The sequence below is a fragment of the Nonomuraea sp. NPDC048826 genome, assembly GCF_043198225.1.
GTDB lineage: Bacteria > Actinomycetota > Actinomycetes > Streptosporangiales > Streptosporangiaceae > Nonomuraea.
The window spans coordinates 338,447-395,279 of record NZ_JBICUQ010000002.1 but is presented as its reverse complement, the minus strand read 5'-3'; the positions used below and the strand labels follow the sequence as shown (position 1 = coordinate 395,279).

Here is a 56,833-nt window from a genome sequence, read left to right as displayed (position 1 = left end):
GGCCGGCGCCGGTGGCGCACAGGTACGCGGCGGCTCCCGGCACGGCGTCGTACGGGCTCCAGATGTCCTTCTTGCCGTCGCCGTCACCGTCGACGCCGTAGGCCTTCCAGGTGGCGGGCATGAACTGCATCGGCCCGAGCGCGCCCGCGCTCGACGGGCCGTTGTTGCGGCCGTGGCCGCTCTCCACCTGGCCGATGGCCGCCAGCACGGTCCACGACAGGCCGGGGCAGCGGGTGGCCGCCTGCTTGTAGAGCTCCAGATAGCTGCCGGGCCTGCCGGTGGTGACGGTGGCCTGCTTGGGCCGCTTCCGCTCGCGCCGGTCGGCGTCGAGCATGACGATCTGGGCGCCCGAGCCGAGCGTCTTGCGCACGCCAGCCTCGCTGATCTTGCCTTCCTTGCCGTGCAGCAGCACCGCGACGCCGCGGGCCAGCCCGAGTGTGCGGCCCAGCTCAGCGCCGACGAGCGCGTCGACCCCGGTCAGGCCGAGCGGCGCGGAGGCGGCCAGCCGCAGCCGGGGTCCGCCGTCCACCTGGTAGTAGGCGCCGAGCGTGAGCCCGTACTTGCGCACGGCCGCCGCGTCGGCCACGAACTCGCCCCTGGCCAGCGCGCTCCACACGCCGGGGTGGCCGGCGACGGCCTGGGGTGTCCAGGAGCGGAAGTCGGTCTGGTCGACCGCGAGCAGGTTGAGCCCCGTACCGGCGACCTTGACCGAACCGGCGTCGACCACGATGGCCTTCTGCACGTGCTTGAGCGCCGACAGCGCGAAGCGGGTCTGCTTCGACACCTCGGCGGGCGCGATGGCGAGCACGCGCGGCGGGGTGGGCGTGACGCCCGCGCCGCCCTCGCCGAACTCCCGCACGGGGGCGGCCGTCGGGGGCGCGGTGGGGACGAGCCGGTCGAGCCCGGTGGTCTGGCGCTCGGTCCGACGTTCTATCTTTTCCTGGGGGGCCGCTCCGGTGAACGGGTCTTCACCCAGCATCAGCACCACACCGCCGGCCGCGATCGTCACCGCGAGCACCGTGGCGACCATGAGCAACACGGCGCGCAGTGAGGGAAGACCGGACACGCGGGACACGTTAACCCACTCGCCGAGAAATCTGTTGCCATCCGGACAGACGATGCGAGAAGTTGTGCCAGCACACGTAAGGAGAGAATGACATGGTCGGGCCTTACCGGGGGTTGTTCAACGGGCCCGGCGTCAAGGGATTCGTGCTGGCCGGGTTCTTCGGCCGGATGCCGATGTCCATGCTCGGCATCGGCATCGTGCTGCTGGTCCAGGGGCTCACCGGATCGTTCGCGCTGGCCGGCGCGGTGTCCGGGGTCTGCAGCGTCGCCTTCGCCGTCGCCGCCCCGCTGTCCGGGCGGCTCACGGACCGGTTCGGCCAGGGCCGGGTCATCGTGCCGTTCGCCGTGATCAACGCGATCGCGCTGGTCGCGCTCATGGCCAGCGCCGGGCTGCGGCTGCCCGAATGGACCCTGTACGCCACCGCGCTGCTGGTCGGCGCCACCTCGCTGTCGCTGGGGTCGATGGTCCGGGCGCGCTGGTCCCACCTGCACGGCGGGTCGGCCAAGCTGCACACCGCGTTCGCCTTCGAGTCCGTCGCCGACGAGGTGATCTTCGTCACCGGTCCGGCGCTGGTGACCGTGCTGGCCACGGCCGTGAACCTGTACGCCGGGCTGACCGTGGCGCTGGTGGCCATGTTCGCCGGGTCGATCGCGCTGGCCCTGCAGCGGCGCACCCAGCCGCCGGTGCAGCCCGTCCGCGCGGCGGGCGGCACCCCGATCCTCATCCCCGGCATCGCCCTGCTGTCGTGCGTCTACCTGAGCCTCGGCGCGGTCTTCGGCTCGGTCGACCTGATCACGGTGGCCTTCGCCGACGCGCACGGGGTCAAGGGCGCCTCCGGGTTCCTGCTGGCCGCGTTCGCGGGCGGGTCGATGGTCTCGGGGCTCTGGTTCGGGTCGCGGCACTGGCGGATCTCGCTGCGCGGCCGGTTCGTCCGGGCGCTCGGCGTGTTCGGGGTGGGGCTGCTGCCGATCATGTTCGTCGGGGACGTGCGGGTCATGGCGATCGCGCTCTTCGTGGCCGGGCTGGCCATCTCGCCGACGCTCATCACCGGCTTCTCGCTGACCGAGCGGCTGGTGCCGCCGTCGCTGCTCACCGAGGGCATGGCGTGGATCTCGACCTCGATCGGGTTCGGCGTGGCGATCGGCGCGTGGGCGGGCGGGCGGCTCACCGAACTGGTCGGCGCGTCCAACGCGTACGGGTTCTCGCTGGCGTGCGCGTTGCTCGCGGTCGTGGTGGGCGTGGGAGGTTCGGGTTTGCTGAGACTTCCCGAAGCGCCTTCACCGGCGGAGAGCTGATCCGATACCGTCGGGACATCCCTCGCATCACCCTTCACATTGGAAACATCAGTTATGTCCCGACATTTGACTTCACTTCTGGCCATCGCGGCAGTTGCGGTGATGGCGGCTCCCGCCCCCGCGGTCGCCGCGCCCAAGACGAAGGAGGTCGACTGCACGCAGGTGAAGTGCGTCGCGCTGACCTTCGACGACGGACCGGGCAAGTACGCGGGCAAACTGCTGGACACCTTGAAGAAGTACGACGCCAAGGCCACGTTCTTCCTTGAGGGCCAGTACGTGAAGAGCCGCCCCGCCTACGTCAAGCGGATGGTGAAGGAGGGGCACGCGATCGGCAACCACAGCTACTCGCACCCCGACTTCACCAAGTCGACCGAGGCCACGATCCGCAACGAGATCAAGAAGACCAACGACGCGATCAAGAAGGCGGCCGGGGTCGAGCCCAAGCTGCTGCGTCCTCCGTACGGACTCTCGGACCTGCAGGTGCAGGACATCGCGGTCGAGTTCGACATGCCGATCATCCTGTGGACCGGCGGGTCGCGCGACTGGGAGTCGAAGGACGAAGAGAAGATCAAGAAGCAGACCCTGGCGGTCGCCAAGAGCAACAGCATCGTCCTCATGCACGACTGGGTGAAGCAGACGGTCGACGCGATGCCGTCGATCATCAAGACGCTCCAGCGCAACGGCTACCATCTGGTGACGGTCGACGAGATCATCAAGAGCGAGAACCTCAAGGCCGGTGACGTGTTCCCGCTACCTGAGGGCTGGGAACAGTGAGTATCGTTCACGTTTGACGGAACGACGCTCTAGCCAGGGAGAACACTCCTCATGGCGTTCACCAACTGGGCAGGCAACCAGACCTGCTCCCCCGCCGAGGTGCGCACCCCGGCCTCGGCCGACGACGTGGCGCGCGCCGTCCGGGACGCTGCGGCGGGCGGGCGGCGGCTGCGCATGGCCGGAACGGGCCACTCCTTCACCGGGGTGGCCCTCACCGACGGCATGCTGCTGCGCCCGGACAAGCTCACCGGGGTCCGCTCGTGGGCCGGCGACCAGGTCACGGTGCTCGCCGGCACCCCGCTCAAGACGCTCAACGCGCTGCTCGGCGAGCGCGGCCTGGCCCTGGCCAACATGGGCGACATCACCGAGCAGACGATCTCCGGCGCCATCCAGACGGGCACCCACGGCACCGGCAGGGACAGCGGCGGCCTGGCCGACCAGGTGACCGGGCTGGAGCTGGTGCTGGCCGACGGCTCGCTGGTCACCGCCTCGCCGGGCGAGGACCTGTTCGACGCCGCCCGGGTCGGGCTGGGCGCGCTCGGCGTGGTGACGGCGGTGACGTTCCGGGTGGAGCCGGCGTTCCTGCTGCACAACCGGCGCAGGCGGATGCCGCTCAGCCGCATACTCGACTCGCTCGACGACCTCACCGGCCAGAACGAGCACCTGGACTTCTTCTGGCTGCCGCACACCGACGCGTGCCTGGTCAAGACCAACAACCGGCATCCGGGGCCGCCCGCCCCGCAGGGCGCCTTCCGGCACTGGCTGGACGCGGTGTTCCTGGAGAACACCGTGTTCGGCGCCGCGTGCGCGGCCGGGGCGCGCTTCCCTGACCTGATCCCCCGGATCAACGCCGTCAGCGCCGCCGCCCTGGGTGACTCCGAGTCCGTCGACACCTCGTACAAGATCTTCACCGCGCGACGGGACGTGCGCTTCCTGGAGACGGAGTACGCGATCCCGCGCGAGAAGCTCGGGCAGGCGCTGCGTGAGACGCGTGACCTGGTCGAGCGGATGGACTGGAAGATCACCTTCCCGGTCGAGGTGCGGGTGACGCCGCCGAGCGACGCCTGGCTGTCGACCGCGTACGGCAGACCGACCGCGTACGTGGCCTGCCACGTCTACCGTCAGACCCCGAACCCGGCGTACTTCGAGGGCGTCGAGGAGATCATGACCAGGCTGGGCGGCCGGCCTCACTGGGGCAAGCTGCACACCAGGGACGCCGCGTACCTTTCGGGCGTCTACCCGCGATTCGCCGACTTCGTGGCCCTGCGCGACCGCCTCGACCCGGACCGCCTCTTCGGCAACGCCTACCTGGAACAGGTGCTGGGTTCCTAACGCCAGGTAAAGAACCGTCGTGCGAATGGGCGGCTGCGCGTGTCCGGCCGTCCGCGCGGCCGGTTCAGGGGGCAACCTCGTCGCTCGTGCCCCGACGTTCCGGCCTGCCCTCCGTGTACGCAGCCGCGGCCCCAATCATCCCCGCGGCCATCGCCGTCATCGCCGTCATCGCCTCGCCGCCCAGTCCTGCCGTCCGTCCCGGCTCCCGGGTCACGGATCGCGAACCGATTCGCCAGAATCCAACGAGGACGTCTAACCTCCTCCTGCGCGACGGCGGGCTCTGAAAGGATGGAATCCTCAAATGTGACGGGCGTCACAACGCCCCGGGGCTATCCCAGCAAGGCGATGTTCGGACATGCCGGGTACGGTGCTGGCAGGCAACCGGCACACGCGAGAGACTCAAGGGTCCGGGGGAAGAATGGCGACGCTGACGAAGGGACTCGCATGCAGGAGCTCCGACTCGTCGCGGTGAGTGAGGACGGCACCTATCTCGTGCTGGCTACTGCCGGGCGGGGCACGCGCTTCACTCTTCCTGTGGACGACCGGCTCCGTGCTGCCGTCCGTGGCAACTTCTCCCGTCTCGGCCAGTACGAGATCGAAGTGGAGAGTCCGTTGCGCCCCAAGGAGATCCAGGCCCGCATCCGAGCCGGGGAGACCGCGGAAGAGATCGCCGCCACGGCCGGCATCCCGGTCGAGCGCGTCCGCTGGTTCGAAGGGCCGGTGCTCCAGGAGCGTGAGTACGTCGCCCAGCAGGCGCAGCGCGTCACCGTCCGCATGCCCGGCGAGTCCGCGACCGGTCCGACCCTGGGCGAGCTGGTCGCCGAGCGCCTCACCAGGCGCGGCGTGCCCACCGACGAGATCGACTGGGACTCCGCCAAGCGCGACGACGGCCTGTGGCGGGTCAAGCTCGGCTACGTGTGGAACGGTCACACGCGCCACGCCGAATGGCTCTTCGACCCCCGCCGCCGCCACGTGACCCCGCACGACGACGAGGCCCACCGCCTGTCGTCGGCCGACTTCGACCCGGATCCCGTGGTGGAGGACACCACGGTCACCCCGTTCACGCCCCGCGTGGCCAAGCTGCAGCCGGTGCCGCCGCTGGCGTCCGACCCGCTGCCGTTCCCGTCCGTCATCAGGCAGGAACCCGAGCCCGAGGAGCCGGCGGTCGGCTACGGCCCGCCGGCCCGCGAGCTGCCCGTCGACCTGCCGCCGACGGCCTTCGACCCCGCTCCGGCGCCGCCCGCCCGCGACGACAACCGCCGCGGGCCTTCCCCCTGGCTCCCGGACCTCGGCCCGACCCGCCCGCAGCCTTTCTACGCGCCGGCGGACGACCGCGACCGCCCGCCCGCCCCGCAGCCTGACCACGGACGCCCCGGCCCGGACCCCGACCGGACCGTCGCCTCTCGACCCGCCCAGGCCCCTGACCGGCCCGTCGCCCCTCGACCCGGCCCGGACCCTGACCGCAGCGTCGCTCCCCGGCCTGCCCAGGACCCCGACCGGACCGTCGCCCCCCGGCCTGAGCCGGCCCGTCCTGCCGCGTCCTCGGGTGACCGGCTCGCCTGGCAGGCGCGCGTCGACACCGCTCCGGCGACCGCGTCGCAGCGGGAGAACATCGCGCCGCCGCCCGTGGCGTCCACGGCGCCATCGGCTGCGGAGGCGGTGACGCGGCCGTCCACTGTCGAGGCGCCCACCCCTGCCCCGACCGGTCCGCCTGCCGGCGAGGCGTCCGCCCCGGTGCGGGAGCCCGTCCGTCAGCCCGAGCAGCCTGCCCCGCCCACCACCACCGAGGACGTGCAGGCCCCGACGGCCGAGGCGACCGCCGTAGAGCCCGTGGAAACGGTCCAGCCCCAGGCGGCACCGCCCACGCAGACACCGGCGCCTGCCGAGCAGACGACGGCACCGGCTCAGCAGACGACAGCACCGGCTGAGCAGGCGACGACACCGGTTGAGCAGCCCGAGGCCCCGCCCGTGCAGTCCACGGCGCCCACGCCTCAGCCTGCGGAGACCGCCGCCGAAGCCTCAGCCCCCACCGCTGCCGTGGAGGGCGTCACCACCGAACCCGTCCACACCGAGCCGGTCACCGACCGAGCCACGCAGGACGAGGAAACCGCCGCCGAGGACAGCGTCACCGCCGAGCCCGTCGCCGCGGACGGCGGGACCGCCGCGAGCGAGAGGACTGCCGAGCCCGTCGCCGCGGACCGTGCCACGCCCGCAGACGGCGTCACCACCGAGCCCGCTGCCACGACCGGCGAGTCCACCGCCGACAGCCCGACCACCACGACCGGCGAGGCCACCGCTGACACGACCGGCGAGGCCACCGCTGACAGCGTGACCGCCGAAGTGGGCGAGTCCTCGGTCGACGCCGCCGCCGAGTCCTCGGTCGAGGCTCCGGCGGCCGCCGTCAGCGCGCCGGAGCCCGCGAAGGCCGACGCGCCGGCCCAGGACCAGGCCGACGACACTTCGGCCGAGGAGTCGACGAGTCCGGCGCCTGCCGCCGAGGCCGCGAGTCCCCCGGTGCCCGAAGCTCCCGCCGCCGCGCGCAAGGAGAACGAGGCCTCACCCGTACAGGAGACGGCCCAAGCGCCCGAGAAGAAGGCAGCCGGGCCGGAACCGTCCGGGGGCGGGCCCAAGCCTCAGCCCAAGCCCGGCAAGGCGGTGCCCGCGGCTCGGACGAGCAAGGACGACCAGGCCAGGCAGGACTCTCCGGCCAAGGAGGAGCCTCCCGCGCCGACGCCCGCGCCCAAGCCCGCCCCGGCCCGGCAGTCGCGCAAGGGTTCACGTGGCCGCCGCGCCTCCGTCCCGACCTGGGACGAGATCATGTTCGGCGCCCGCCGCCAGGACTGACCCCACGATTCCGGACGAGCGCTTCCCGCCAGACCTGACGAGAGACCGTGTCAGCTCTGGAACGGGGAGCGCTCATCCGCATCCACCGCTGCGCCCTGTACCGGGCGATGATCCGCCTCAACCGTCCCGCACCCGCCGGCGGGTGACAGCTGATGATGTGGGGTGACGTCGGCCGCGGGCATCTGAAGTCGAAGCCGCGCTGAATTCAAGAGCCCGGTCCTGTGAAAGCCGGAGCCGGAGCCGGGCCGAGCCCGCCGGGCCTGGGGTCAGGCAGGTGGAGTGTGCTGATCCGGCGGGGTCTGGAGGCCGGGTGGCTGCGGATCGGAGGAGGTACGCCGCTCCGGCGCGGCGCCCTGGTCCGGCGCGGCGCCCTGGTCCGGCGCGGCGCCCTCGTCCGACGAGGTGTCCTGGACCGACGAGGTGTCCTGGACCGACGCGGCACCCTGGACCGGCCGAGTATGCGGGCCCTGCCGAGTGTGCGGGCCCGGCGGAAGGTGCGGGCCCGGCGGAGTGTGCAAGACCGGTGGAGTTCCCTCCGGCGGCACCCGCTGACCCGACTCGGAGGCTTGCCCCGGCAGGGTCTGCGAGGTGGGGCCGGGGCTGAGGAAGGGGGCCAGCCATTCGGGGGTGACTTCGGCGGGGAAGTCTCTGGCCTGGGCTTCGGAGACGTCGATGGCCGAGTAGCCACCCTTCCCGGCGCCGGATCCCACCGTCAGGGTGAGAACGCCCGCCCGGCGCTGGAACCAGGTCTGGCGGAGGTGCCAGCCCACCACGGCGCGCCGTTCGACCACCGCCATCGACCGCCTGAGCGAACCCGAGCGGACCGCCACCCGCTCGCCGTCGTAGCCGTGGCCGAGGGAGCGGTAGCGGTCGAGCCCGAGGGGGACGCCGAGGGCGGCCAGGACGAGGGCGGCCACGAGCAGCACCCACCACACGGACAGCTCGGTCAGCACGAGCAGCAGCCCGGACAGCGCGGCCAGGATCAGCCACGGGGCGACGGCCCTGAACAGGCGGCGGTTGCGGGCGATCGGCGGGTGGGGGCGCAGGTCGGCCCGGTAGGGCCCGATGGCCTCGCCGGTGACCGCCGTGGCGTCGGCGCGCGGGACCACGGGCAGGAGCTGCCCGCGGGTCTCGGAGTCGCCCAGACCGGTGACGATGGCCCAGGCCCGGACGACGCCGGCCCAGCGTTCGGCGAGGCCGTCGACGATCTCGTAGCCGCGCACCCGGCTGGACTCCAGCGACACGCTGCGCCGGTTGATCAGCCCGCGCTCGGCCACGAGGTAGCCGTCGCGCCGCTTGAGCCGGAAGTCCCAGTTGAAGACCGCGTACATGACACCGCCCGCGATCGGCATCGCCGCCACCAGCAGGAGCACGGTGGCCACCAGCAGCGACGGGCGCTCCCACAGCCACTCCCCGACGTTCCAGGCGGCCTCCCTGCCGAAGCCGAGTTCGTCGCCCCACTGGAAGGCCAGGCCGACGACGCCGCCGGCGAGCGCGAACGGGGTCAGGAGGTACGCGCCGGAAAGCGGCCCGTACAGCAGCCATGTGCGCGGGACGGCGAAGATGACCCGCTCGGACGGTCCCGCGACGGCGGGGCCCTCCTCGGCGGGGCGGGCGTCGGGGGCGGTGCGGGACCGGCGCAGCAGGAGGGGTTTGAGCCGGTCGGCCTCCTGGACGGTGACGCCGTCGAGGGTGGCCTCGCCGTCGCCGCCGCTCGCGCCCGTGTCGATCTTCAGGACGGCCAGGCCGAGGAGGCGGTGCATGGGCGGGGTGGAGACGTCGACGCCGCGTACCCGTTCCAGCGGGATGGTGCGGATCGAGCGGCTGATGAGCGAGCGCTTGATCTCCACCCGGTCGCCGGTGACGTGGTACGTGAAGGTGGCCCAGCGGATGAGGGCGAACACCACGGTCCCGACCAGGCCGATCGCCGCCCACAGGTAGGACCTGGTGGAGAAGCCGCCCACCACGAGCACGCCGATCAGCGGCACCAGCAGCGAGGGCAGCATCCGTACGGGGTCGATGAGCAGCACTTTGGGGCTCAGCCGCAGCGGCACCGAGAAGGGCCCTGGCGGGCGCTGCTCCACCCCGGCGGGCGGGAGGGGCGGGTGGTCGGCGGGTTCGGTCATGTCGCGTCGTCCCTGAGCTGCTCGGCCCGGCGTGCCAGCGCCTCCGCCAGCTCCGCCGCCACGCGGAGGTCCAGGCCCTTGATCGTCGAGGATCCGGCGTGGGAGGCGGTGCGGATCTCCAGCGTCGCCAGCCCGAGCAGCCGTTCCATCCACCCCTGCCCCTTGTCGACGGTCTGGATGCGGCTGACGGGCACGAACACCCATTCCCTGGTCAGGAAGCCCTGGCGGGCGTAGACGACGTCGCCGGACAACTCCCACCGGTGCACCGCGTACCGCACGAACGGCTCCGCCACCAGGAACGGCGTGGTCAGGGCCGCCACCGTGACCGGCAGCAGCCACGGCCGGGCGGCGAACCAGTCGGGCACCCACCACCACCCGCTGCCCCCGACCCAGGCGGCGACCAGCACCGACCCGCCCACCAGCAGCACGAACCCGAACAGCGCCTCCAGCAACCAGAGCCCGCGGGCTCGGGACGAGACGCGGTTGGCGGGGTCACGCAAAGGACCTGATGACGTCACAAGGCCAGCTTATGGGGCGCGGCATATCGCCGATCTGTCAGCGGTGTCCGGCTCCACGCCCGGAGGTTGTCGGTGGGGTCGGGCAGAGTGGTTCCATGACAGGGAATCCCTATGCGATAGAAGCCGAAGGCTTGGTCAAACGCTATGGCGAGACCAGGGCGCTCGACGGCGTCGACCTGGCCGTGCCGCCCGGCCGGCTGCTCGGTGTGCTCGGCCCCAACGGAGCCGGCAAGACCACCGCCGTGCGTGTCCTGGCGACGCTGCTCGCTCCCGACGCGGGCCGGGCGTCGGTGCTCGGGTACGACGTGACGAGCCAGGCCCACCAGGTGCGCTCGCTGATCGGGCTGACGGGTCAGTACGCGGCGGTCGACGAGATGCTGACCGGGGTCGAGAACCTGGTGATGATCGGCCGGCTGCTGGGCCTGTCCAGGGGTGAGGCGCGGAGCCGGGCGGCGGCCCTGCTGGAGCGGTTCGACCTGGCCGAGGCCGGGGGCCGGGCGGCGAAGACGTACTCCGGAGGCATGCGCAGGCGGCTCGACCTGGCGGCGAGCCTGGTGGGCAGTCCGCAGGTGCTGTTCCTGGACGAGCCGACGACGGGTCTCGACCCGCGCAGCCGTACCGAGTTGTGGGAGGTCGTGCGGGGGTTGATGGCCGACGGCGTGACCGTGCTGCTGACCACGCAATACCTGGAGGAGGCCGATCAGCTCGCCGACGACATCGTGGTGTTCGACCACGGCAAGGTGATCGCCTCGGGCACGTCCGACGAGCTGAAGGCCACGACCGGCGCCCAGGTGCTGGAGGTGCGACCGGCCGCCGACCACCAGGTGCCGCTGGTGTCGGCGGTGGTCGAGGAGATCGTGGGCGCGGCTCCTGAGGTGTCGGGAGGGCGGCTGACGGCGTCCGTGCGCGACCCCGCCGTGGTGCCCGCGATCGTGCGCCGCCTCGACGACCTGGGGATCGTCGCCTCGGAGCTGACGCTGCGCAAGTCCAGCCTCGACGAGGTGTTCCTGGCGTTGACCGGGCACCGCGCCGAGGAGCCGGCCGCCGACGGCGAGGAGGTCTACGCGTGACCACGATGACGTTGCCGGCCCCGCCCAAGCGGGTGAGCGCCGGGGCCACGGTGAGCCAGACGCTGACGCTGGCCTGGCGGAGCCTGGTGCAGATCAAGCACAACCCGTGGGAGCTGCTCGACCTGAGCATCCAGCCGATCATGTTCCTGCTGCTGTTCACCTACGTGTTCGGCGGCGCGATCTCCGGCTCGACGGGCGACTACCTGCAGTTCGCGCTGCCCGGCCTGCTGGTGCAGAACGCCCTGTTCTACACCCTGTCCACGGCCATCGGTCTCAACACCGACATCACCAAGGGCGTCTTCGACCGGCTCCGCAGCCTGCCGATCGCGCGGTCCGCGCCGCTGGCGGGCCGCATCATCGCCGACACGTTCAAGCAGGTGTGGGCGTTCGCGCTGCTCGTCGGGTTCGGCATGGTGCTGGGGTTCCGGGTGACGACCGGGGTGGCCGGGCTGCTGGGGGCGCTGGCGCTGCTCGTGGTGGTGGCGCTGGCCATGGCGTGGATGTCGGTGCTGATCGGGCTGACGGCGTCCAACCCGGAGAAGGTGCAGATGTTCTCCTTCTCGGTGATGATGCCGCTGACCTTCACCAGCAGCGCGCTGGTCAACCCTGACACGTTCCCCGGCTGGCTGGCGGCGTGGGCCCAGGTCAACCCGGTGACGCATCTGTCCGACGCGATCCGCGGCCTGCTGATCGGCGGCGAGGTGGCCCAGCCCGCGCTGATCTCGCTGCTGTGGGCGGCGGGGTTCATGGTGGTGTTCGCGCCGCTGGCGATCCGGGTCTTCCGGCGCCACGGGTGAATGATCTCATTCAGCTCGTACGGGTCCTGCCCCGCCGTCGCGTTCGAGGTGGCGGGGCTGCTTCCGCTTCCCGGGCGTTGCTGCGGCGTCGTCGGTGACCCGTACGTGACCAAGACTCACGTCCTGTGCCCGTGACGATCTCCGCGCCGCGACCGTCTGGAGGTTCGGTGGCGGCTGGGGAGTCGGGGCGGCGTGCGTGCGGTCCCGTGTAGGCGCAGGTAGCGAGTGCGGCAACGTAAGTGAGGGCGAGTCCGGGTCGGGAGCGCGGCAGAGGAAGTGAGGACGCCCAGGAGTGCCCGGTCGGCCGTCGGCCGGGGAGGCGGAGAGTGCAGCCGGCCCCACAGAGGCGCAGGTCGGGAGCAAGGTAGAGGAAGTGAGGGCGGGTCCGATCGGCCGTCGGGCAGGGGGCGGCCATGGATGCGGAAAGCGTGTTCAGACGGTCCGGGCGCCGTCAGGCGGGAGTGCGGCCGCGGGAGGCGGAGGGTGCGTCAGGCCGGTCCGGTCGATGGCGCCGCACGTGTCGATGGCGCGGCGAGTAACGCGGAGGGGCGTGGCCGCGTCGTCCGGTGGGGTGGGTGAGGGCGAGCTGGCGTGCCGGGTTTTTTCCGGGCGCGCGCCGGGGGTGGTGACACGGGCGACCGGAGTGCGTCGCCCGCCCCCGGCGGCGCCCGGTCGTCCCAAATACCGGCGGGCGGGCGGTCCTGCGGCACTGCCGGGCCGGGATGGAGAAGCGGCAGGCCGGGGAGGGTGCGGAGACGCCGGACGGTGATCTCGGGAAGGTCCCCGTCTCGCCACGGGGCCGACGGCCCGGGGAGGACGAAAGCCACGCCCCCGGCCGCCTTCTCGCGGTCCGAAGCTCCGATTGGGGTGGATTTCCCGGGCTTTACCATCGACCGACCCTCGCGAAACGGTCGGCGCATGCCCGAGACGCGCGTAGCATCGTGCGGCATGGGGCTGTGTAACAGGACAAGGCGCGTGCGACGTGCCGCCGTCATTGGGACGGCGGTGGCGTCGGCGCTCGCCGTGTCCGGATGCGGCACCATCATCGGCACGTCCGAGGCGCAGGAGATCGCCCGGATCAACGTCTCCAGCCCCGATCTGCGCGAGGGCAGGCCGCTGCCGCGGCAGTTCTCGTGTCAGGGGGCCCAGGGCAGTCCGCCGCTGCGCTGGTCGAGCCGGCCTCTGGACGAGGCCGCGACCGTGGCGATCGTCGTCGACTCCAACTCCGCCGAGTCGTCCGGTGTCTACTGGGTGCTTTACAACATCCCGGCCACCACGACGGAGCTCGGTCCCAACGCCGCCGAGAGCCCGCCCGAGGGGTCCGGTCAGGCCACGGTGACCAGCGGCAAGGCGGGCTACGAACCTCCTTGCGTGTCCAAGGGCACCTACCGCTTCAGCGTCTACACGCTGAAGGGGAAGGTCGAGGTTCAGGAGGGCGCCTCCCTCTCCGAGGTCCTGAGAAGGATCGCGGACCTGACCATCGCCCGCGGACGGCTCACGGCGGTGAACATCGAGTGAGCCGGATGACACGGAGCGTAGTTCTGGTTACCAATTCTTCACTTAGGGTGTGACAACGCTCGTCGTGGTCCGACAGAATCAGATCCAATTGTTAGGTGCTGGTGATCAAAGGGGGCAGGTCGCGTCGATGGCCGCGCGATCTCACCGGTGCCGAAGGCAGGCCATGGCTTTGAGGGTGGTGCAATGACTGCGGTCGTGGTGAGCTTGGTCGCTGTTGTGCTCCTCGTGCTTGTCGTCGTGGCACTGGGCATGCGTTCGATGAACCGCCGGGAGAGCTCTCTTCCTCCGGAACGGCTGAAGGAGATGGCCGAGAAGGAGGAGCGGACGAAGACCCGCTCGACGGACGAGTTCGCCAACCATGAGCCCAAGATGACCAAGTTCAGCCCTGACTTCAGCCCCATCGACGAGCCGAAGCCCAAACCGGTCCGCACCGGTCAGCGTGGCAAGCGGGGGGTCGACGAGTGGGGCAACCCGCGTTCCGACGAGGACGACGAAGAGTTCTGGGCCAACATCCGCAGCGACGCCGAGGAGGGCGGTTTCGGCGCGGGCGGCACGGTCGCGGCGCGCAAGGCCGCGTCCCGGCCCGCCGAGCGTGAGCCCGCCGCCGCGGATCGCGCCTCCGACACCACCCGCCCCGCCCAGCGGCCCGCTCCGCGACGCCCCAGGCCCGCTCCGGTCGTCGACCCCAACGCGGCCACCGTGCAGGCCCCGCTGCCCCAGCGGCCGGCGAAGGCGCCGAGCCCGGCCGCCGCCTCCAGCAGCCTGGCCGACCTGGTGGAGCCGGTGCAGCCCCGCCCGGCCCCTTCGGCCTCCGATCTCGCCGACCAGCGCACGGTCACGTTCGCGGCGCCCACGTCCGACGTGATGAGCATCCTCGGCGCGGGCGCCCAGCCGGTGCCGTCGCCGCGCCCCGACGCGCTGCGCGCCACCGGCCCCATGCCCGCCCAGAACGGCTCCCAGCAGCCCGTCGGCGGCTCCCGTACGGCCAGCGGCTCCTTCGCCGCGGTCGACCCCGCCTCCAGCGGCTCCTTCCCCGCCGTGCCGCCCGCGCCGATCAACGGCGCGCCGACGAGCGACCCGTTCCCCGCCTACAACGGCGGCTCCGCCACCGGCGGCCAGGGCGGTTCCTGGCCGGCCCAGCCTGCCGCGACCGCGTCGGGCGGCTGGCCCGCCGCCTCGCCCGACATCCTCGACGACCCGGCGCCCGGCGGCCCGAGCGGCTCCTGGCCGGCCTTCCAGGAGCAGCAGCAGCCGTATCGCTCCTCCTACGAGGTCCGCGCCGGCTGGGCCGTGGCCGACGACTCCGACCCGCTGACCGGGCCCTCCCCCGCGAGCGCCCCGGCGGCGTCCGCCAGGCCCGCCCCGGTGTACGACGACGTGCTGTCGGCGCCGACGCCCATGCCGTCCACGCCGATGGCCGCGCCGACGCCGCAGTCGATCGCGTACGAGACCGGCGACTTCACCAGCCCGGCCGCCTCCCAGCCGGCCTGGCCGGCCCCTCCGGCGAACGCCGGTTACGGCGTCGACCCGTACGACGCGACCGACGGCCGCAACGGTCACCGGCGCACCACGCCCGAGCAGGAGTTCCCCGACTACTACCGCTGACCCGGCGGCGGGGCGCGGGCAGGAATCCGTAAAACCCCACGCGGGCGCCTCAGGACGGGGCGGGTCCCGCTAGGGTTTTGCGCATGTCCCGCATCACGAAGAGTCATGTGCTGAGCACGCTCCGTCATGACCTGCCCGCCTCGATCGTGGTCTTCCTCGTCGCGGTCCCCTTGTCGCTGGGCGTCGCGATGGCCTCCGGAGCCCCGCTCGCGTCGGGGCTGATCGCCGCCGTGGTGGGCGGGGTGGTCGGGGGCGCGCTGGGCGGCTCGGCCGTCCAGGTGAGCGGGCCCGCGGCCGGCCTGTCGCTGGTGGTGGCCGACCTGGTGCAGACCTACGGCTGGCGGGCCACCTGCATGATCACCCTGCTGGCGGGGGCGGTGCAGCTCGTGCTGGGGGTGTTCAGGGCGGCCCGGGCGGCGCTGGCGGTCTCCCCCGCGGTCGTGCACGGCATGCTGGCCGGGGTGGGCGTGGTGATCGCGCTGTCGCAGCTGCACGTGGTGCTCGGCGGCAGCCCGCAGCGGTCGGCGCTGGCCAACCTGGTCGAGCTGCCCGGCCAGCTCGCCGAGCTGCACGGGCACAAGATCGCGGTGGGCCTGCTGACGATCGCGGTGCTCGCGGTCTGGGTGCGGCTGCCCAAGCAGGTCAGGGCGGTGCCGGCGCCGCTGGCCGCGCTGCTGGCCGCCGCGGTCACCGCGTGGGCGTTCGGCTGGGACGTCACCCGCATCGACCTGTCCGGCGCGTTCACCGAGTGGACGTTCCCGGTGCTGCCGCAGGGTGACGGGCATCTGATCGTGGCGTCGGTGCTGCTGGTGGCGCTGCTGGCCGGGGTGGAGTCGCTGCTGTGCTCGGTGGCGGTCGACAGCATGCACACCGGGCCGCGCGCCGACCTGGACCAGGAGCTGACCGGGCAGGGCGTGGCCAACATGGTGTCCGGGGCACTGGGCGGCCTGCCGCTGGCGGGCGTGATCGTGCGGAGCACCACCAACGCGCGGGCGGGCGCCAGGAGCCGCGCCTCGACAGTGATGCACGGGGTGTGGGTGCTGGTGTTCGCGGTCGGGTTCGGGTGGTCGATCCAGCTGATCCCGGTGGAGGCGCTGGCGGCGCTGCTGGTGTTCATCGGCGTGCAGATGGTCAACCTGGGCCATGTGCGCAAGGTCCACGGGCACGGCGAGGTGCCGGTCTACATCGTGACGATGGCGGCGGTGATCCTGCTCGGGCTGGCCGAGGGGGTGCTGTTCGGGCTGGCGCTGGCGGCGCTGATGGCGTTGCGCAGGCTGACGTGGGTGACGGTGCGGACGCGGCGGCAGCCCGACGGCCGCTACCACGCGACGATCTCCGGCTCGCTCACGTTCCTCGGCGTGCCGAGGCTGACCCACGAGCTGCGCGCCATCCCCACCGGGGTGGCGGTGGACCTGGACCTGAACATCGACTTCATGGACAACGCCGCCTTCGAGGCGATCCACGCCTGGCGGCTGGACCACGAGCGGCTCGGCGGCACGGTCGACATCGACGAGCTGCACGACGAGTGGTACGCGATGGCGGCCAGCGGGGTGCGCATGTATCCGGCCAAGACGCCGTCGCACGGGCCCGACCGGTCGTGGCTGCCGTGGGCGCACCGCCGTCCCCGCACCGCGCGGCGGCTGATGCCGCACGGCACCACCGCCCCCGACGACTGCCTGCTGACCGAGGGCGCGCGGGAGTTCCACCGGCGTACGGCGCCGCTGGTGCGGCCGATCTTCACCGAGCTGGCGCGCAAGCAGCAGCCCACGCATCTGTTCATCACGTGCGCGGACTCGAGGATCGTGCCCAGTCTGATCACCGCCAGCGGTCCCGGCGACCTGTTCACCGTGCGCAACATCGGCAACCTGGTGCCGCGCCGCGGGTCCGAGCCGCACGACGACTCGATGGGGGCCGCGATCGAGTACGCGACGCAGGTGCTGGGCGTGCACACGATCACGGTGTGCGGTCACTCGGGCTGCGGGGCGATGGCCGGCCTGCTGAGCGGCGGGGTGATGGCGGGCAGCCTGCCGGCGATGCGGCGCTGGCTGCGGCACGGCAACCACAGCCTGGCCAGGTTCATCGACACGGCGGGCGACCGGATCGGCGACGACGCGCTCGACCTGCTCTGCCAGGTGAACGTGCAGCAGCAGCTGGAGAACCTGCGCACCTACCGGCGGGTCGACGAGCAGGTCCGCGAGGGCCGGCTGAAGCTGGTGGGGCTGTATTTCGACATCGGCGCGGCCCGGGTCCACATGCTGCCTCCGGTGCCGTCCCAGCTCTCCGTGAAGGCGTGAGCCGTTCTGCGTAATCCTCCACAGACCGCGCGGTCAGTGGAGGGTTAACGTACGTATCCGCGAGGTGGCGCTTCGCGGGAAGGTCCTGACTCCCAGGGGCCGGAAGGGCGGAGACGCCCGCTGTCGAGCCGTGTCCCCTGACGAGGGCCACCGACGGCGGCGAGATCGCGGGGACCGTCGTCTCCGCCCTTCACCGATCCGTTCAGGCGTTCACCCGGGCGGTCGCCGGCGCCGCGTAGTACGCCGCCCACGCCTCGTCCCCCATGCGCAGGATCTTGAGCCCGGTCCAGCCGAGCCCGACGACGGCCATGACCCACAGGATCGCGGTGATCGGCCCGTACGGGAACGGGAGGGTCAGCAGGCATCCCGCGGCCACCAGGGCGGGCACCCACCAGCTGACGAACCCGGCCCGCCACACCGCCACGACGAGCAGGGGCAGGCCGAGGATCGCGAAGAACATCCACGGCATCTGGAAGCCCCAGATGACGCCGGGCAGGCCGAGCATCTCCTCCGTGATGCGCTGCGCCTCCTCGGGCGCGTACCGCTGACCCAGCCACCACTCGATGGGGTCGCCCATGAGCAGGGCCGAGGCGGAGATGTAGCCGACGACGGTGACGGCCCCGGCGATGTGGCCGAACACGGTCGCCCTGTGCCGGGTCAGGTGGACCAGTCCGAGGGCCGCCAGCGCCATGAAGATCCAGCTCCAGTGGTAGAGGACCGACTGGAGCTGAGCGAGCACCGGGTTGTCCCCGAAGCTGACGGCCTCGCGTTCGTCGCCCCAGGTGCCCGGGTCGATGAAGACGGCGATGGCCTGGAGGAGCGGGGCGACGATGAGCAGCAGGCCGGCTGCTGTCCGGCGGAAGGTCACTGGATCGGTGAGCATGCCGTAAAGCTAGGATCGAGCCTCGCTCGTCAGCGTCCCTCCGTGGGCTGACCTCCGGTCGCCCGCGCGGGTGACAACTCAGGGGACAACTCAGGGGACGGCTCAGGTCTCGGCCGGTTGCCGGTCGCCGGGTTCGGCCACGTCGGCGCGGCGGCGTACGAGATAGCCGAAGGCGAGCGTGGTGCCGAACATCAGCACCCCGTAGACGGCGGGCGGCACCGCCATGGTCGAGTTGTTCAGCAGCGAGGGGCTCAGCGCGATGGTGATCGCGAGGGTGCTGTTGTGGATGCCGATCTCCATGCCGGAGGCGATGGCCTGCCGCCGTTCCACCTTGAACAGCCGGGGCAGCCAGTAGCCCACGGTCAGGCTGATCACGCTGAACAGCAGCGCCACCAGGCCCACGGCGGCGATGTAGCCGCCCAGCCGCTCCCGCTCCTGGACGATCGCCCCGATGATGACCGCGGCCAGCACCAGCGCCGACAGGATCCTGACCGGCTTGTCCATCCGGTCGGCGAACCGCACGCTGAGCCGCCGTACCAGCATGCCGATCGCGACCGGAACCAGGACGATGGCGAAGACCTGCACCACCTTGTCGGCCTGCAGGCCGATGTCCTGCCCGTCGCCCATGAAGTGGTTGAGCGACAGGTTGACCACCACGGGCAGGGTGAAGGCGGCCAGCACCGAGTTGACGGCCGTGAGGGTGATGTTCAGCGCGACGTCGCCGCCGAACAGGTGGCTGTAGAGGTTGGCGGTCGTCCCGCCGGGCGAGGCGGCGAGCAGCATCATGCCGACGGCCAGCAGCGGATCCAGCCCGAACAGCACGACCAGCCCGAAGCAGGCGGCCGGGAGCACGAGCACCTGGGCGACCAGGGCCACGAGGACGGCTTTCGGGCGGGTCGCCACCCGGGCGAAGTCGCCGAGGGTGAGGGACAGGCCCAGCCCGAACATGATCAGTGCGAGGGCGGCGGGGAGCATGACTGTGGTGAGGACGGACTGCTGCATGGGGGGACCACCGTTCCGCTGGCTGAGCGACCGCTGCCCCTGTCTAACAGCCCCCGTCGTGCAGGATCAATACGCCGGATCCATTCGTGACCTTCCCTCCGGGCCCGCCTCCTCGACGAGCACCGTCAGGCCGTCGAGCAGGGTGCGCAGGCCCAGCTCGAACAGCCGGTCGAGGTCGAGGTCGTAGCCGTCGCGCCCCAGCACCTCCATGAGCCGCGAGAAGGCCGGGTAGGCGCCGCCGGCGGCGATCGAGCCGAGGGCCGGCGCCTGGCGCTCCATCCACTCCTCCTCCGACATGCCGGTGGCGGCCTCGGCCAGGACCTCGCGTTCGAGGTGCACGGCCAGGCCCTGGACGTGGCTGTAGATCACCACCTGGAGGTCCATCCGCGTCGTCTCGTCCAGGCCGAGGCTCTCCAGGGCGGCGAGCAACTGCTCGCCGTAGGCGAGCAGGTTGGTCAGGGGCAGCGGTCTGAAGAGCGAGTTGAACTGGGCGAGCCAGGGGTGGCGGCGGTGCACCGCCCACAGCGCGCGGGCCGCGTGCTCGATGCGGGCCCGCCAGCCGGATCGCGGGTCTTCGGGACGCCCCAGCCCGCCGAAGGCGGTGTCGGCCATGTGGAAGATCAGCTCGTCCTTGCCGGGGACGTAGCGATAGATGGTCATGGTCGCCACGCCGAGCCGCGCGGCGACGCCGCGCATGGACAGCGCGTCCAGCCCCTCGCTGTCGGCCAGCTCGATCGCGGCGCGGACGACCCGTTCCCTGGTCAGCTCGCCGTCGGGCCGGTCCGTCGGTCGCGGGCCTGGCCGCGGGGGCCTGTCGCGGGCCGCGGGCTCGCTGGGGGCGACGATCGTGCCGGAGCGGGGCTTGGCCCGCACGAGGCCCTCGTCGCGCAGGTGGGTGAGCACCTTGGTGGCGGTGGCGAGCGCCACGCCCCACTCGCGGGCGATCTGCCGGGTGGAGGGCACCCGGTCACCCGGCCTGAGCCGGCCGTCGGCGATGCGGCGGCGGATCTCCGCGGCGATGCGCAGATAGGGCGGTTCGGCGGCGTCACTCACGACCTGCACCTTCTTCCATCTGTACTAGCACAGAAGGTAGCACAGCCCGTTCTGTACTAGCACATCATCGCAGCTCAGACAGTTGTCACAGCTGTACGTACAATGTACATTCAGATCCATCAGAATCTCGACAAACCCTCAGGAGCGAACGTGACCACCGTCCTCATCTCCGGCTCCGGCGTCGCCGGTCCCGCGCTCGCCTACTGGCTGCGCCACCACGGCATCCGCGCCACCGTCGTCGAGCGGGCGCCCGCCCTGCGCCCCGGCGGCCAGGCCGTCGACGTCCGCGGCGTGGCGCTGGACGTGGTGGACCGGATGGGCCTGCTCGCCCCGCTGCGCGAAGTACGCACCCAGATGCGCGGCATGGTCATGCTGGACGGCGACGGCAATGAGATCATGCGGTCCACCGAGCACGCCATCAGCAGCGGCCGCCTCGACAGCGACGACGTCGAGGTGCTGCGCGAGGACCTGACCGGCCTGCTGTACGACCGGACCAAGGAGGACGTCGAATACCTCTTCGACGACTCGATCACCGCGCTGGAGCAGGACGAGGACGGCGTGCGCGTGACCTTCGGCAGGAGCGCGCCGCGGACCTTCGACCTGGTCGTCGGCGCCGACGGCCTGCACTCCACGGTGCGGCGGCTGGCCTTCGGCCCGGAGGAGCGGTTCGTCCACCACCTCGGCACCTACCTGTCCATCTTCACCGCCGAGAACTTCCTCGCCCTGGACAACTGGCAGGTCTGGATCCGCGAAGGCCAGGCCGGCGGCGGCATCTATCCCGTACGCGACAACACCGAACTACGGGTCAACCTCGGCTTCGAATCCGGCCCGCTCCCCTACGACCACCGCGACCTCGACGCCCAGCGCCGCCTCGTCGCCGAACGGTGCGGCGGGCTGCGCTGGGAGGTGCCCAAGCTGCTCGAGGCGATGACGACGGCGCCGGACTTCTACTTCGACGCCATGGCCCAGGTGCGGATGGACACCTGGTCGCACGGCCGCGTGACGCTCCTCGGCGACGCGGGCTACTGCGCCTCGCCGCTCTCCGGCCAGGGCACCAGCCTGGCCCTCGTCGGCGCGTACGTGCTCGCCGCCGAACTGGCCGCCGCCCCCGACCACACGACGGCGCTCTCCCGGTACGAGGAGCGCATGCGCCCCTTCGCCACCCTCAACCAGGCCCTGGCGACCGAGAACCCCGGCGGCCCCGCCGCGGAGGAGTCCATCGACCGCGCCAAGAACGCCATCACCCTGTAGCCGGCCAAGGAGGGAGCCCAGGCGGACTCCATCACCCTGTAGCCGCCCGGGGAGGGAGCCCGGGCGGGAAGGAGAGCCAGGACGGGGACATGCTGCGCCTACGCCCGCTCCTCGTGACTCGCCTCGCGAACGCGTTCGGCGGCCTGGCCCTGGCGTACATCCCCTTCGCGGTCCTGCTCTACCTGCTCGAACCCGACGACTCCACCACACTGGCCGTGGCCGTCCCGTTCGCGCTCGCGGGACCGGTGCTCGCGGTGCGCGGCTACCGGCTCGGGTGGTGCACACGATCACCGTACGCGGACACTTCGCAGTCGCATCATCCCGATCGCGGACGTGCTCGACTATCCGACCACTGGATCCTGTACACCCGGTGGCGCGACCAGCAGGGCCGGCGGCGGAAGACCCCCGTGATGGCGTTCACCTCACCGCTGCTCTCACCGGTCGCCTCCTTCGTCACCGAACATTCCGACCGGTCTGTCAAGGAACTCCGCCGCTGAGTCAGCCGCCACCAGGCGCTGCGCCGCTGCGCCGACCCGGTTCCGGGATTGGGGCTTTGCTGAGGCGACCGTGGAAGGCCGGGTCCGATGAGCGGTCTCGCCCTGGTCCGGCGCATCACCACGGGGTCTGAATGATCTGAACCGCATTGGACCCCTCCCGCCCACGACGGCCATCTTGCATATTTGCGGCGGAGTGAGAACATATGACGTGTGGATAAAAACCCCTTCCACACGCGGAGATCGGCTTGGATTTATTCGGGAATCGCGGCAGCCGCAAGCGGGGCACTGCTCCTCATGACGCTCTTCTTCCTGGACGAGGGACGAGAGAAGGCCAATCAGTGGGCCGGAATCTTCGCTTTCTACCTGGCTTTCGTCGTCGCCTTGTCGCCTGTGCTCGTGCGATTGCGGAAGCAAGCTTCACCACTGAGCCAAGGCAGGCCTAACCGCTCAGGTAATCATGCTTCTGGACTGGCCGCCGAAGAACGGGACATTCTAACGGATGCTGTGGCGCGGGAGCTGAGACGAGAGGAGAAGCAGCGTGGTCTGCTTGACCCGAGGCTGCCCCTCTTGTGGACTGTGATGGGGCCACCGCTGAGCGATCATTGGCGTGTCATAAGACATGATGGCGACGATCAGCCTTTAGTGCTGGAAGGAGACTCCAACGATCTTCTTGTATTACTGAGGGATCTGATTCCGAGCCATCGCCTGGCTGTTCTCGGAGAGCCTGGGGCAGGCAAGACATCCCTTCTTATCAAATTGACTCTAGCCGCTCTGGCCGATCGTGAACTCGATGCAGAAGCAGCAGCCTCTTCGTCTCCATTTCCGGATAGGCGAGTACCAGTGTTATGCCGCTTATCCACTTGGGATCCGTTCACTCAATCAGTGACGCAATGGTTGTCGGACTGCATCCGCCGGGATTACGGTGTGGCACTGAAACCTTCACCGGAAGATGTTTTTCCGATCATGGACGGCCTGGATGAGATGCCTGAGGAGTCTCGCGTAGTTGCCGTGAAGGCCATCAATGTAACCTTTGGAGACGCACCCTTGGTGCTCACCTGTCGCACAAAAGAATATCGCGATACTATTGCGCGACAGAATGCCGACGTCATAACAGGGGCTGTCGTCATATCTCTGAACCCATTGAGCAGTGAGACCATATGCGGCTATCTGACAGACGCGACCAAGCCTTCTCGCGTGAACCAATGGGCGAAAGTGTTCAGCCGCATCAAGCGGTATCCCCGCGGACGCTTGGCCACATCTTTGTCGACGCCGCTGGCACTGAACCTGGCACGAGCTACCTACGCGGAAGGAGGGAGGGACCCAAGCATACTCCTGACATTCCGCAGCAAGAGCGACCTGGAGATGCATCTACTCGATCAACTTCTGCTTTCCTGTTATCCCGACCCACCCGTTCTGGAAGGCAATCCCAAGCACTATCGTCACACAGACGCCCGTCGATGGCTTGCCTTCATCGCCCGGTCAAGCCTTCGACGGAAAACGCACGACATCGCGTGGTGGGAGCTGTGGATAGTTGTTCCACGCCCAATTCGCGGCTTGACCACAGCACTCCTCTTCGGACTCGCCGCCGGCATACTCGGTCTTATGATGGCCTTACCGTCACAAGAACTATGGATCCTTTTCTCGCTGGGAGCATCTGGAGGGATGATCTCAGGGCTGAAGGATCAGCCGGCAAGGCCGAGCGCCGCCCCAGCCCGCAACGCACTTTCCTTCGGCAGTCCCGCCGAAGGAATCGGCCGCCGCATCATCTCGAGCGTGCGTCGAGAACTCGGTCGCCGGTTCATACCGGTGTTCGCCGGGACTTTCACACTGAGCGGCCTTACCTCAATAATTTTCATCAGCCTAGAGGATCCCGTCAGTGACATGATTTATGCTGCTCTAGCGGCGGCAATCCTGGGCTTGGGCTTGGGAGTGTCCATATGGTTCCCCTTGAGCATATTTCTTGGCGTGCTTCTCGCACTGTTCGGCAAGCCTCGGAACACGTATGTCCACTACGTCATAGATCCCGTCTCGCTTTACCGGAAGGAACGTAGAACTATACTGTCCGCTGGCGCGGCGTTTATGATTGTTTCGTCTCTGACATGGGTGCTTGCAGGGCTCACGCTCACACAAACGCTTTTCTTGGCTATTGTTCCGACAATCCTATTACTATACACTAGTGCACTAGGCGAGCATCTTATGGCGCGACTTTTATTGGTTCTCGCAGGTAAGCTGCCGCTCAGCCTGATGGAATTTCTCGAAGACGCCAACAGACGTGGGGTGCTGCGACAGGTGGGTGGGGTCTATCAGTTTCGCCACGCATTAGTCAGAGACAGGCTCGCACGGCGAGACGAGTCGGGAACGTCACGGGAAGCTTCTCATTCGGCATAGTGGCCTTCTTCGATGGACCGGCGCCGCCCCCGGCAGCGGCGCTCGACCCGCTGGGCGTGGATGAGCGGGTCGAGGCGGATCAGGGTGTAGAGGGACGAGTCGGCCTGTAGGCCGGGTTCTGGTCGCAGGGTTCCGCTGACCTGGTGTTGATTGTCGATCTGGACTCTGAGCTGCGGAAGTATGTTTCAGTAGTTGCCAGTAGCTTCCGGCACTTGTTGGGCTGTGGCGGAACAGAGACGGAACAAGATCCTCTGCTGATGAGGGCCGACTAGCGTTGCGGCTTGCTGCCCGCAAAGCCTTAGCGATTGCTTGCTAAATGTTTTACGGTTCAAGCTCTGCGATTTAGTGCATAGACCTGGTCTGCGAGCGTTGCGCAATTATAAAAGAACTTTGCGGCAGCCTCCCAGGCAAATTCCTCCGGCATTCCCCAATCGTCTTCTATGAAAGTAATCAAAGATGTCCAGCGTTCTTCGGCTTGCTCTGCGCTTACCAGAGCTTCAATCAGCTCTGGTTCGTAGCCAAATTCAATCACCCTGGGCGTCAATACGTCTCGTAGATGCTGAATATGAGGTTGCATTCTGTCATGGAGTTGCCGAGACGATTCTTCGTTTAGCCATTGCTTGTGGAGCATATCCTGAGTTTGGCGATCATAAACATAGTAGATCGTTTTGCCACCCTCTCCAGGTGCTGATCTATAAGAGCGGTATGTATTTTGTGGAATACTAGACATCACGGGATCGCTTGCATTCTCCTTCTCCACTACAATAATCTGATTCTTGCCGCGAGCTTGCCCCAACTCTTGCGTATGAGTTGCTACGTAATCAGCATATTCTCTAATCTCTTCGGCAATGGACACAGCTACACTTTCTGCGTTATTCAGATCGGAGGAGATTGGTGAATGATCTAAGATGTAGAACATTTCAGCTAGGCGGAATTCGATCGCTCTCAACGTGTATCGCTTAACGCGATCCCATTTACGACGGGACTCGATTTCAATCAGTTTATCTACCAATGCAAAGCCAACAATTATGCTAGTGAATATACCGGCTCCTTCCGCAAGAAGATTACTGGAGAACTCTGACCCATATGCCACATAGCCGGTTACAGCAAATCCCGCCGCAACCGTAGCAAGCGAGATATAGACCTTGACCTTCCACGACATTCGCGCAAGATGGAGTTTGACATCATTCAACCTTGGCCTTGCCGAAGATCTTGTCTTACTAAGCACAAGAGTGAGGCGACGAGAGGTGTCGGCATAGATTTGCAGTAATGCGTTTCTAATCTCGCTTACGGAGTACACAAATTGCTTGCGTATGTTTTTTGGCAAGAAAGGCTCCACTGCTTAGTGGGGGGAGTTTTAGACAGGAGCAAGTCTCTAGGACATGTAAGTCTACAAGCACATCGAGATCTTGCGAATACACAGACCTCCTGCCCCATCCCGTGTGCCGTCGACCCACCGCGGAGCGGCAGCGGGCCGGCGACGGAGGTGCAAGCCCGGCTTGACGTGTCCCTGCACCTGGGCACCTTCCGCGGTCATGCGACGCCAACGGTCACGGCCGGGCTTGCGGCGGAGGAGGCGGTCTGCTGGGCTTGCCTGGGTCGATGGCAGACGGGATGGACTTCCACCCCAGCCGCCCCACCACCGACACGGGCGTGCCACGCCATCCCGGAGCCGGAGCGCCCCCGCCGGAGGCAAGTAGTACGGCCAGCACCGTGACTACCTCCGCCTGCGCTGACCAGTTCGGCCCCGTGAGCAGAACCGTGCGCCCCCAAAGCGGCCCTGTCCTCGTCCGCGCCAGCCGACCGGCGTTCTGCGGGTCGGGCATGGAGCCCCAGTGGAGTGCCCGGCCCGCGTCGCGTCGGCGGCGCGTGCGGCCCGGTCAGGGCCGCTTTAAGTTTGTAGAGAAAGTTCTCACAGAGCCACGCACGGTCAGAAATCTGTTCGAAGGTGGACGAGCGCTGTCCGCTCCTCAGGTCGCCCCTCTTGGACGGCGGAAAAGCGTGGCGAGACTTGAGGTAACGCGAGAGACTCTGTGTATGGCCAAGTTGACTATGACCGCACGGCGATGGGACGAACTTACGGCACTCTTGCAGGATGAGCAGCGGCTCCAGGCTGAGCATCCGAAAGTGGCCGACTATCTGAACATGGCGGCAAGGCTATCGGGAACCGGCGATGTACAGGTTGATGCTGACTTCGACCTTCGACTTGTGCATTACATGACTGGTGGACACGACGTTAGCTCTAATCCCTATTGGGACATCGTTGAGTCGTTCGTGTCCGAGCATGATGGTCGGCGTGTAGTCAATGGTGGCCGATCGGAAGGGAGTGCTCGGCTTGCTTATGCGCGCATGGTCTTGCAGGAGGCTTATGCGTATGCCATACCTTCCCCGGCAACTATTGAATGGATGTTCACTGTGTGCGCCGGTCTTCCGATCGTAGAGTTGGGAGCAGGCCGAGGGTATTGGGCGGCACAGCTTTCTCATGCAGGTTTGGCCGTGGAGGCATACGATCTCGAACCGCCGGACAGGAGCAAGAACGTATCATTCCCGAAGATGGGCGGGCAGACGACTGCGTGGCATAACGTCGATGATTTGGATGCTTACACAGTTCGTTCCCGAACAGCGGATTACGTGTTGTTCCTCTGCTGGCCGCCCGGCTGGGGAGACAACATGTCATCCGACGCGCTCACGTCTTTTCAGCAAGCAGGAGGCGAACGGATCATCTATATCGGGGAGCCCAAGGGTGGGAAGACCGGTAATGATGCATTCTTTGATGCGCTGTCAGCGCACTGGAAGTTGGACTCCTCGGACGCGCAATTCGTGTCGTGGTGGACAGAAGCGGATGTAGCACAGAGCTGGGTTCGTAGCTGAGGAGGCAGCAGAAAGGGGGTGCCAAGCGAGGCGGCACCCCCCTTTTTTTTAGTGCTCTACTTGAGGGCCATACGGAACACGAACGCGTCGTAGCGATTGCGCGGATACGACACGCTAGAGATCATAATGGTTCGATCATCAGCGGAGAGGAACCGCTGATGGACGGTTTTGACGAGATCGCCGGGCGGCGTTTGAAGCCATGCCGCGTGTGCCGACGATGGAAGCTGGTCGGACAGGGTCTCTTCTAGGTAGACAGCCGTAGATATATCGGAGATGTCCACTGGATGATACGTGTCCGAGATTGAGATAGGTCGTCCGTCTTCGTTGGCCTGGGTGATGACGTGGGTGAGAGGTGTGCCCTCGGCTAGACCGAACGCCTCGGCGAGTTCTCTGGTGGCGACGATCTGCTTGATGTCACGTTCCACTTGAATGTCCTGTACGGACTCGTTCTGGAAGGAGCGCTCGGCTGATTCCATCTGGCGCTCAGGAGAGACGCGAACGAGGTTGATGCGATCGGCGACGAAGACGCCTCGGCGCCGCACCGCTCGCACAAGCCCTTGGCTCTGGAGCAGTTCGAGAGCCTTGCGAACCACGATGTCCGATACGCCGTTCTGCTGGGCGATCTCGGAGTAGCTCGGTAGCTGCACGCCGGGAGGTAGCTCTCCTGCTCGAATACGTCGAGCGTACTCGCCTGCGATGCGGACGTAGGCCGGTTCTGACATTGATGATCCACCCCTTGGGACTGCTGCTCGTCGGCGGTGTCGCCGACGTATACGCATCATCGTATACCTAGATTGCTTGTGCGTATACGAAGTTACGTATACGCTGTCTCCGTAGGGAGCTCGCACCACAGGGGTGCGGCCCTCGATTCGGAGGTGAGCTTGTGAAGCTCCTCATCGACGTCACCGGCAAGTCGTTCATGGTGACGAAGGAAGCGGTCGAGAAGGCCGACCAGAACGGGCGTCAGAAGTCCGAGCGGGAGACCGGCCGACCGATGTGGGTCACGCAGGTCATGGCGCTGGACGAGACGGGCGGCGAGATGATCAACGTCACCACGGCCGGTGAAAGGCCCACGGTGAGCGTTGGTTCCCAGGTCGCCCTGTTCAAGCTGGAGGCACTGCCTTGGGCGACCAACGGTCGCAACGGCGTCGCCTTCCGCGCGGCTGACATCAAGCCCACTGGTGCTCCGGTCAGCAAGTAGATCACGTCCCTGACCTTCGCCGCGAAGCGAAGTAGCCGAGGACAACAAGCAACGAAGTCACAACAGTCATCACCTGGAGCGTCGCTACCACCGCTCCAAATGATGTCCCGAAGCTGCGGGACCAGTGCTCACACCATTCAGCCTGGTCCCGCAACGGGACCGGCAGTCAACATCCGTTCAGATCGGAGACTGCAATGAACACCAACACCAACATCAACACGACTGCACGTTACATGTACATCATGACCGTGGCCGAAGGCTTCAACGGCCGCGCGGCCACCATCACCGGTTCCGTCGATGTGGCATCCGGAGCCAGCCGCCTGTCAATCTGCACAGAAATCATCGAAGTATTCAAACACCGGCACGGTTTCGAGAGCCTCATCGTTCTGTTCTTCAACATCGAACCCGACGTCCTGTAGACGTCAGCAGCTCTCACAGTTCTATTTCCCTCGCACATACAAGCGGGACCGTATCGGCTACCACGCGTCACGGTCCCGCTCTCAACCCCCCGCCCTCGCCAGGAGGAGGAGAGTCATGTCCAAGCGTACCTTCGGCACGCATCATCACAACAGAGGCGGCCACGGCCGTCGCGGTAGCTCTGTCACCGTCATTCAGACCAACGTCCACTACAGCTACCTGCGCACCGCGAAGATCACCTTCTATGTGGTCTTGGCGGTCGTCGGCATTTTCGCCGCCGTCATCTCCACCTACTACCTGCCCCCGCTCGCCGCCGTCCCGATCGGACTCGCAGCTGGGACCCTCATCGGCGGCCTGGCTGCCGCGTTCATCACCGTATGGCCCGTGCTGCGGGCGATCTGGTGGTGGCTGCCAGAAATCATCCTCGTCTCGCTGCTGATCGGCGGCTGGGCCTATCTGCAAGAGCACACCAACCCGCTCATCACCGGCGCCGCCTACGCCAGCGTCATCGCCAGCTGCGGCCTCGTACCCGCCTGCCGCCGGTACACCATTGCCCTGGTGTGGTGCCTCATCGTCCGGCACCGGCTGCGCGCCTGCTTCGCCACGTTCCTGCCCACCGACCGGCACGGCCACCTGCCGTTCATCGGCCTGGCCAAGCCCATCCCGGTCGGCGAACGCGTCTGGGTCTGGCTCCGTCCCGGCCTCTCGCTCGATCAGATCGAATCCCAGCTCGGCCGCATCGCCGTCGCCTGCTGGGCCGCCTCGGTCACCGTGACCAAGGCCCGTACCTCCAACGCCGCCGCCATCTACCTGGACATCAAACGTCGCGATGTCCTCGGCGGCCTGGTCGGCTCTCCCCTCACCGAGGAACTGCCGGCCGACGTCCCGGCCATCACACGGCCGGTCGCCCCCGTTCCGGCTCAGCTCGATCTGGCTGACGTGCCGGACACCGACGACACCGCTCCCAGCGAGCGTCCGGCTCGTAAGAACGGCCGATCCCCGGCCGCCACCGGCGCTGCCGCCAAGACGGCTCCGGAAGATCCCGACCTCGACTGGATCTGATGTGTCGTTCGCTACCGGGAGCCCTTCGTCTCGCGCCTCCCGGTAGCGCCTCTCATTCGCCTGACCTGTATGAGGTGACGCTGCCATGCACGCGGCTCTTTCCGAACTCCAGGCCACGATCCCGGTAGCGCCGTCGATGTCCATGTTCGACCCGGTGTTCATCGGGATCGACGAATTCGGCAATCCGGTCTACCTCGACCTGGTCTATCACAACCTGCTGGACGCCGGAGAACCCGGCGGAGGCAAGTCCGTACTGATCCAAAATCTCGTCGGGCACGCCTTCCTGTGCCACGACTTCACCCCCGTTCTGCTCGACCCCAAATGGGTGGAGCTGGGGATGTGGATGGAAGCCGCCGAAGCAACCGGCGGCGTCTTCGTCGGCCCCGACATCGACAAGGGCCTACGCGTCCTGCGCCGCCTGCAAAAGGTGATGGACCGCCGCTACGCCTGGCTGGTCGCGCACGGCCGCCGCAAGTTCCTGCCCAGCGACGCCATCAAAGTCATCGGCGTCTTCATCGACGAACTCGCCTACTACACCGCCACCACCGGCACCCCCGAGCAGCAAAAAGAGTTCATCGCTCTCGTCCGCGACCTGGTCGCACGAGGCCGCGCCTGCGCCATACCGGTCATCGCCGCCACCCAACGCCCGAGCGTGGACATCATCCCCACCTCGCTGCGCGACCTGTTCGGCTACCGGGCGGCCTTCCGCTGCACCACCCCGAACAGCTCCGACATCATCCTCGGGCACGGCTGGGCCTCGGCCGGATTCAACGCCCAAGCCATCAGCCCGCAATCGCCCGGCGTCTTCTACCTGATCGCCGAAGGCGGCATCCCGCACCTGGTCAAAGCCGCCTACCTCACCGACGAGCAAATCCACCAGCTCGTCGACTACGTCACCTGGACCCGCCGCAACGGCGACCAGGCCCCCGTACCTCTCGCCGCATGAACGGAGACACCGTCATGTCCCACCCCCACGACACGGCCATGGCCGCCAGTGAGGTGCCCTGGCCCGACCAGCCATCGCACAACCCGGAGATCCTCGCCCTGTGCTGCCCTGCCTGCGGCAACAACGAACTCGTCGAGACCTCCTTCACCACCGACCAGGGCCGCGAACCCGCCCTGCAATGCGATCACTGCGGGGAGGTGTGCCCCGATGCCTCCTGAGGTCACCCCCGGTATCGCGTGGCTGGAAAGTCAGCTGATCATCCAGCACAACCGCTGGTACGACACCCTCAGCCGCCCCTGCACTTGGGCGCTGCCCATGTTCTGGCTCAAGAACGACATCGACAACGGCGAGGAATTGACCGCGATGACGGTTCCGGCCTCCGCCTACGACGACCCCCACTGGAGGCCGCTGTGATCTATAAGGCTTACCACCCTGACGGCAGTCCCGACTTGCGTAACTGGATCGCCCAGTGCGACAGCCAGTGCCGTAACGCCGTCGCCCTGCTGGAAGCGACATCGGCTGGCTGGTTCGTCGGCCACCGCGAGAACGGGCGCGTCTACTGCCCGGCCTGCGTCGAGGTCCTCGCCATGGGCCTCATCTCCTGGGCGCTGGCCTGCCCCATCTGCCAGTCCCCGTGGCTCATCTTCGGCACCGACAGCAACGGAACTGTCGAATTCGTCGTGTGTGACGGAGAGTGCCGCTCCACCTACCTGACCGCTGACGGCTGGCACTGCACCTGCTGCGGCGACTCCATCACCCTGCCTGACGGCACCGATTGAACACGCGCGAGGGCCGGACCTCTCGGCAAAGATCTCCGGCCCCCGCCTCTCGAAATCCCACTCCACGCGATCAAGCAAAGGAGCAGAACCGCCATGCACTCTATCCCCGCTCCGGCTGCCCGCATACCGCAGCTCGAACGGCTCAATGCCACGCCCGGCACCCGGGTCCTGTTCTACGACCCCACCGCCAGCCAGCACCGGCTGCCCACCTACCCGTGGAAGTGGGCACCCAAGAACCTCAAGACCCGGCGTCAACTCGCCGCCCTCGGCCTGCGGCCCGGCGGACAGACCCCTGTCGCCCAGATCCTGTGGCGTAACGGCGGCCGCGTTGCCTACCTCTACGACATCACCCGCGCACTGCCCAAGCGCACACCCACCCGCAAGCAGCTCGCCGCGCTCGACAAGGCCCAGCGCGTGCGCCGCATGAAGCGGAGCAGCTCATGAGCCGCCCCGTCGAAACCCCCGACTACGCCGCGTTCGTCAAGCGGATCATCCGCGCCTACAGCAAGCGCATCGCCGAAGGCGACATCGAAGCCCTCGCCGACCTCGCCGGAGTCGTCGCCGAACTCGACCACGCCATCGCCCAGGCCGTCACGCAACTGCGCGCCACCTACGGCTACTCCTGGGCCGACATCGCCCGCCCTCTCGGCATCACCCGCCAAGCAGCCCAGCAGCGCTGGGGCGGTGAACAACGATGACCGGCCCCCGTATCCCCCGGCTCGACTACGTCACCCAGACCAAGGGCGTCTACCTGGAGTTCTACGACCCCGACGGCACCCGTCACGGCGGCTTGCCCACCTACCCCTACCGCTGGGCTCCGCCCGGCCTGCTCACCGTGCGGCAACTACGCGCCAAGCACCTGCGCCCCGGCGGCCAGGACATCGCCGCACAGATCATCTGGCGTCGCGGTCGACGTGTCGCCTACCTCTACCGCGAGGACCTCGCCAAGCCCAAGCGCACCGCCACTCCGGCGCAGCTCGCTGCCATCGACAAGGCGCTTCGTGCCCGGCGGATTTGCTCCACCTGCTGCACCGAGAAGCCGTACTACATCGCCCGCTCCCTGGGCGAATGCAACGACTGCCACGACAAGTGGAGGTTCACATGCGGCTGAACCCTGATCACGTCTCCCGTAGCGAACGCGTCGAATCCGGCGTCCAGCTCGTCATCCTGCTCCTGGTCGGCCTCATGGCCGGAGCAGCCTCCTTCACCCACGTCCACGACTGGACCATGGCCAACAGCCCCGAAGGAACCGGCGCATGGTTCGGCTGGGCCAACGCCGTCATCTCCGAACTCACCCCCACCGCCTCTGGCCTGGAAGTCCGGCGACGCAAGCGCCACGGCCAATCCATCACCTACCCGATGATCGTCCTCATCGCCTCCGCCGGTCTGTCCATCGCGGCCCAGATCGCCGTCGCCAAACCCCATCCGACCGGCTGGCTGATCGCCGCCATCCCCGCCCTGGCCTTCCTGGCACTGACCAAGCTGGTGCTTTCCCGCACTCCCACCACGCAACCGGTGGCACTCGACACGGTCACTGCGCCGGAACCCACCCCTGAACCCACACCTCAACCTGCGGACACGTCCTTCGGCCACGAGCGCCAGGACCACGCGCACACCGACCGCACCCTCCAGGAGCGGACCCCGGCCCTGCCGGTCTTGTCCCTGTCCACCCCCGCCCTGGAAGGACAGCCCTGACCCATGACTCTCCAGCTCGACATCGCTTCGGCGCTGGCTCTCACCCCCGGGACCACTTCTCCGGCCCCGGGCGTGGGGGCGAACACCGAAACCCTCACCTCCGCCCCATTCGCGCACGAACTACGCCAGCACGTCCGCACCGCCCTGGAACGCGCCGCACGTCCCGACTACCCCGCCTGGCTCGGCCACATCGAGTCAGCCGCGGCTTGCACCCAGCCCATCCGGCTGCACGGCAACCTGGCCACCATCGACACCCGCACCGGTGAGATCCTCACCGTCCGGCACACCTCCACCCTGCCGGACGGCGTCATCTACAAAGCCTGCGGCAACCGCCGCCACACCGTCTGCCCCGCCTGCGCCACCACCTACCAGCACGACGCCTACCACCTCGTCCGCGCCGGACTCGTCGGCGGCAAGACCATCCCCGGCACCGTCCGCACTCACCTGGCCGTGTTCGCCACCCTCACCGCCCCCTCTTTCGGCCCCGTCCACACCCGCGACGTGCGCCGCTGCGCCTGCCGTGACAAAACCCGCTGCACCTGCCGCCCCGCCCCCTGCCACGCCCGCCGCGACGCACCCACCTGCCCGCACGGACGACCACTGGCCTGCTGGCAACGCCACGCTGTCGGCGACGAGCAGCTCGGCCGGCCGCTGTGCACCGACTGCTACGACCACGCCCACCACGTCGTGTGGAACCACCACGCCGGAGAACTCTGGCGCCGCACCAAGCAGCACGCCGAACGGCACCTCAACCAGCTCGCCCGGCAACGCGGCCTGCCACGAGTCCGGCTCTCCCATGGCAAAGCCGCTGAATACCAAGCGCGTGGAGCCGTCCACTTCCACATTCTGTTGCGCCTGGACGGCGTTGACCCCGGCCAGCCCGAGGTCATCATCCCGCCTCCGGATGGCATCACCGTCGACGACATCACCGCCGCCGTCACCCTGGCCGCCGCCACCATCGCCTACACCACCCCCGCCCATCCTGAGATGCCCGGCGGCTGGCCCATCGCCTGGGGCGGCCAGCATGAGATCCGGCCCATCACCCTGTCGGCCTCCGGTGACGCTCTCGATGACCAAGCCGTCGCCGCCTACCTGGCCAAGTACTCCACCAAGGGCACCGAGGCCACCGGCCATACCTCCCGGCGGCTGACCGCCGACACCATCGACCTGTACGCCAACCCCACCGGCACCCACCCCGAACGCCTCATCGCCGCCGCCTGGAACCTCGGCCACACCCCAGAATGGAGAGGACTACGCAGGTGGGCGCACATGCTCGGCTTCGGCGGGCACTTCCTCACCAAGGCCCGCCGTTACTCGGTAACTTTCGGCTCCATCCGCGAACAACGAGCCGCCTACAGACGCGCACACGCCCTCAATCGAGGCCAGCCAGGGACAGAGGGACACTCCGAAATAGCGCGGTTCCAGCGTCAAGCCGTCCTTGACACCGAAACCGAGGAAACCACCCTCGTCGTTGGATTCCTCACCTACGCAGGCACCGGCTGGCACAGCACCGGTGACCAACTCCTCGCCAACACGGCAGCGGCCCAAGCCCGTGAACGCACCCGAGCAGGACGCGAAGAACTCGCCCATCACCAGGCATGCAGTTCGTCCACACCGCTCGCCGCCTGAACCAACCTCAGACCGCGAACGGAGCATCACGATGAACCCCGCTACCCAGCGAACCTGGAGCACCGAAGACGTCTCGACCTTCCTCGGCGTGCCCGTTGCCACCTTGTACCAGTGGCGACACCGAGGGATCGGCCCGAAAGCGGCCCGGGTCGGTCGTCACCTCCGCTATCTGGAGGAGGACGTGCTCGACTGGTTCCGCCAGCAGCGAGATGCGGCCTAATGGCTCGCGTCCGTGACCTCTGGTTTCGGACTGTCCCGGGATCGGATGGTCAAAAGCACCGACAGAAGACGAAGCGGCATCCCGACAATGGCGGCAGCAAAAAGGCCAAGCGCTGGCTCGCTATCTGGATCGGGCTCGACGGCAAGGAAGAGACGAAAGCCTTCACGACCAAAGTCCAGGCGATGAACCACGGTACGGCCAAGGAGGCTGACCGGCTCCGTGGCGTCTATGTCGACGAACGCCGGGGCAGGCTCCTGTTTCGTGAGTACGCCCAAGACAGGTGGCTGCCATCACAGGTGCACTTGAGGACCAATAGCCTCGACACCTACACCGTCCATCTGAACGCGCACCTGATCCCAGCCTTGGGCGAAAGGCGGATCGGCAGCCTCACCAGGGCGGACATGAAAGCCGTCGTCGCGCGGTTGAACAAGACCTTGGCCCCGACGACGGTGCACACCGTGTTCGCGGTCCTGCGTCTCATCATGCAAGCCGCCGCCGACGACGGCGACATCCCCAGCAACCCGTGCTCGCGCGTTCCGCTTCCGCGCATCACGGCTCGCGTAGTCGAGCCCTTGCCGGTAGAGGCTGTTCTGGCTCTCGCCAACGCCATGACTCCCCGCTACCAGCTGGCCGTGTGGCTCGGCTTCGGGCTCGGGCTTCGACTGGGTGAGGCCCTCGGACTGACAGTCTCGAAAGTCGAACCGGGAGCCAAGCGCGTCTTCGTTCACCGTCAAGCGCAGAACGGTGAATTGGTCGAGCTCAAAACCAGGGCGTCGCGTCGCACGCTGCCCGTCGATGACCTCGTCCTCGCTCAGATCGCAGAGCATCAAACGCGCTATCCCGCTGGCCCGGGGGGTGTGCTGATCACCAACAGGTGTCGTCGTATCGCTCAGCGAAAGTCGTTCAACGAATGCTGGCGTGAGGCCGTGGCAAAGGCCGGTCTTCCCAAGGGCACCCGGTTTCACGATCTGAGGCACTTCTACGCCTCCGGACTGATCAAGGCGAACCTCAACCCGAAGGTGATCCAGACCCGTTTAGGTCACGCCACCATCGCCGAGACGATGGACACCTACGGTCACCTCTTCCCGGATCAAGACGATCTCGGGCGTGGGGCCATTGACGCGCTCCTGCTGCCGAGTCTCCCGGAACAGGGACGGAACAGGCAATCTTGAGCACTGCTCCGCCCCTGGTCACGGGGACGAAGAGGGACGAGTCGGCCTGTAGGCCGGGTTTTGTCCTTCGCCGGGGCGAAGGGGCGACCATCCATCTAGGGCCGTCGTTGCCGGCGGCCTCGAGCGGTCTACCCGTGCGCCTCGGGCGGGCAGCCCTCGGGCGGCGCACGCGGGACGGTCCCTGGGGAGCGTCCCTTCTTGACCTTGCTCCGGGTGGGGTTTACCGAGCCGCCCACGTCACCGTGGGCGCTGGTGGTCTCTTACACCACCCTTTCACCCTTACCTTCCGGGTCTGGAAGGCGGTTTGCTTTCTGTGGCACTTTCCCGCGGGTCACCCCGGGTCGGCGTTACCGACCACCCTGCCCTGTGGAGCCCGGACCTTCCTCGGCGAGCTTCGTGAAGAGGCTCGACGCGGTCGCCCGGCCGACTCGTCCGGTGTCGAGGTTAGCGCATGCAAGCGGCCCGCAACCAAATGACAAGATCCGGGCGATGGGATGGCGAGGTGTCATCGCCTGAGGGGGGCGGTGGCGCCAGGAGTCGTGCCGGGTGTTCTGGCGGCGCCCGGCACGACCGGCTCCTGAACGAGTGCCTGTCCGTACGGGGGCCGGGTGGTCAGCGGAGGTGGGAGGTGTCGTTGAAGGACTTCACCACCGGGTTGCCGTCGGCGTAGTGCTCGACGAGTGACACGCAGGCCAGGTCCAGGTGCATCCGGTAGAGGGCCGTCGGCGGGGCGTCCAGGGCCAGGCGCAGCAGCGTCTTGATCGGCGTGACGTGGGAGACCACCAGGACGGTGCGGCCCTCGTACCTGTCGAGGAGGCGGCGCTGGGCGCGGGCGACGCGGTCGGCGACGGCGGTGAAGCTCTCGCCTCCGGGTGGGGGGACGTCGGGGTCGGCGAGCCAGGCGGCCAGTTCGGCGGGCCAGCGGCGCTGGATCTCGGTGAAGGTGTGGCCTTCCCAGGTGCCGAAGTCGGTCTCTCTGAGGTCTTCGTCCGTCTCCACGTCGAGGCCGGCGCGCTGGGCGACCGTTTCGGCCGTCTGGCGGGCGCGGGTGAGCGGGGAGGTGACGACGGCGTCGAGTTTGTACGGGTCGCGCGAGAGCCGGGCGGCGGCCGCGGCGGCCTGGGCGAGGCCGTTGGGGGTGAGCTCGGGGTCGCCGAGGCCGGAGAAGCGGCGTTCGACGGAGAGCGGGGTCTCGCCGTGGCGCAGCAGGATCAGCGAGGTGGCGACCCGGGTGGGCGGGGCCCAGCCGGTGCCCTTCGTGGTGCGCTGCTGGGCGGTGGCGACCGAGGCGGTGGGGGCCGACAGTTCGGCGATGTCGCCCGGGTCGAGGAGGTCGGTCTGTCGCACGAGGCGGGCGCCCCCCGGGGGTTCCACCTGAGCGGCGCCAGAAACAGAGCCGTCCGAACCTGAGCCGCCCGAACCCGGCCCGCCCGAACCCGTGCCGCCCGCCTTCCAGGTGAGGCCCTGGGCGGCGGCGTCCATGGCCTCGTTGGCCAGGCGGTCGGCGTGTTCGTTGCGGGCGCGCGGGATCCACGTCCACTCCGTCACCCGCAGCCGCCTGGCCAGTTTGCCGGCCTCCAGGGCGAGCGGGCGCAGGCCCTCGTGCTTGATCTTCCACCGTCCGGCCATCTGCTCGACGACCAGCTTGGAGTCCATCCGCACGGCCACCTGCGCGCCCTCGCCGGCCACGTCGAGCACGGCGCGCAGGCCGGCGATCAGGCCGCGGTATTCGGCGACGTTGTTGGTGGCGACGCCGATGGCCTCGGCGGCCTCGGCGAGGACCTGGCCGTCGGCGGCGTCGCGGACCACGGCGCCGTAGCCGGCGGGGCCGGGGTTGCCGCGGGAGCCGCCGTCGGCTTCGACGATGTAGGTGGTCACAGGCCCGACGCCGGGGTGCGGACGAGGATGCGGCGGCACTCCTCGCAGCGCAGCACCTCGTCGGGCGCCGCGGCCTTGATCTGGTTCATCTCGGCGATGGACAGCGCCACCTTGCAGCCCTGGCAGCGGCCGGCCTGCAGCATGGCGGCCCCGACCCCGTACTGGTCGCGCAGTTTCTCGTACAGCTTGAGCAGGTCGGCGGGGATCTCGCCGGCGACGGCGGCGCGGCGGGAGCGGACCTCGGCGGTCTCCTTGTCGAGGTCGGCGAGGAGGGTGTCGCGGCGGGACTCGGCCTCGGACAGCGTGGTCCTGACCTCGTCGCGCCGGGTGAGCAGATCGGTGACGCGGGCGTCGGCGGCCTCGCGGCGCTCCATGATCTCCAGCACCACCTCTTCGAGGTCGCCCTGTCGCTTGTGGAGCGAGGCGATCTCGGACTGGAGGCCGGCCAGGTCGCGCGCGGAGGACACGGCGCCGGAGTCGAGGCGCTTCTGGTCGCGCTCGATGCGGGTGCGGACGGTGTCGACGTCGGCCTCGGCCTTGGACTGATCGCGGGCCAGGTCACCGGCCTCGGTCTCGGCCTCGATCACCTCGGTGGCGAGCTTGGCGTAGCGTTTGGACTGCTCGTCGATCTCCGCCAGCTCGGGCAGGGTGCGGCGGCGGTGGGCCAGCCTGTCGAGCGCGGAGTCGAGCTCGGCGAGGTCGAGGAGCCTCTTCTGGACCTCGGGGGCTGCTTTCATGATCAATATCCTCTTGTCCAAGCATCGGTGACCGTGGCGGAGACACGCGTCTCAACGTTAACGCCCTTGGCGGTCAGGATGGACGCGGCGCTGTCGAGCCAGGGCCACTCGGTGGCCCAGTGGGCGGCGTCGATCAGCGCGGGCCCGCCCGCCTCCATGAACTCGCTGGCCGGGTGGTGGCGCAGGTCAGCGGTGAGGAACACGTCGACCCCGGCGGCGCGCGCGGTGGCCAGGAGCGAGTCGCCGGCCCCGCCGCTGACCGCGACCCGCGTGACGCGGCGGGACGGCTCGCCGGCGACGCGGATGCCCCAGGAGGTAGCGGGCAGCCCGGCTGCGGCCTGGGCGGCGAACTCGCCGAGCGTGGTCTCCTGCGGCAGGTCGCCGATGCGGCCCAGGCCGCGCCACGGGTCGTCGGGGAACGGCTGCAGCGGCACCAGGTCGCCGGTCAGCCCGACGGCGCGGGCCAGGGCGTCGGACACGCCGGGGTTGGCCACGTCGGCGTTGGTGTGGGCGGTGAACAGGGCGATGTCGTTCTTGATGAGCCGGTGGACGAGCCGGCCCTTGGGGGTGGTGGCGGCGACGGTGGTGGTGCCGCGCAGGTAGAGAGGGTGGTGGGTGACGATCAGGTCGGCGCCCCACGCCACGGCCTCGTCGGCGACGGCGGCGACCGGGTCGACCGCGAACAGCACCTTCTCCACCGGCTGGGCGGGGTCTCCGCAGACCAGGCCCACCGCGTCCCAGGACTCGGCCCGGGCGGGCGGGTAGGCCGCCTCCAGCACGTCGATCACGTCAATCAGGGTCCATGCAGCCACCAGGGAAGACTATCGGCCGGCGGGCCCCGTCCCGGGAATCCCGGCCGGGCGAGATGAGGGGGTGGGCACCGAACATGGTTCGAAGTAGTGTAAGTGGATCCTGACTCGGGCGGAGGGCGGCATGACACCTAGGGTCGCGATCATCGGCGCGGGGTTCGGCGGGTTGTGCATGGCGATCCGGCTGGAGAAGGCTGGGATCCGCTCATACACGATCTTCGAGAAGGCCGGCTCGGTGGGTGGCACGTGGCGGGACAACACCTATCCCGGCGCGGGATGCGACATCCCCTCGCACCTGTATTCGTACTCGTTCGAGAAGTACGCGAGCTGGACCCGGAGATATCCCGACCAGCGGGAGATCTTAGGTTACTTAGAGCACTGCGCCGACAAGTACGACATCACGTCGAAGATCCGGTTCAACACCGAGGTCACCGACGCCACCTTCGACGGCTCGCGCTGGCAGCTCACCGCGGCGGGCGGCACCGAGTCCTTCGACGTCCTGGTCATGGCGGTCGGCCAGCTCAACCGCCCCCGCCTGCCCGACATCCCCGGCATGGACGACTTCGCCGGCACGTCCTTCCACTCCTCCCGCTGGGACCACTCCCACGACCTGACCGGCCGCAGGGTCGCGGTGATCGGCAGCGGCTCGTCCGCGGCCCAGCTCATCCCGCCCGTCGCGAAGCAGGCGGAGCGCCTGGAGGTGTTCCAGCGCACCCCGAACTGGGTGATCCCGAAGCCCGACGCCACCTTCGGCCTGCCGGTCAGGCTGGCGTTCCGGTTCGTGCCCGGGCTGCAGCGCGCCTACCGCGAGTACATCTACCGGTACGCCGAGGCCACGCTCTACCCGGCGCTGGCCCGCGGCTGGAGCGAGGGCCTGCTGCGCAGGCGGGCCCTGACCCACCTCCGTGACCAGGTGAAGGACCGGGAACTGCGGGCCAAGCTCACCCCCGACTACCCGCCCGGCTGCAAACGCGTGATCATCGACAGCCGCTTCTACCCGGCGCTGACCGAGCCCAACGTGGACGTGGTGACCGACAAGATCGTGCGCATCACGGAGAAGGGCGTGCAGACGACCGAGACGGTGCACGAGGTCGACACGATCGTGTACGCGACCGGCTTCAGGAGCACCGAGTTCCTCGCGCCGATGCGGGTGACGGGCCGCGACGGCGCGGACCTGGCCGAGCGCTGGACCGGCGGCGCGGAGGCGTATCTCGGCATCGCGGCGCCCGGCTTCCCGAACATGTTCCTGCTGTACGGTCCCAACACCAACCTGGGGCACAACTCGATCGTCTTCATGATCGAGTGCCAGGTGGACCACATCATGAACTGCCTGCCCCACCTGTCGGGCGGCCGGCGGCTGGAGGTGCGGCCGGAGGTCATGGACGTGTGGCGGCGGCGGCTGGACGAGTCGCTGTCGCGCATGGTGTGGGGCGACGGCTGCCGGAGCTGGTACAAGACCGCCGACGGCCGGGTCACCAACAACTGGCCGGGCACCACGATGCTCTACCGCAGGCTGACGTCGATGCCGCCGCGCGCCGCGTACCGGGAGGTGTGAATGGGGCGATAAGTTCCGGTTCATGACGTCCTCCCTGCATCGGCGCACCGTCGTCGCCGACACCCACAACGATCTGCTCATGGCGGTCGCGGCCCGGCCGCCGGAGCGCTGGGCCGCGTTCTTCCGTGAGCGGTGGCTGCCCCAGCTCGACGCGGGCGGGGTGCGGCTCCAGGTGCTGCCGGTCTTCATCGACGACCCGTTCCGCCCCGAGGGCGCGCTGCGGCAGACGCTGCGGATGATCGAGTGCGCGCACGTGATCGCCGAGGGGAACGCCGACCGGGTGCGGCTCTGCACGGACGCGGCGGGCATCGACGCGGCGCTGGACGACGGGCTGATCGCGCTGGTGCTGGCCATGGAGAGCATGCCGGGGCTGGACGCGAGCGTCGAGCTGATCCCCACCGTGCACCGGCTGGGCGTGCGGATCGCCTCGATCGCCCACTGGGGACGCACGCCGCTGGCCGACGGCAGCGGCGAGGACGCCACCGGCAGCGGGCTGACCTCGCACGGCGTGGCCGCGCTGCGCGAGATGGAGCGGCTCGGCATGATCTTCGACATCTCCCACCTGGGCGCGTCGGGGGTGGCGCACGTGCTGGAGCTGGCCACCCAGCCGGTCATGGCGACCCACTCCTCGGCGCGGGCGCTGCTCGACCACCACCGCAACCTGACCGACGAGCAGCTGCGCGCGGTGGCAGCCACCGGCGGCGTGGTCTGCGTGAACTTCTTCGCCGGGTTCCTCACCGAGAACCCGGCCGAGGTGACGCTGGATCACCTGCTGGACCACATCGAGCACATCGTGTCCGTGGCCGGGATCGACCACGTGGGCCTGGGGCCCGACTTCATCCGCGAGGTGCTGGCCGACGTGACGCCGCCGTGCGAGGAGACGATCCACGGCTTCGACCCGGGGGCGGCGATCCCCGGGCTGGAGGGCCCCGCCGGGCTGCCCATGGTCACCGAGGGCCTGCTCGGCCGCGGCCTGCCGGAGAAGGACGTGGCGAAGATCGTCGGCGCGAACGTGCACCGCTTCCTGACCGGCCGGCTCGGATGAGGTCCTGAGCGGGTAGGTCTCCGCCGGTGGAGATACGTGAGCTGCGCCTGCTGGAGGAGTTCCAGGAGGCGTACCGGCTCTTCGACGACATCTGGCGGCCGGATCCGCGCAACGCGCCCGTCCCGGTGGAGCTGATGATCGCCTTCGCGCACGCCGGCGGCTACGTCGCGGGCGCCTACGAGGGCGGCCGGCTGGTGGGCGCGTCCGTCGGGTTCCTGGCGGCGGACCGGACGCTGCACTCGCACGTGACCGGCGCGCTGCCGGGGCACGGCGCCGGGTCGGCGCTCAAGCTGCACCAGCGGGAGTGGTGCCTGCGGCGCGGGCTGGAGCGGATCACCTGGACGTTCGATCCGCTGGTCCGCAGGAACGCCCGGTTCAACCTGGTCAAGCTGGGCGCCAGGCCGGAGGAGTACCTGGAGCGGTTCTACGGCGTGATGGCCGACGAGATCAACGAGAACGACGAGTCCGACCGGCTGCTGGCCGTCTGGCGGCTGGACCGGCCGGCCGGAGAGGCGGCGCGGGTCACGTACCCGAGCGTGCTCGCCGACGTGGGCGGCCGGCCGGTGGTCAAGACTGCCGGGGAACGGGCGGTGCTGGTGGCGACGCCGGCCGACATCGAGACGATGCGGCGGCTCGACCCCGGCGCGGCGCGGGAGTGGCGGCTGGCGACGCGCGAGACGCTGGGCGGGCTGATGGCCGCGGGCGCTCGGGTAACCGGTTTCACCTCTCACGGTGAATATGTCGTGGAGCGGGACTAACGGGGTATCTGCACTCCTGTTACGGATACCTGTCATAAGGAGATCCGCATGACGGAGTTCACCCCCACCGTCCCCTCCCGCGTCCTGCCGCCCGTCACCGTCCGGGACCTGCCGCCACCGCCCCGCTCGGCCTGGTCCATCATCGGCCCCGGCCTGGTGGGCGCCGGGGTGGGGCTCGCCTCGGGCGAGTTCATCCTCTGGCCCTACATCGCCTCCCAGGTCGGCCTGATCTTCATCTGGGGCGCGCTGATCGGCATCATCACGCAATGGTTCATCAACATGGAGATCGAGCGCTACACGCTGGCCACCGGCGAGACCGCGCTCACCGGGTTCAGCCGCCTGTGGCGGCACTGGGGCCTGGTCTTCGTGCTCATGACGCTCTGCTCGAACCTGTGGCCCGGCTGGGTCACCACGTCGGCGACCATGGTCACGTACCTGACCGGCACCGGTGAGGGCAGCGTCCGCTGGATCGCCATCGGGATGCTCGTGGTCATCGCGCTCGGGCTCACGCTCGCGCCGGTGATCTACACGGCGCTGGAGCGGGTGATCTTCGTCAAGATCGCCCTGGTGCTCACGCTGATCGTGGTGGCGATCCTGTTCGCGATCAACGCCGACGCCTGGACGGGGCTGGCGCGCGGGCTGACGGTCGAGGCGCGCTTCCCCGTACCGCCGCTGGAGTTCGCGCTGCTCATGGGCGCCATCGCGTACGCGGGCGCGGGCGGCGGGCAGAACCTGTGCCAGAGCAACTGGATCCGCGACAAGGGCCTCGGGATGGGCCTGTACGTGCCGCGCCTGGTGAGCCCGGTGACCGGGCACGAGGAGGCGGCGCCGTCCACCGGGTTCCAGTTCGCGCCCACCAAGGAGAACCTCGCCCGCTGGCGGCAGTGGTGGCGGGTGGCCAACATCGAGCAGGCGTCCACGTTCGCGCTGGTGTCGTTCGTGACGATCGCGCTGATGTCGATGCTGGCGTACTCGACCGTGTTCGGCCGGCCGGGGCTGGAGAACAGCATCGACTTCCTCGGCGTCGAGGGGCAGGTGCTGCAGCAGGTGGTCGGGCCGTGGTTCGGCATCCTGTTCTGGGTGATCGGCGCGCTGGCGCTGTTCGCCTCGGCGATGGGGATCGTGGACTACACCTCGCGGCTGGTCGCCGACACGATCAAGACCGTGTACCTCCGCGACAGGGGCGTCACGGAGAACCGCGTCTACTTCGTCGTGGTGTGGGCGATGGCGCTGGTCGGCATTCTGATCCTGCTGCTGGGCTTCGACCAGCCGCTGGTGCTGCTGGTGCTGTCGGCGAGCTTCGCCGCGGTGATGATGTTCGTCTACTCGATCCTGCTCATCTGGCTCAACCGCAAGGCGCTGCCGGCGCAGATCAGGATCCGCTCGTACCGGCTGGGGGCGATGGTCTGGTCGATCGCGTTCTTCGGGTCGCTGACCGTGCTCACGGTGATCCAGCAGGCGCAGCGGCTCTTCGGCGGCTGAGGCGCATCGAGGAAGCGCGCTTTCCGCGATAGGGGGCAGACTGGCAGGCATGCTGGAGACCTCGGCCCGCCTGCTCAAGCTGCTCTCGCTGCTCCAGGCGCACAGGGAGTGGTCCGGCCCCGAGCTGTCGCAACGGCTCGGGGTCACCACCCGGACCATCCGCAACGACGTCGAGCGGCTGCGCACCCTCGGCTACCCGGTGCACGCCACGCCGGGGGTGGCCGGCGGCTACCGGCTGGGCGCGGGGGCGGCGCTGCCGCCGCTGCTGCTGGACGACGAGGAGGCGGTGGCCGTCGCGGTCGGGCTCGGCCGGGCCGCCGGGGGCGGCGTGCGGGGCATCGAGGAGTCGTCGGTGCGCGCGCTGGCCAAGCTGGAGCAGGTGCTGCCGTCCCGGCTGCGGCACCGGGTCGGCGTGCTGAACGCCTACACGGTGCAGATCCCCGGCAAGGCCCCGTCGGTGCCGCCCGAGCTGCTCACCACGATCGCCAACACCGCCCGCGACCGCGAGCGGCTGCGCTTCGACTACACCGGGCACGACGGGTCCGCGACCGTCCGCGACGTGGAGCCGTACCGGCTGGTGCACCGGCGCGGCCGCTGGTACCTGGTGGGCTACGACGTGGACCGGAAGGACTGGCGGATCTTCCGGGTGGACCGCCTCGCCCCGCGCGTGCCGACCGGCCCCCGGTTCACGCCGCGCGAGCTGCCCGCGGACGGGGACGTGGCCGCGTACGTGGAGCGCGGGGTGAACACGGCCATGTGGCGGTACCGCGGCACGGTGCTGCTGCACGCCCCGGCCGAGCGGGTGCGCGCGCTGGGGCTCGGGGCCGAGCTGGAGATCGAGCCGGTCGGGCCGGACACCTGCCTGCTCAAGCTGGGCGCAGACGACCTCAACGGCATGGCGTCCTGGATCGGCTTCCTGGACGTGGACTTCGAGGTGCTCGACCCGCCCGAGCTGGCCGGGGCGGTGCTCCGGCTGTCGGAGCGCTACCGGCGGGCGGTCAGCGACCGGTAAGCGCCCGGTCAGCGCCGCCCGGCAGCCTCGGGGCATGAACATCACGCAGGTCGCGGGAGGCAGGGACGACTTCCCGATCGTCCGTCACATGACCGTACGGGGCGGCCAGGTCGAGATCGGCCGGCGGCTCACCGAGGAGGCGCTGCGGCTCGGCTGGCGGCCGCAGCCGTCGGACCCCACCGTGAACCGGGCCAGGCGGACCTGGTTCGAGCGGCACTGGCCGCAGCACCACGCCCGGCTGGACGGCGCGGCCCAGGCGCTCGGCCTGGACCCGGACCAGGACGAGCTGGCCCTCGACGGGCTCGGGTACGTGCCGACCGGCTCCGGCTGCTCCGCCCTGTGGGTGCCGCCGTCCGCGTCGGCGGACGGGCACGGCAGGATCGGCCGCAACTACGACTTCTTCATCTCGACCACCAGTGAGGTCATGGGCGGCGCTCCTTCGCCGGGCGAGCTGCCGATGGCGTCGCGCCCGTACGTGATCACCACGGTCCCCGACGACGGCCCGGCCTCCACCGTGATCACCATGTCCACCCTGGACGGCTGCATGGACGGGATCAACGAGGCCGGACTGTCGGTGACGCTGCTCATCGCCGACTTCGAGCAGGCGGCCCCGCCGGAGAACGTCTCTCCCCAGGTGGGGCTGAACACCGTGCAGCTGTCCCGGTTCCTGGTCGACACCTGCGAGAACGTGGCCCAGGCCAAGCAGGCGCTGCTGGGCGCCAAGCAGTACGACCACGGCCTGCCGCTGCACTACCTGGTCGCCGACGCGCACGGCGAGGCGTTCGTGTGGGAGCGCGGCAGGAACGGCGCCGAGCACATCGTGGAGTTCGGCGACGCGCCGCTGTGCGTCACCAACCACCCGCTGCACCGCCACCCGGACCCGATGGCGCTGCCCGCCGACACCGAGTCCACGCTCGGCACGTACGGGCGGCTGCGCACGCTGTACGAGCGCAGCAAGGGCGTCACATTGTCGGGCCGCGACCTGCGCGACAGCCTGGAGGCGGTGCGGCAGCCCGAGTCCGGGCCGTTCCGCACGCTGTGGAGCACGGTGCTCGACACCGCCGAGCGGACCCTTTCGACCTCCTTCTACCTGGGGGACGGCCGCTACACCGAGGAGCTGGTGTTCAGCTCGCGTCGAGATACTCCTGCCTGACCTTGGACCGCGACAGCTTGCCCGTCGGGGTGCGGGGCAGCCGCTCGCGGTACTCGATCACCTTGGGGTGCTTGAACTTGGCGATGCGCGGGGCGCAGTGGGCCAGCAGATCCTCGGTCAGCTCGGGCCCCGGCGTGACGCCCTCGGACGGTTCGACGAGGGCGACCACGTTGTGGCCCCACTCCTCGTCGGGCACCCCGATCACCGCCACGTCGGCGACCGACGGGTGCTCCAGCAGCGCGGCCTCGATCTCGGCGGGGTAGATGTTGACCCCGCCGGAGATGATCAGGTCGGTGCGCCGGTCGCACAGGAACAGGAAGCCGTCCTCGTCCAGATAGCCGATGTCGCCCGGGGCGTACCACTCGCCGCGCATGCTGGCCGCGGTCTTGGCCGGGTCCTTGCGGTACTCGAACTTGCCGAGGCTGGACTTGACGTAGATCAGGCCGGGCTCGCCCGGGGGCAGCTCGGCCCCGCTCTCGTCGAAGATCTTGGCCTCGAAGGTGGGCGCGGGCTTGCCGACGGTGCCGGGCCTGGCCAGCCAGTCATGCGGCTTGACGGAGAAGGCGATGGTGGACTCGGTCGAGCCGTAGTACTCGTAGAGCACCGGCCCCCACCAGTCCATGATCCCCTGTTTGACGGCGACCGGGCAGGCAGCGGCGGTGTGGATGACCTGCTGGAGGCTGGAGACGTCGTAGCGCCGCCTGACCTCCTCCGGCAGCTGCAGCATCCGGTGGAACATGGTCGGCACCATCATCGCGTTCGTCACCCGGTAGCGCTCGACCAGCTCCAGCACGGCCTCCGGCTCGAACCGCGGCGCGATCACCACGGTGTGCCCGAAGTGCAGCGCGAACTGGGTGTGCGCGCACGGCGAGGAGTGGTACATCGGCGAGGTCACCAGGTGGACGCCGTCGCCCGGCTTCAGGTCGACGACCTCGCCCAGGAACCAGGTGTAGAGCGGCACGATGTTCTCCGGCGCGGCGCCGGGCAGCGACCGCTGCACCCCCTTGGGACGGCCGGTGGTGCCGGAGGTGTACCACATGACCGCGCCCGAGGTGCGGTCGCCGGGCGCGGTGGCGGGCTGCCCCTCCGCCAGGCCCGCGGTGCCGACCTCGCCGCCGGGCACCGCGTACTCGGGGCTGGTGACCACGAGCTTGGCCTCGGAGTCCTTGATGATGTAGTCGATCTCGGGCCCGGCGAGGTGCCAGTTGATCGGCACGTAGTACAGGCCGATCTGACCGGTGGCCATGAGCATGATCACCTGGTCGAGCCCGTTGGTCAGCACGCCGGCCACCACGTCCCCGTCGCCGAGCCCACGCCCGCGCAGCCCGTGGGAGACCTGGTTGACCCGCGTGAGCAGCTCGCCGTACGAGGTGCGCGAGCCGTCGGTGTCGATGACGGCGACCCGGTCGGGGTCGGCCTGGGCGATGGCGTAGAAGCCTGGCGACTGGCTGATGTCCATCACAGCTCCAGCAGGTCGGCGAGCCTTGCACGGTGGATGCGGGGCGGGCCGAGCAGGACCTCGTCGGTCTTGGCCCGTTTGAAGTAGAGGTGGGCGTCGTGCTCCCAGGTATAGCCGATGCCGCCGTGCAGCAACAGGTGGTCGCGGGCCACCTCGAAGCAGGCCCGGCCCACGTACGCCTGGGCCAGCGCGGCGGCGCCGGGCAGCTCGTCCTGCGCCTCGTCGGCGGCCCAGGCGGCGTAGCGGACGATCGACTCGGCCTGCTCCAGCTTGCAGTGCATGTCGGCCAGCTTGTGCTTGACGCCCTGGTACGAGCCGATGAACCGGCCGAAGGCCACCCGGATCTTGGCGTAGGCGACGATGGCGTCGAGCGCGGCCCGCATCACGCCGAGCTGCTCGGCGGCGAGCGCGACCGCCAGCCGGTCGGCGACGCCTTGGCCGGCGTCGCCGAGCGCCCGGCCCGGCGCGCTCTCCAGCTCGATCCGGGCCTGGCCGCGGGTGATGTCGAGCGTGTCCAGCGGAGTCCTGGTGACGCCCGTGCCGGCGAGGTCGACGGCGTGCAGCGCGGAGCCCGCGGTCACCAGCAGCACGTCCGCCTCCATGCCGGACAGCACCTGGGGCAGCGTGCCGGTGACGCGGCCGTCGCCGTCGACCGTGAGGCCGTCCTCGGGGGCGGTGGCCAGGGTGGCGGCGACGCGGCCTTCGGCGACGGCGGACAGCAGCTCCTTGTCGGGCGTCCGGGTCAGCGCGATCGTGGCGAAGACGGTGGCCAGGAAGGGGCCGGGGAGCAGGACGGCCCCGGTCTCCTCCAGCGCGACGGCCAGCTCGGCGTAGCCCGCGCCCGATCCGCCGTACTCCTCGGGGACGATCAGCCCGGACAGGCCGAGTTCGCCGTTGAGCCGCGCGTACACCTCGGGGTCGTGGCCCTGGCGGGCCTTGGCCACCGGCGAGGCGGCCGCGAGGAAGTCGCGGACGGCGGCGCGCAGCTCGCGCTGCTCCTGGCTGGGTACGAGTTTCACGCCTGCGTCCCCACCTTCAGGTCCTTGAACGGCACGGTCTTGTCCACCCGGGGCTCCGGCGGCAGGTTGAGCACCCGGTCGCCGACGATGTTGCGCATGATCTCGTTGGTGCCGCCGCCCAGCGCCATCCCCGGCGCGGTGGCGAGCAGGGTGCCCAGCGGGTGGCCGTCGACGACCGACTCGGGGCCGGCCAGCCGGGTGGCCAGGTCCGACTGGAACAGGGTCAGCTCGGCCAGCAGCAGCTTGGCGGCGCTGCCGCGGGCGCCGGGGAACAGGCCCGCCTCGGTCTCCTGGGCCAGCCGCCGGTTGAACAGGGCCAGCGCGCGCGAGCGGATGTGCAGCTCGACCAGCTCGTCGCGGACCAGCGGGTCGCTCGTGTCGAGCGTGCGGCGCAGCGCCTCCAGCGAGGCGGGGTTGTCCGCCTGGCCGCCCATGCCGACCCCCGCGGAGATCGACAGCCGCTCGTGCAGCAGCGTCGTGACGGCCACGCTCCAGCCGTCGTCCACGTCGCCGACCCGGTGCTCGTCGGGGATGTGCACGTCGTCGAAGAAGATCTCGTTGAAGTTGGACCGGCCGCTCATGTCCTTCAGCGGCCTGACGGTGACGCCGGGGTGGTGCATGTCCACCACGAACATGGTCATGCCCTTGTGCTTGGGCACGTCCACGTTCGTCCGGGCCAGGAGCAGGCCCCAGTCGGCGTACTGGGCGATCGAGGTCCACACCTTCTGGCCGTTGACGATCCAGTCGTCGCCGTCGCGTTCGGCCTTGGTCTGCAGGCTGGCCACGTCGCTGCCGGCGCCGGGCTCGGAGAAGAGCTGGCACCAGACCTCCTCGCCGCGCAGCAGCGGCCGGACGAACCGCTCGCGCTGGGCGTCGGAGCCGCGGTCCACCAGCGTCGGGCCGGTCATGCCCAGGCCGATGGAGAACACGTAGGTGGGCAGCGTGTAGTCGCGGGCCGCGGCGGCGAACGCGCGCTCCTCCTCCTGGCTCAGCCCTTGGCCGCCCCATCGCGCCGGCCAGGTGATGCCGGAGTATCCGGCGTCGTAGAGCCGGGCCATGAAGTCCTTCGCCTGGGCGATCGGATCACCATCCGCGCGCCGGTCCGCCGGGACGTTGCGTGCCAGCCATTCCTCGGCGGCGCGCTGGTAGTCCGCAAGGTTCACATCGACTCCCTCGCATCAGTGCCCACTTACTCTAACCACGCGCCAGCGGGCCGTACAGAGCAATGATCTGGTGGAGATTCGCCCGGATGTGTCGTCGAATCTCCACCAAATGGAAATGACGTAACTCTAAGTGATGACCTGACTACGGGGGGAGAAGGGTGATCACCCGGTTCGTGCGGTCCATGCGGGGGCGGCTCACGCTGATCGCCACCGCGGCCATGGCCGTGCTCTGCATCGCGGTCGCCGGCTACCTGATGTACGCCCTCTACCTGAGCGCCGTCTCCAACCAGACCGACTGGATGGCGATCAGGGGCATGCGGGTCATCCGGGTGGCCCAGGACGACGCGCTGCCCCCGGTTCTCCCCTCCGACCACCGGCTCGACATCCAGGTGATCGACCACAGCGGCAAGGTGGTCTCCGCCACGTCGGACATCGCCGGAGCCCCGAGGTTCAGCACGCTGCTGCCGCCCGAGAACTCCGTCACCGCCTCCGAGGAACGATGCGACCTGCCGCCGTACCCCGGGCAGTGCCGCCGGGTCGTCGTCTTCCGCTTCTTCCACCGGCTCTCGGAGGACGACTGGCTGGTGTACCTGACCGAACGGGCCATCCCCTGGTACGTCAGCCCGCAGGCGCCGCTCAACCTGGCCGCGCTCGCCCTCGCGCCGGTGCTGCTGACCGCGTACGGCACGTGGCGGGTGGTGACCAAGTCCCTGCAGCCGGTGGACCGCATCCGCGCCCGGCTGGCCGACATCACCGCCACCGACCTCGGCCTGCGGGTGCCGGTGCCGGACCACGACGACGAGATCCGCGCGCTGGCCATCACCGCGAACCAGACGCTGGACCGGCTGGAGGCGGCGGCCGACCGGCAGCGCAGGTTCGCCTCCGACGCCTCCCACGACCTGCGCAGCCCGATCACCGCGATGCGCACCCGGGTGGAGGAGGCGCTGCTCCACCCCGAGGAGACCGACTGGGCGGAGACCGGCAGCTCCCTGCTCAGCAGTCTGGACCGGCTGCACGCCATCGTCGCCGACCTGCTCACGCTGACCAAGCTGGACGCAGGCGCGCCGGGCGAGCGGGAGCCGCTGGACCTGGGCGAGGTCACCGCGGCGGAGGCGACGGCGCACCGGGCCAAACAGGTGGTCACCACCCTGCAGCCGGGGGTGATGGTGACGGGCGACCGGATGCGGCTGGGCCGCCTGATCACGAACCTGCTGGACAACGCCGAGCGGCACGCCGAATCCACGATCATCGTCACCGTGCGGCGGAACACCTGCGCCACGCTGGAGGTGCTCGACGACGGCGCGGGCATCGACCCGGAACAGCGCGAGGTCGTCTTCGAGCGGTTCACCCGGCTCGACGCCGCCCGCAACCGCGACGCCGGGGGCACCGGGCTGGGACTGCCCATCGCCCGCGAGATCGCCCACGCCCACGGCGGTACGCTCACCATCGAAGATTCCGACCGCGGTGCCCGCTTTGTCCTCCGATTGCCCTTGCGTAGTGATTAAAGTTACGGCTCGTGACTCCAGGTTTTGGCCGGTTACGGCGTGAGGATTTGTTGAAGGCGTCCTGCGAGGTGATCGCCGCGCAGGGCTTCGGGCACACCAGGACCATCGACATCGCCCGGGCCGCGGGCGTCAGCCAGGCGCTGCTCTTCTACCACTTCGAGACCAAGGACCGGCTGTTCGCCGAGGCGTTCGCGTACGCCGCCCGGCGCCACATGGACTCGCTCGCCGCCGTCGAGCGCTCCCCCAAGCCGCCGCTCGACCGGCTGCGCGCGCTGCTCAAGCTCTCCTCCCCCACCGCCTCGCCGGAAGGGTGGCGGCTGTGGATCGACGCCTGGGCGGAGTCGATGCGCAACAAGGACCTGCAGCGCACCTCGCGGCGGCTGGACGTGCAGAGCCGCCAGGTGATGCAGGGCATCATCGAGGCCGGGGTCGCCACCGGCGACTTCACCTGCCCCGACCCGGAGGCCTCCACCTGGCGGATCTTCGCGCTCGGCGACGGCCTGGCGATCCAGATGAACGTGCACGGCCGGGTGCTGCCCAGGCGCCGCGTCACCGAGCTCGTCAAGACCGCCGCCGCCAGGGAGCTGGGCCTGTCGGCCGACGACCTCTGACGGCTCCCGTCGTACCCGGCGGTCTCAGAGTTCTCTCAGGTCGGGAAAGTAGGCTTCCGGCATGAAACGTACGGCCGCGCTCGTCGCGGTGCTCGCTCTGCTCGGGGTGACGGCGTGGCTGGTGTGGCCGTCCGACCCCGAGATCCGCGGACAGGCCCTGTTCGTCCACGTGATGGACGGGCCGTCCGACGACCAGCGGGTCGACCTCGATGTGACGTACTTCCCGCCGCCCGGCGGCGGGAAGGCCCCCGCCGTGCTGCTCGGGCACGGCTTCGGCGGCAGCAAGCGGAGCGTCCGCGCGGAGGCGCAGTACCTCGCCGGGCAGGGCTACGCGGTGCTCACCTGGTCGGCGCGCGGCTTCGGCGGCTCCTCAGGCCAGATCGCGCTCAACTCCCCCGACTACGAGGTCAAGGACGTCAAGCAGCTCATCGACTGGCTGGCCGGGCGTCCCGAGGTGCTGCTCGACGCGGCGGGCGACCCGCGCGTGGGCATCGCCGGCGCGTCCTACGGCGGCGCGATCGCGCTGCTCGCCGCCGCCCACGACCCCAGGGTCGACGCGATCGTCCCCCAGATCACCTGGTCCGACCTGGCCGACGCGCTCTTCCCGGACGCCGCCGGGAACGGGCCGGCCAACGGCGTGTTCAAGCGCATGTGGGCCGGCATCTTCTTCGGCCAGGGCGGCGCGGTCCAGGCCGGCGGGGCCGCCCAGGGCCTGGAGGCGCTCAGCCGCCAGCCGCAGCCGATGACCGCCGAGCAGGCGCGCTGCGGCCGGTTCCTGCCCGCGATCTGCGAGATCTACCAGGAGGTCGCCGAGACCGGCAAGGCCACCCCGGAGGCCGTCGAGCTGCTCAAGGCCTCCAGCCCGGTGCACGTGGCGAACCGCATCAAGGCCCCGACCCTGCTCATCCAGGGCCAGCGCGACTCGCTGTTCCCGCTCGGCCACGCCGACCAGAACGCCAAGGCCATCGCCGCCGCCGGCACCCCCGTCGCCATGGCCTGGTACGACGGCGGCCACGACGGCGGCAACGGCGAGGCCGACTGGGTGCGCGAGCAGACGCTGGCCTGGTTCGGCCGCCACCTGAAGGGCGACGGCACCGCCGCGGTGAGCGCCTTCACCATCACCCGCGACGGCGGCCGCGACCCCGGCACCCGCCAGCGCATCCGTCTCCACCCCGAGGCCGACGCCTACCCCGGGCTCGGCGGCACCGACGTCACCGAGGTCACGCTCAGCGGGCCCGAGCAGCACGTCGCCAACCCGCCCGGCGGCTCCCCCGCGGCCATCTCGACCGTGCCCGGGGTGAGCGGCCTGCTGGGCGGCGGGCAGGGCGCCACCGCCGGGGTGTCGATCGACATGCCCGGCCAGAGCGCCGCCTTCGAGTCGGCCCCGCTGACCGCGCCGCTCCAGCTCACCGGCAGCTCCTCGGTCAAGGTCAGGGTCTACGGCAGCGGCGAGGTGACGCTGTTCGCCAAGCTCTTCGACGTGCCGGACGCGCTCCAGCCGCCGGCGCTGCCCGCCGGGCTGGTCGCCCCCTTCCGGGTGACGATCCCCGAGGGCGCCGGCAGCGCCGAGGCCACCGTCACCCTGCCCGCCGTCGACCACCGCTTCGACACCGGGCACCGGCTGCGGCTGGTGGTGTCCACCACCGACATGGCCTACGCCACCCCGGCCAAGGCCGCCGGCTACCGGATCGGGCTGGCCTCGCCCGCCCTGTCGGTGCCGACCGTGGCCTCCCTGGCCGCCCCGCCGTCCGGGATCGCCTGGTGGGTGTGGGCGATGCCGCTGGCCGCCGTCGTCGTCGCCGGGGTGCTGCTCGCCACCGGCCGCACCGGCCGCACCGGCCGCCGCGCCGCCGGGCCGCCCGCACTGGAGAGCGTCCCGGACGCCCCGCCGCTGGAGATCAGCGGGCTCACGAAGGCGTACCGCAACGGCGAACTCGCGGTCAACGGCCTGTCGTTCCGCGTCGAGCAGGGCCAGGTGCTGGGCCTGCTCGGACCCAACGGCGCCGGCAAGACCACCACGATGCGCATGATGATGGGCCTCATCCGCCCCGACGGCGGCGAGGTCCGCCTCTTCGGCGAGCCCGTCACCCCGGGCGCGCCGGTGCTGTCGCGGCTCGGCTCGTTCGTCGAGGGCCCCGGCTTCCTGCCCCACCTGTCCGGGCGCGACAACCTGGAGCTCTACTGGGCCGCCACCGGCCGCCCGGCCGCCGACGCCCGCTTCGACGAGGCGCTGGAGATCGCCGGGCTGGGCAAGGCGCTGGAGCGGGCGGTGCGCACCTACTCGCAGGGCATGCGGCAACGGCTCGCCATCGCCCAGGCCATGCTGGGCCTGCCCGACCTGCTCGTCCTCGACGAGCCGACCAACGGCCTCGACCCGCCCCAGATCAGGGAGATGCGCGAGGTGCTCAAGCGCTACGCGCGCGACGGCCGCACGGTGATCGTCTCCAGCCACCTGCTGGCCGAGGTGGAGCAGACCTGCACCCACGTGGTGGTGATGCACCGCGGCGAGCTCGTCACCACCGGACCGGTGTCGGTGCTGCTCAGCACGGCCGCCGCCGGGACCGGCAACGGCCACGGCCCGCGCCTGGAAGACGTGTTCCTCGACCTGATCGGAGACAAGGCATGACGGCCGCCCCCGGCTACGCGCCGCGCCGTACGCTGCCGTTGCGGGTCGAGATCGTCCGGCAGTTCAAGCGGCGGCGCACGCTCGTCATGTTCGGGCTGCTGCTGGCGCTGCCGTGGATCCTGGTCATCGCGTTCCAGTTCGGGCCGCAGGGCCCGGACAACGGCCAGGGGCTGCGGATGTCCGACCTGGCGACCGAGAGCGGGCTCAACTTCGCCGCCTTCGCGCTGTCGGTGTCGGCCAGCTTCCTGCTGGTGGTGGCCGTCGCACTGTTCTGCGGCGACACGGTGGCCAGCGAGGCGAGCTGGTCCTCGCTGCGCTACCTGCTCGCCGCACCGGTGCCGCGCGACCGGCTGCTGCGGCAGAAGCTGATCGTGGCGCTCGGCTACTCGGCCGCCGCGGTGATCTGCCTGCCGCTGATGGCCCTGCTCGCGGGCACCGTCGCCTTCGGCTGGGACGACATCCAGGTGCCCGGCACCGGCGAGACCATCCCGGCGCTGGACGTGCTGCCCCGCTTCGGCATCGTGATCGGGTACGCGCTGGTCAGCCAGCTCGTCGTGGCGGCGCTGGCGTTTCTGATCTCCACCGTCACCGACTCGCCGCTCGGCGCGGTGGGCGGCGCGGTGGGGCTGTGGATCGTCTGCACCATCCTGCAGGCCGTGGAGGCCCTGGGGGCGCTGCGCGAGTTCCTCCCGACGTTCTGGAACAACGCCTGGATCGACGCCCTGGCCCCCGAGCTCGACTGGAGCGGCATGGCCAAGGGGGCCTCGGTCTCGATCACGTACGCGGCGATCCTGATCGCGGTCGCCTTCCGCCGCTTCCGCCGGAAGGACGTCGTCAGCTGAGCTGAGTAGGGTCGCCTCCATGCGGTTCAGGGTGCTCGGGCCGTTGGAGGCTCGCCCGTCTTCGCCACCTCCGGGGAGCTCCGGGACTATCCCCAGTGAGGGGGCCGGTTCTCCAGGTAGAAAGCGTCGGGGTCGGGCTCGCGCCAGTCGCCCCAGCCGTGGTCGGTGTCGTCGGAGGTCTGCTCCGGGAGAAATTCCTGCACGGCATTCATGCTACCCAGTGCTACAAATCCGATCCCGCGCCTTCGGCGACTTCACGGGCATGCGGAGGGTGCGGCGGTACGATGCGGAGGCAGGTTGTCGCCTATCCCCCCGTGAGGCTGATGATGGCCACCCCGACAGGATGGCGGCGAGATGGCAATCTGCCGGCGGAGCTGACGAGCTTCGTGGGGCGGACCCGCCTTCTCGCCAACCTCAAGCGGCACCTCGGTGAGTCGCGCCTGGTCACCGTCACGGGCATCGGCGGGGTCGGCAAGTCGCGCACCGTGCTCCGGCTGGCCCACCAGGTCCGGGCGCTCTATCCCGACGGCGTGTGGTTCGCCGACCTGGCCCGGCTGCAGGACGCGGGCATGGTCCGGCACACGATCGCCTCCGCGCTCGGCATCGCCGACCAGTCCTCGCGGGCCGAGTCCGAGACGCTGTCGGAGTGGGTCGGCGACCGCGACATGCTGCTCATCATCGACACCTGCGAGCATCTGGTGCAGGGCTGCGCCGAGCTGGTGCACGAGCTGCTGGAGGCGGCGCCCAACCTGAAGGTGCTGGCCACCAGCCGCCAGTCGCTCCACCTGCCCTACGAGCAGGTGGTGCCGGTGCCGCCGCTGCAGGTGCCCGAGGACGACCCGATGGAGAACCTGTTCACCAACGAGTCGGTGCA

General features: G+C 69.5%; 52 protein-coding genes and 1 other RNA gene (2 of these 53 cut by a window edge). 38 read left to right on the top strand and 15 right to left on the bottom strand.

All coding sequences use genetic code 11. The features are described from left to right. On the bottom strand, window positions 1–1,066 hold the 5' portion of the coding sequence (locus ACGFI7_RS07550) for a lytic transglycosylase domain-containing protein (protein WP_393400453.1). It extends 107 nt beyond the left edge of the window; 1,066 of the gene's 1,173 nt are visible here — the first part of the coding sequence; its start codon is at window positions 1,064–1,066; its stop codon lies beyond the left edge, outside the window. A gap of 92 nt (window positions 1,067–1,158) precedes the next feature. On the opposite strand from ACGFI7_RS07550, the gene ACGFI7_RS07545 reads away from it, so the two are divergent. The 4 genes from ACGFI7_RS07545 to sepH all read left to right on the top strand — a co-directional run bounded on the left by ACGFI7_RS07545 (window position 1,159) and on the right by sepH (window position 7,311). Further along, window positions 1,159–2,361: an MFS transporter gene (locus ACGFI7_RS07545; RefSeq protein WP_393400451.1), complete on the top strand. Its 1,203-nt coding sequence runs from the start codon at window positions 1,159–1,161 to the stop codon at window positions 2,359–2,361. A gap of 66 nt (window positions 2,362–2,427) precedes the next feature. Next, on the top strand, window positions 2,428–3,135 hold the full coding sequence (locus ACGFI7_RS07540; RefSeq protein WP_393400449.1) for a polysaccharide deacetylase family protein: 708 nt from the start codon (window positions 2,428–2,430) through the stop codon (window positions 3,133–3,135). Between the two features lie 51 nt (window positions 3,136–3,186). After that, window positions 3,187–4,467, top strand: coding sequence for a D-arabinono-1,4-lactone oxidase (locus tag ACGFI7_RS07535; protein WP_393400447.1), 1,281 nt, complete (start codon window positions 3,187–3,189; stop codon window positions 4,465–4,467). Between the two features lie 444 nt (window positions 4,468–4,911). After that, entirely contained in the window at window positions 4,912–7,311 is a 2,400-nt protein-coding gene (gene sepH / locus ACGFI7_RS07530; RefSeq protein ID WP_393400444.1) for a septation protein SepH, read from the top strand. Between the two features lie 266 nt (window positions 7,312–7,577). On the opposite strand, the gene ACGFI7_RS07525 is transcribed toward sepH, so the two are convergent. Both ACGFI7_RS07525 and ACGFI7_RS07520 read right to left on the bottom strand, forming a co-directional pair. Continuing rightward, window positions 7,578–9,437 (bottom strand): PH domain-containing protein, encoded by a 1,860-nt coding sequence (locus ACGFI7_RS07525; protein ID WP_393400441.1) that lies wholly within the window; start codon window positions 9,435–9,437, stop codon window positions 7,578–7,580. Further along, on the bottom strand, window positions 9,434–9,955 hold the full coding sequence (locus tag ACGFI7_RS07520; RefSeq protein WP_393400438.1) for a PH domain-containing protein: 522 nt from the start codon (window positions 9,953–9,955) through the stop codon (window positions 9,434–9,436). The genes ACGFI7_RS07525 and ACGFI7_RS07520 overlap by 4 nt, the downstream gene beginning before the upstream one ends. A 95-nt stretch (window positions 9,956–10,050) precedes the next feature. On the opposite strand from ACGFI7_RS07520, the gene ACGFI7_RS07515 reads away from it, so the two are divergent. The 5 genes from ACGFI7_RS07515 to ACGFI7_RS07495 all read left to right on the top strand — a co-directional run bounded on the left by ACGFI7_RS07515 (window position 10,051) and on the right by ACGFI7_RS07495 (window position 17,239). Continuing rightward, window positions 10,051–11,025 (top strand): ATP-binding cassette domain-containing protein, encoded by a 975-nt coding sequence (locus tag ACGFI7_RS07515; RefSeq protein WP_393400435.1) that lies wholly within the window; start codon window positions 10,051–10,053, stop codon window positions 11,023–11,025. Window positions 11,026–11,030: 5 nt separating this feature from the next. Continuing rightward, the gene (locus ACGFI7_RS07510) at window positions 11,031–11,822 is read left to right on the top strand and encodes an ABC transporter permease (protein WP_393401877.1); all 792 of its coding nucleotides are present in this window, start codon (window positions 11,031–11,033) and stop codon (window positions 11,820–11,822) included. Window positions 11,823–12,797: 975 nt separating this feature from the next. Next, window positions 12,798–13,340: a YbhB/YbcL family Raf kinase inhibitor-like protein gene (locus ACGFI7_RS07505; RefSeq protein ID WP_393400432.1), complete on the top strand. Its 543-nt coding sequence runs from the start codon at window positions 12,798–12,800 to the stop codon at window positions 13,338–13,340. A gap of 225 nt (window positions 13,341–13,565) precedes the next feature. Then, complete coding sequence (locus ACGFI7_RS07500) at window positions 13,566–14,945, top strand: hypothetical protein (RefSeq protein ID WP_393400429.1); 1,380 nt, start codon at window positions 13,566–13,568, stop codon at window positions 14,943–14,945. 83 nt (window positions 14,946–15,028) lie between these two features. Next, complete coding sequence (locus ACGFI7_RS07495) at window positions 15,029–17,239, top strand: SulP family inorganic anion transporter (RefSeq protein ID WP_393400426.1); 2,211 nt, start codon at window positions 15,029–15,031, stop codon at window positions 17,237–17,239. A gap of 202 nt (window positions 17,240–17,441) precedes the next feature. Here ACGFI7_RS07495 and ACGFI7_RS07490 read toward each other — a convergent pair whose 3' ends face one another. From ACGFI7_RS07490 to ACGFI7_RS07480, 3 genes are all read right to left on the bottom strand, one after another. After that, window positions 17,442–18,122: a hypothetical protein gene (locus ACGFI7_RS07490; protein ID WP_393400423.1), complete on the bottom strand. Its 681-nt coding sequence runs from the start codon at window positions 18,120–18,122 to the stop codon at window positions 17,442–17,444. A gap of 102 nt (window positions 18,123–18,224) precedes the next feature. After that, window positions 18,225–19,124, bottom strand: a complete 900-nt coding sequence (locus tag ACGFI7_RS07485; protein ID WP_393400420.1) for a bile acid:sodium symporter family protein — start codon at window positions 19,122–19,124, stop codon at window positions 18,225–18,227. Between the two features lie 66 nt (window positions 19,125–19,190). Beyond that, window positions 19,191–20,177 carry a TetR/AcrR family transcriptional regulator C-terminal domain-containing protein gene (locus ACGFI7_RS07480; protein WP_393400417.1) on the bottom strand — a complete coding sequence of 329 codons (987 nt, stop codon included), beginning with the start codon at window positions 20,175–20,177 and terminating at the stop codon, window positions 19,191–19,193. A gap of 150 nt (window positions 20,178–20,327) precedes the next feature. Here ACGFI7_RS07480 and ACGFI7_RS07475 point away from each other — a divergent pair, with 150 nt between their 5' ends. The 3 genes from ACGFI7_RS07475 to ACGFI7_RS07465 all read left to right on the top strand — a co-directional run bounded on the left by ACGFI7_RS07475 (window position 20,328) and on the right by ACGFI7_RS07465 (window position 24,313). Next, window positions 20,328–21,428 (top strand): FAD-dependent monooxygenase, encoded by a 1,101-nt coding sequence (locus tag ACGFI7_RS07475; RefSeq protein ID WP_393400414.1) that lies wholly within the window; start codon window positions 20,328–20,330, stop codon window positions 21,426–21,428. Between the two features lie 89 nt (window positions 21,429–21,517). Next, complete coding sequence (locus tag ACGFI7_RS07470; protein ID WP_393400411.1) at window positions 21,518–21,925, top strand: hypothetical protein; 408 nt, start codon at window positions 21,518–21,520, stop codon at window positions 21,923–21,925. A gap of 294 nt (window positions 21,926–22,219) precedes the next feature. Beyond that, entirely contained in the window at window positions 22,220–24,313 is a 2,094-nt protein-coding gene (locus tag ACGFI7_RS07465; protein WP_393400409.1) for a hypothetical protein, read from the top strand. Window positions 24,314–24,641: 328 nt separating this feature from the next. On the opposite strand, the gene ACGFI7_RS07460 is transcribed toward ACGFI7_RS07465, so the two are convergent. Further along, window positions 24,642–25,475: a hypothetical protein gene (locus tag ACGFI7_RS07460; RefSeq protein WP_393400406.1), complete on the bottom strand. Its 834-nt coding sequence runs from the start codon at window positions 25,473–25,475 to the stop codon at window positions 24,642–24,644. Between the two features lie 875 nt (window positions 25,476–26,350). Between ACGFI7_RS07460 and ACGFI7_RS07455 the strand changes: the two genes are divergently transcribed. After that, complete coding sequence (locus ACGFI7_RS07455) at window positions 26,351–27,184, top strand: hypothetical protein (RefSeq protein WP_393400403.1); 834 nt, start codon at window positions 26,351–26,353, stop codon at window positions 27,182–27,184. Window positions 27,185–27,240: 56 nt separating this feature from the next. On the opposite strand, the gene ACGFI7_RS07450 is transcribed toward ACGFI7_RS07455, so the two are convergent. Continuing rightward, window positions 27,241–27,906 carry a GntR family transcriptional regulator gene (locus ACGFI7_RS07450; protein WP_393400401.1) on the bottom strand — a complete coding sequence of 222 codons (666 nt, stop codon included), beginning with the start codon at window positions 27,904–27,906 and terminating at the stop codon, window positions 27,241–27,243. Window positions 27,907–28,067: 161 nt separating this feature from the next. Here ACGFI7_RS07450 and ACGFI7_RS07445 point away from each other — a divergent pair, with 161 nt between their 5' ends. The 14 genes from ACGFI7_RS07445 (at window position 28,068) to ACGFI7_RS07380 (ending at window position 36,305) form a co-directional block, all read left to right on the top strand. Beyond that, window positions 28,068–28,385, top strand: coding sequence for a hypothetical protein (locus ACGFI7_RS07445; protein WP_393400398.1), 318 nt, complete (start codon window positions 28,068–28,070; stop codon window positions 28,383–28,385). Between the two features lie 194 nt (window positions 28,386–28,579). Further along, window positions 28,580–28,804, top strand: coding sequence for a hypothetical protein (locus ACGFI7_RS07440; RefSeq protein WP_393400396.1), 225 nt, complete (start codon window positions 28,580–28,582; stop codon window positions 28,802–28,804). 115 nt (window positions 28,805–28,919) lie between these two features. Further along, window positions 28,920–29,864 carry a hypothetical protein gene (locus ACGFI7_RS07435; protein ID WP_393400394.1) on the top strand — a complete coding sequence of 315 codons (945 nt, stop codon included), beginning with the start codon at window positions 28,920–28,922 and terminating at the stop codon, window positions 29,862–29,864. An 85-nt stretch (window positions 29,865–29,949) separates the two neighbouring features. After that, complete coding sequence (locus ACGFI7_RS07430) at window positions 29,950–30,810, top strand: FtsK/SpoIIIE domain-containing protein (RefSeq protein WP_393400391.1); 861 nt, start codon at window positions 29,950–29,952, stop codon at window positions 30,808–30,810. Continuing rightward, window positions 30,807–31,028, top strand: a complete 222-nt coding sequence (locus ACGFI7_RS07425) for a hypothetical protein (protein ID WP_393400388.1) — start codon at window positions 30,807–30,809, stop codon at window positions 31,026–31,028. The genes ACGFI7_RS07430 and ACGFI7_RS07425 overlap by 4 nt, the downstream gene beginning before the upstream one ends. Continuing rightward, window positions 31,018–31,224: a hypothetical protein gene (locus ACGFI7_RS07420; RefSeq protein ID WP_393400385.1), complete on the top strand. Its 207-nt coding sequence runs from the start codon at window positions 31,018–31,020 to the stop codon at window positions 31,222–31,224. Before ACGFI7_RS07425 ends, ACGFI7_RS07420 begins: the two co-directional genes overlap by 11 nt. After that, window positions 31,221–31,589 (top strand): hypothetical protein, encoded by a 369-nt coding sequence (locus tag ACGFI7_RS07415; protein WP_393400383.1) that lies wholly within the window; start codon window positions 31,221–31,223, stop codon window positions 31,587–31,589. Before ACGFI7_RS07420 ends, ACGFI7_RS07415 begins: the two co-directional genes overlap by 4 nt. A gap of 93 nt (window positions 31,590–31,682) precedes the next feature. After that, window positions 31,683–32,033, top strand: coding sequence for an RRQRL motif-containing zinc-binding protein (locus ACGFI7_RS07410; RefSeq protein ID WP_393400381.1), 351 nt, complete (start codon window positions 31,683–31,685; stop codon window positions 32,031–32,033). Beyond that, a complete protein-coding gene (locus ACGFI7_RS07405; protein WP_393400378.1) occupies window positions 32,030–32,287 on the top strand; it encodes a hypothetical protein in 258 nt (85 codons plus the stop codon). The genes ACGFI7_RS07410 and ACGFI7_RS07405 overlap by 4 nt, the downstream gene beginning before the upstream one ends. Continuing rightward, entirely contained in the window at window positions 32,284–32,700 is a 417-nt protein-coding gene (locus tag ACGFI7_RS07400) for an RRQRL motif-containing zinc-binding protein (protein ID WP_393400376.1), read from the top strand. Before ACGFI7_RS07405 ends, ACGFI7_RS07400 begins: the two co-directional genes overlap by 4 nt. Then, a complete protein-coding gene (locus tag ACGFI7_RS07395; protein ID WP_393400374.1) occupies window positions 32,691–33,284 on the top strand; it encodes a hypothetical protein in 594 nt (197 codons plus the stop codon). Before ACGFI7_RS07400 ends, ACGFI7_RS07395 begins: the two co-directional genes overlap by 10 nt. A gap of 3 nt (window positions 33,285–33,287) precedes the next feature. Continuing rightward, window positions 33,288–34,913: a replication initiator gene (locus ACGFI7_RS07390; protein WP_393400372.1), complete on the top strand. Its 1,626-nt coding sequence runs from the start codon at window positions 33,288–33,290 to the stop codon at window positions 34,911–34,913. Window positions 34,914–34,944: 31 nt separating this feature from the next. Continuing rightward, entirely contained in the window at window positions 34,945–35,133 is a 189-nt protein-coding gene (locus ACGFI7_RS07385) for a helix-turn-helix transcriptional regulator (RefSeq protein ID WP_393400370.1), read from the top strand. Further along, the gene (locus ACGFI7_RS07380; RefSeq protein WP_393400368.1) at window positions 35,133–36,305 is read left to right on the top strand and encodes a tyrosine-type recombinase/integrase; all 1,173 of its coding nucleotides are present in this window, start codon (window positions 35,133–35,135) and stop codon (window positions 36,303–36,305) included. Before ACGFI7_RS07385 ends, ACGFI7_RS07380 begins: the two co-directional genes overlap by 1 nt. 33 nt (window positions 36,306–36,338) lie before the next feature. Here ACGFI7_RS07380 and rnpB read toward each other — a convergent pair. The 4 genes from rnpB to ACGFI7_RS07360 all read right to left on the bottom strand — a co-directional run bounded on the left by rnpB (window position 36,339) and on the right by ACGFI7_RS07360 (window position 39,732). Then, window positions 36,339–36,736: RNase P RNA component class A (rnpB, locus tag ACGFI7_RS07375), an RNA gene on the bottom strand. Between the two features lie 181 nt (window positions 36,737–36,917). Further along, window positions 36,918–38,183 (bottom strand): bifunctional RNase H/acid phosphatase, encoded by a 1,266-nt coding sequence (locus tag ACGFI7_RS07370; protein ID WP_393400366.1) that lies wholly within the window; start codon window positions 38,181–38,183, stop codon window positions 36,918–36,920. Then, window positions 38,180–38,920, bottom strand: coding sequence for a zinc ribbon domain-containing protein (locus ACGFI7_RS07365; protein ID WP_393400363.1), 741 nt, complete (start codon window positions 38,918–38,920; stop codon window positions 38,180–38,182). Before ACGFI7_RS07365 ends, ACGFI7_RS07370 begins: the two co-directional genes overlap by 4 nt. Before the next feature lie 2 nt (window positions 38,921–38,922). Continuing rightward, window positions 38,923–39,732 carry a Nif3-like dinuclear metal center hexameric protein gene (locus ACGFI7_RS07360; RefSeq protein ID WP_393400360.1) on the bottom strand — a complete coding sequence of 270 codons (810 nt, stop codon included), beginning with the start codon at window positions 39,730–39,732 and terminating at the stop codon, window positions 38,923–38,925. A gap of 121 nt (window positions 39,733–39,853) precedes the next feature. Between ACGFI7_RS07360 and ACGFI7_RS07355 the strand changes: the two genes are divergently transcribed. From ACGFI7_RS07355 to ACGFI7_RS07330, 6 genes are read left to right on the top strand one after another with little or no spacing between them, the layout of a single operon-like run. Beyond that, complete coding sequence (locus ACGFI7_RS07355; RefSeq protein WP_393400358.1) at window positions 39,854–41,284, top strand: flavin-containing monooxygenase; 1,431 nt, start codon at window positions 39,854–39,856, stop codon at window positions 41,282–41,284. Between the two features lie 22 nt (window positions 41,285–41,306). Continuing rightward, window positions 41,307–42,329 (top strand): dipeptidase, encoded by a 1,023-nt coding sequence (locus ACGFI7_RS07350; RefSeq protein ID WP_393400355.1) that lies wholly within the window; start codon window positions 41,307–41,309, stop codon window positions 42,327–42,329. A gap of 26 nt (window positions 42,330–42,355) precedes the next feature. Further along, complete coding sequence (locus ACGFI7_RS07345; RefSeq protein WP_393400353.1) at window positions 42,356–43,087, top strand: GNAT family N-acetyltransferase; 732 nt, start codon at window positions 42,356–42,358, stop codon at window positions 43,085–43,087. Window positions 43,088–43,135: 48 nt separating this feature from the next. Then, window positions 43,136–44,569: an Nramp family divalent metal transporter gene (locus tag ACGFI7_RS07340; RefSeq protein WP_393400351.1), complete on the top strand. Its 1,434-nt coding sequence runs from the start codon at window positions 43,136–43,138 to the stop codon at window positions 44,567–44,569. Between the two features lie 49 nt (window positions 44,570–44,618). Further along, the gene (locus ACGFI7_RS07335; protein WP_393400349.1) at window positions 44,619–45,581 is read left to right on the top strand and encodes a helix-turn-helix transcriptional regulator; all 963 of its coding nucleotides are present in this window, start codon (window positions 44,619–44,621) and stop codon (window positions 45,579–45,581) included. Between the two features lie 34 nt (window positions 45,582–45,615). After that, window positions 45,616–46,734, top strand: a complete 1,119-nt coding sequence (locus tag ACGFI7_RS07330; protein ID WP_393400347.1) for a C45 family autoproteolytic acyltransferase/hydolase — start codon at window positions 45,616–45,618, stop codon at window positions 46,732–46,734. Here ACGFI7_RS07330 and ACGFI7_RS07325 read toward each other — a convergent pair. The 3 genes from ACGFI7_RS07325 to ACGFI7_RS07315 are packed head-to-tail and all read right to left on the bottom strand — an operon-like array spanning window position 46,706 to window position 50,375. Beyond that, on the bottom strand, window positions 46,706–48,193 hold the full coding sequence (locus ACGFI7_RS07325) for an AMP-binding protein (RefSeq protein WP_393400345.1): 1,488 nt from the start codon (window positions 48,191–48,193) through the stop codon (window positions 46,706–46,708). The genes ACGFI7_RS07330 and ACGFI7_RS07325 overlap by 29 nt on opposite strands. Next, window positions 48,193–49,212, bottom strand: coding sequence for an acyl-CoA dehydrogenase family protein (locus ACGFI7_RS07320; protein WP_393400343.1), 1,020 nt, complete (start codon window positions 49,210–49,212; stop codon window positions 48,193–48,195). Before ACGFI7_RS07320 ends, ACGFI7_RS07325 begins: the two co-directional genes overlap by 1 nt. Next, entirely contained in the window at window positions 49,209–50,375 is a 1,167-nt protein-coding gene (locus ACGFI7_RS07315) for an acyl-CoA dehydrogenase family protein (protein ID WP_393400341.1), read from the bottom strand. Before ACGFI7_RS07315 ends, ACGFI7_RS07320 begins: the two co-directional genes overlap by 4 nt. A 158-nt stretch (window positions 50,376–50,533) precedes the next feature. On the opposite strand from ACGFI7_RS07315, the gene ACGFI7_RS07310 reads away from it, so the two are divergent. The 5 genes from ACGFI7_RS07310 to ACGFI7_RS07290 all read left to right on the top strand — a co-directional run. Beyond that, entirely contained in the window at window positions 50,534–51,880 is a 1,347-nt protein-coding gene (locus ACGFI7_RS07310; RefSeq protein WP_393400339.1) for a sensor histidine kinase, read from the top strand. A 50-nt stretch (window positions 51,881–51,930) separates the two neighbouring features. Next, entirely contained in the window at window positions 51,931–52,491 is a 561-nt protein-coding gene (locus tag ACGFI7_RS07305) for a TetR/AcrR family transcriptional regulator (RefSeq protein WP_393400336.1), read from the top strand. Between the two features lie 61 nt (window positions 52,492–52,552). After that, window positions 52,553–55,117, top strand: coding sequence for a CocE/NonD family hydrolase (locus ACGFI7_RS07300; RefSeq protein WP_393400334.1), 2,565 nt, complete (start codon window positions 52,553–52,555; stop codon window positions 55,115–55,117). Beyond that, window positions 55,114–55,959: an ABC transporter permease gene (locus ACGFI7_RS07295; RefSeq protein ID WP_393400332.1), complete on the top strand. Its 846-nt coding sequence runs from the start codon at window positions 55,114–55,116 to the stop codon at window positions 55,957–55,959. Before ACGFI7_RS07300 ends, ACGFI7_RS07295 begins: the two co-directional genes overlap by 4 nt. Window positions 55,960–56,282: 323 nt before the next feature. Next, window positions 56,283–56,833, top strand: the 5' end (the start) of a protein-coding gene (locus tag ACGFI7_RS07290) for an ATP-binding protein (protein ID WP_393401874.1). 1,567 nt of this gene lie beyond the right edge of the window; the window shows 551 of its 2,118 coding nt (coding positions 1–551); its start codon is at window positions 56,283–56,285; its stop codon lies off the right edge, out of view.

Bases quoted from the DNA above. Each gene is read 5' to 3' on its own strand.
- ACGFI7_RS07545 (WP_393400451.1), top strand. From the start codon at position 1,159: ATGGTCGGGCCTTACCGGGGGTTGTTCAACGGGCCCGGCGTCAAGGGA.
- ACGFI7_RS07535 (WP_393400447.1), top strand. From the start codon at position 3,187: ATGGCGTTCACCAACTGGGCAGGCAACCAGACCTGCTCCCCCGCCGAG.
- sepH (WP_393400444.1), top strand. From the start codon at position 4,912: ATGCAGGAGCTCCGACTCGTCGCGGTGAGTGAGGACGGCACCTATCTC.
- ACGFI7_RS07525 (WP_393400441.1), bottom strand. From the start codon at position 9,437: ATGACCGAACCCGCCGACCACCCGCCCCTCCCGCCCGCCGGGGTGGAG.
- ACGFI7_RS07515 (WP_393400435.1), top strand. From the start codon at position 10,051: ATGACAGGGAATCCCTATGCGATAGAAGCCGAAGGCTTGGTCAAACGC.
- ACGFI7_RS07510 (WP_393401877.1), top strand. From the start codon at position 11,031: ATGACGTTGCCGGCCCCGCCCAAGCGGGTGAGCGCCGGGGCCACGGTG.
- ACGFI7_RS07495 (WP_393400426.1), top strand. From the start codon at position 15,029: ATGTCCCGCATCACGAAGAGTCATGTGCTGAGCACGCTCCGTCATGAC.
- ACGFI7_RS07490 (WP_393400423.1), bottom strand. From the start codon at position 18,122: ATGCTCACCGATCCAGTGACCTTCCGCCGGACAGCAGCCGGCCTGCTG.
- ACGFI7_RS07485 (WP_393400420.1), bottom strand. From the start codon at position 19,124: ATGCAGCAGTCCGTCCTCACCACAGTCATGCTCCCCGCCGCCCTCGCA.
- ACGFI7_RS07470 (WP_393400411.1), top strand. From the start codon at position 21,518: ATGCTGCGCCTACGCCCGCTCCTCGTGACTCGCCTCGCGAACGCGTTC.
- ACGFI7_RS07465 (WP_393400409.1), top strand. From the start codon at position 22,220: ATGACGCTCTTCTTCCTGGACGAGGGACGAGAGAAGGCCAATCAGTGG.
- ACGFI7_RS07460 (WP_393400406.1), bottom strand. From the start codon at position 25,475: ATGTCGTGGAAGGTCAAGGTCTATATCTCGCTTGCTACGGTTGCGGCG.
- ACGFI7_RS07455 (WP_393400403.1), top strand. From the start codon at position 26,351: ATGGCCAAGTTGACTATGACCGCACGGCGATGGGACGAACTTACGGCA.
- ACGFI7_RS07450 (WP_393400401.1), bottom strand. From the start codon at position 27,906: ATGTCAGAACCGGCCTACGTCCGCATCGCAGGCGAGTACGCTCGACGT.
- ACGFI7_RS07440 (WP_393400396.1), top strand. From the start codon at position 28,580: ATGAACACCAACACCAACATCAACACGACTGCACGTTACATGTACATC.
- ACGFI7_RS07435 (WP_393400394.1), top strand. From the start codon at position 28,920: ATGTCCAAGCGTACCTTCGGCACGCATCATCACAACAGAGGCGGCCAC.
- ACGFI7_RS07430 (WP_393400391.1), top strand. From the start codon at position 29,950: ATGCACGCGGCTCTTTCCGAACTCCAGGCCACGATCCCGGTAGCGCCG.
- ACGFI7_RS07425 (WP_393400388.1), top strand. From the start codon at position 30,807: ATGAACGGAGACACCGTCATGTCCCACCCCCACGACACGGCCATGGCC.
- ACGFI7_RS07420 (WP_393400385.1), top strand. From the start codon at position 31,018: ATGCCTCCTGAGGTCACCCCCGGTATCGCGTGGCTGGAAAGTCAGCTG.
- ACGFI7_RS07410 (WP_393400381.1), top strand. From the start codon at position 31,683: ATGCACTCTATCCCCGCTCCGGCTGCCCGCATACCGCAGCTCGAACGG.
- ACGFI7_RS07405 (WP_393400378.1), top strand. From the start codon at position 32,030: ATGAGCCGCCCCGTCGAAACCCCCGACTACGCCGCGTTCGTCAAGCGG.
- ACGFI7_RS07400 (WP_393400376.1), top strand. From the start codon at position 32,284: ATGACCGGCCCCCGTATCCCCCGGCTCGACTACGTCACCCAGACCAAG.
- ACGFI7_RS07395 (WP_393400374.1), top strand. From the start codon at position 32,691: ATGCGGCTGAACCCTGATCACGTCTCCCGTAGCGAACGCGTCGAATCC.
- ACGFI7_RS07390 (WP_393400372.1), top strand. From the start codon at position 33,288: ATGACTCTCCAGCTCGACATCGCTTCGGCGCTGGCTCTCACCCCCGGG.
- ACGFI7_RS07385 (WP_393400370.1), top strand. From the start codon at position 34,945: ATGAACCCCGCTACCCAGCGAACCTGGAGCACCGAAGACGTCTCGACC.
- ACGFI7_RS07380 (WP_393400368.1), top strand. From the start codon at position 35,133: ATGGCTCGCGTCCGTGACCTCTGGTTTCGGACTGTCCCGGGATCGGAT.
- ACGFI7_RS07365 (WP_393400363.1), bottom strand. From the start codon at position 38,920: ATGAAAGCAGCCCCCGAGGTCCAGAAGAGGCTCCTCGACCTCGCCGAG.
- ACGFI7_RS07355 (WP_393400358.1), top strand. From the start codon at position 39,854: ATGACACCTAGGGTCGCGATCATCGGCGCGGGGTTCGGCGGGTTGTGC.
- ACGFI7_RS07350 (WP_393400355.1), top strand. From the start codon at position 41,307: ATGACGTCCTCCCTGCATCGGCGCACCGTCGTCGCCGACACCCACAAC.
- ACGFI7_RS07340 (WP_393400351.1), top strand. From the start codon at position 43,136: ATGACGGAGTTCACCCCCACCGTCCCCTCCCGCGTCCTGCCGCCCGTC.
- ACGFI7_RS07335 (WP_393400349.1), top strand. From the start codon at position 44,619: ATGCTGGAGACCTCGGCCCGCCTGCTCAAGCTGCTCTCGCTGCTCCAG.
- ACGFI7_RS07330 (WP_393400347.1), top strand. From the start codon at position 45,616: ATGAACATCACGCAGGTCGCGGGAGGCAGGGACGACTTCCCGATCGTC.
- ACGFI7_RS07325 (WP_393400345.1), bottom strand. From the start codon at position 48,193: ATGGACATCAGCCAGTCGCCAGGCTTCTACGCCATCGCCCAGGCCGAC.
- ACGFI7_RS07300 (WP_393400334.1), top strand. From the start codon at position 52,553: ATGAAACGTACGGCCGCGCTCGTCGCGGTGCTCGCTCTGCTCGGGGTG.
- ACGFI7_RS07295 (WP_393400332.1), top strand. From the start codon at position 55,114: ATGACGGCCGCCCCCGGCTACGCGCCGCGCCGTACGCTGCCGTTGCGG.